Annotated in this window: 37 protein-coding genes and 3 pseudogenes; 9 read left to right on the top strand and 31 right to left on the bottom strand. The window is 37.2% G+C overall.

The genetic code is table 11. The annotated features are described in order from the left end of the window. The first annotated feature begins 185 nt into the window (after positions 1–185). Both ACSU6B_RS26480 and ACSU6B_RS26475 read left to right on the top strand, forming a co-directional pair. Entirely contained in the window at positions 186–425 is a 240-nt protein-coding gene (locus tag ACSU6B_RS26480) for a hypothetical protein (protein ID WP_410889383.1), read from the top strand. A 114-nt stretch (positions 426–539) separates the two neighbouring features. Next, positions 540–1151, top strand: a complete 612-nt coding sequence (locus ACSU6B_RS26475; protein WP_410889381.1) for an IS110 family transposase — start codon at positions 540–542, stop codon at positions 1149–1151. A gap of 664 nt (positions 1152–1815) precedes the next feature. On the opposite strand, the gene ACSU6B_RS26470 is transcribed toward ACSU6B_RS26475, so the two are convergent. Then, a complete protein-coding gene (locus ACSU6B_RS26470; protein ID WP_410889380.1) occupies positions 1816–2331 on the bottom strand; it encodes a hypothetical protein in 516 nt (171 codons plus the stop codon). Positions 2332–2619: 288 nt separating this feature from the next. Between ACSU6B_RS26470 and ACSU6B_RS26465 the strand changes: the two genes are divergently transcribed. Then, a complete protein-coding gene (locus ACSU6B_RS26465; RefSeq protein ID WP_410889378.1) occupies positions 2620–3477 on the top strand; it encodes an alpha/beta fold hydrolase in 858 nt (285 codons plus the stop codon). Between the two features lie 521 nt (positions 3478–3998). Here ACSU6B_RS26465 and ACSU6B_RS26460 read toward each other — a convergent pair. The 5 genes from ACSU6B_RS26460 to ACSU6B_RS26440 all read right to left on the bottom strand — a co-directional run bounded on the left by ACSU6B_RS26460 (position 3999) and on the right by ACSU6B_RS26440 (position 8664). Further along, the gene (locus tag ACSU6B_RS26460) at positions 3999–4841 is read right to left on the bottom strand and encodes an alpha/beta fold hydrolase (protein ID WP_410889376.1); all 843 of its coding nucleotides are present in this window, start codon (positions 4839–4841) and stop codon (positions 3999–4001) included. 24 nt (positions 4842–4865) lie between these two features. After that, positions 4866–5867, bottom strand: coding sequence for an NADP-dependent oxidoreductase (locus ACSU6B_RS26455; RefSeq protein ID WP_410889374.1), 1002 nt, complete (start codon positions 5865–5867; stop codon positions 4866–4868). A gap of 159 nt (positions 5868–6026) precedes the next feature. Beyond that, on the bottom strand, positions 6027–7088 hold the full coding sequence (locus ACSU6B_RS26450) for an alkene reductase (RefSeq protein WP_410889372.1): 1062 nt from the start codon (positions 7086–7088) through the stop codon (positions 6027–6029). A gap of 33 nt (positions 7089–7121) precedes the next feature. Continuing rightward, positions 7122–7970, bottom strand: a complete 849-nt coding sequence (locus tag ACSU6B_RS26445; protein WP_410889370.1) for an alpha/beta fold hydrolase — start codon at positions 7968–7970, stop codon at positions 7122–7124. A 118-nt stretch (positions 7971–8088) separates the two neighbouring features. Next, positions 8089–8664 (bottom strand): TetR/AcrR family transcriptional regulator, encoded by a 576-nt coding sequence (locus ACSU6B_RS26440; RefSeq protein WP_132097517.1) that lies wholly within the window; start codon positions 8662–8664, stop codon positions 8089–8091. 393 nt (positions 8665–9057) lie between these two features. Here ACSU6B_RS26440 and ACSU6B_RS26435 point away from each other — a divergent pair. Beyond that, positions 9058–9221: pseudogene (locus ACSU6B_RS26435) on the top strand (DUF6366 family protein); the annotation flags it as partial. A 251-nt stretch (positions 9222–9472) separates the two neighbouring features. Here the strand turns inward: ACSU6B_RS26435 and ACSU6B_RS26430 are convergent. The 10 genes and pseudogenes from ACSU6B_RS26430 to ACSU6B_RS26385 form a co-directional block, all read right to left on the bottom strand. Further along, entirely contained in the window at positions 9473–11248 is a 1776-nt protein-coding gene (locus ACSU6B_RS26430; protein WP_410889368.1) for a zinc-ribbon domain-containing protein, read from the bottom strand. 199 nt (positions 11249–11447) lie between these two features. Beyond that, positions 11448–11657 carry a hypothetical protein gene (locus tag ACSU6B_RS26425; protein ID WP_410889366.1) on the bottom strand — a complete coding sequence of 70 codons (210 nt, stop codon included), beginning with the start codon at positions 11655–11657 and terminating at the stop codon, positions 11448–11450. A gap of 212 nt (positions 11658–11869) precedes the next feature. After that, on the bottom strand, positions 11870–12376 hold the full coding sequence (locus ACSU6B_RS26420) for a DUF6241 domain-containing protein (protein ID WP_410889364.1): 507 nt from the start codon (positions 12374–12376) through the stop codon (positions 11870–11872). Positions 12377–12652: 276 nt separating this feature from the next. After that, a pseudogene (locus tag ACSU6B_RS26415) lies at positions 12653–12781 on the bottom strand (excalibur calcium-binding domain-containing protein); the annotation flags it as partial. Positions 12782–13530: 749 nt separating this feature from the next. Beyond that, entirely contained in the window at positions 13531–14640 is a 1110-nt protein-coding gene (locus tag ACSU6B_RS26410) for a DUF4236 domain-containing protein (protein ID WP_410889362.1), read from the bottom strand. A gap of 299 nt (positions 14641–14939) precedes the next feature. After that, positions 14940–15152 carry a hypothetical protein gene (locus ACSU6B_RS26405; protein ID WP_410889360.1) on the bottom strand — a complete coding sequence of 71 codons (213 nt, stop codon included), beginning with the start codon at positions 15150–15152 and terminating at the stop codon, positions 14940–14942. Positions 15153–15156: 4 nt separating this feature from the next. Continuing rightward, positions 15157–15333 carry a terminase small subunit gene (locus tag ACSU6B_RS26400; protein WP_410889359.1) on the bottom strand — a complete coding sequence of 59 codons (177 nt, stop codon included), beginning with the start codon at positions 15331–15333 and terminating at the stop codon, positions 15157–15159. A 407-nt stretch (positions 15334–15740) separates the two neighbouring features. Next, complete coding sequence (locus ACSU6B_RS26395) at positions 15741–16346, bottom strand: DnaB-like helicase C-terminal domain-containing protein (protein ID WP_410889358.1); 606 nt, start codon at positions 16344–16346, stop codon at positions 15741–15743. 22 nt (positions 16347–16368) lie between these two features. Continuing rightward, positions 16369–17004 carry a DnaB-like helicase C-terminal domain-containing protein gene (locus ACSU6B_RS26390; RefSeq protein WP_410889357.1) on the bottom strand — a complete coding sequence of 212 codons (636 nt, stop codon included), beginning with the start codon at positions 17002–17004 and terminating at the stop codon, positions 16369–16371. Beyond that, positions 17001–18002, bottom strand: a complete 1002-nt coding sequence (locus tag ACSU6B_RS26385) for a DnaD domain protein (RefSeq protein ID WP_410889389.1) — start codon at positions 18000–18002, stop codon at positions 17001–17003. The genes ACSU6B_RS26390 and ACSU6B_RS26385 overlap by 4 nt, the downstream gene beginning before the upstream one ends. Positions 18003–18659: 657 nt before the next feature. Between ACSU6B_RS26385 and ACSU6B_RS26380 the strand changes: the two genes are divergently transcribed. From ACSU6B_RS26380 to ACSU6B_RS26370, 3 genes and pseudogenes are all read left to right on the top strand, one after another. Further along, positions 18660–18836: a hypothetical protein gene (locus tag ACSU6B_RS26380; protein ID WP_410889355.1), complete on the top strand. Its 177-nt coding sequence runs from the start codon at positions 18660–18662 to the stop codon at positions 18834–18836. A gap of 7 nt (positions 18837–18843) precedes the next feature. Further along, a pseudogene (locus ACSU6B_RS26375) lies at positions 18844–18918 on the top strand (hypothetical protein); the annotation flags it as partial. A gap of 431 nt (positions 18919–19349) precedes the next feature. Continuing rightward, positions 19350–19790 carry a DUF2809 domain-containing protein gene (locus ACSU6B_RS26370; protein WP_410889354.1) on the top strand — a complete coding sequence of 147 codons (441 nt, stop codon included), beginning with the start codon at positions 19350–19352 and terminating at the stop codon, positions 19788–19790. A gap of 294 nt (positions 19791–20084) precedes the next feature. On the opposite strand, the gene ACSU6B_RS26365 is transcribed toward ACSU6B_RS26370, so the two are convergent. Next, positions 20085–20876, bottom strand: a complete 792-nt coding sequence (locus tag ACSU6B_RS26365) for a VCBS repeat-containing protein (protein WP_410889387.1) — start codon at positions 20874–20876, stop codon at positions 20085–20087. Between the two features lie 1029 nt (positions 20877–21905). Here ACSU6B_RS26365 and ACSU6B_RS26360 point away from each other — a divergent pair. Continuing rightward, entirely contained in the window at positions 21906–22364 is a 459-nt protein-coding gene (locus tag ACSU6B_RS26360; RefSeq protein ID WP_410889352.1) for a hypothetical protein, read from the top strand. 373 nt (positions 22365–22737) lie between these two features. Here the strand turns inward: ACSU6B_RS26360 and ACSU6B_RS26355 are convergent, their stop codons facing one another. The 9 genes from ACSU6B_RS26355 to ACSU6B_RS26315 all read right to left on the bottom strand — a co-directional run bounded on the left by ACSU6B_RS26355 (position 22738) and on the right by ACSU6B_RS26315 (position 34380). Then, complete coding sequence (locus tag ACSU6B_RS26355; protein WP_410889351.1) at positions 22738–23925, bottom strand: TetR/AcrR family transcriptional regulator; 1188 nt, start codon at positions 23923–23925, stop codon at positions 22738–22740. Positions 23926–24073: 148 nt separating this feature from the next. Further along, positions 24074–24472, bottom strand: coding sequence for a Zn-ribbon domain-containing OB-fold protein (locus tag ACSU6B_RS26350; protein ID WP_410889349.1), 399 nt, complete (start codon positions 24470–24472; stop codon positions 24074–24076). Then, positions 24472–25626 (bottom strand): thiolase family protein, encoded by a 1155-nt coding sequence (locus ACSU6B_RS26345; RefSeq protein ID WP_410889347.1) that lies wholly within the window; start codon positions 25624–25626, stop codon positions 24472–24474. Before ACSU6B_RS26345 ends, ACSU6B_RS26350 begins: the two co-directional genes overlap by 1 nt. A 12-nt stretch (positions 25627–25638) precedes the next feature. Then, on the bottom strand, positions 25639–27078 hold the full coding sequence (locus ACSU6B_RS26340; RefSeq protein ID WP_410889345.1) for an MFS transporter: 1440 nt from the start codon (positions 27076–27078) through the stop codon (positions 25639–25641). Between the two features lie 25 nt (positions 27079–27103). Next, positions 27104–27895 (bottom strand): crotonase/enoyl-CoA hydratase family protein, encoded by a 792-nt coding sequence (locus ACSU6B_RS26335; protein ID WP_410889343.1) that lies wholly within the window; start codon positions 27893–27895, stop codon positions 27104–27106. A 17-nt stretch (positions 27896–27912) separates the two neighbouring features. After that, complete coding sequence (locus ACSU6B_RS26330; protein ID WP_410889341.1) at positions 27913–30036, bottom strand: acetate--CoA ligase family protein; 2124 nt, start codon at positions 30034–30036, stop codon at positions 27913–27915. Positions 30037–30055: 19 nt separating this feature from the next. After that, on the bottom strand, positions 30056–31204 hold the full coding sequence (locus ACSU6B_RS26325; RefSeq protein ID WP_410889339.1) for an acyl-CoA dehydrogenase family protein: 1149 nt from the start codon (positions 31202–31204) through the stop codon (positions 30056–30058). A 17-nt stretch (positions 31205–31221) separates the two neighbouring features. Then, on the bottom strand, positions 31222–32397 hold the full coding sequence (locus tag ACSU6B_RS26320) for an acyl-CoA dehydrogenase family protein (protein ID WP_410889337.1): 1176 nt from the start codon (positions 32395–32397) through the stop codon (positions 31222–31224). Positions 32398–33126: 729 nt separating this feature from the next. Next, positions 33127–34380: an ATP-binding protein gene (locus ACSU6B_RS26315; RefSeq protein ID WP_410889335.1), complete on the bottom strand. Its 1254-nt coding sequence runs from the start codon at positions 34378–34380 to the stop codon at positions 33127–33129. A 1098-nt stretch (positions 34381–35478) separates the two neighbouring features. On the opposite strand from ACSU6B_RS26315, the gene ACSU6B_RS26310 reads away from it, so the two are divergent. Further along, a complete protein-coding gene (locus ACSU6B_RS26310; protein ID WP_410889334.1) occupies positions 35479–36135 on the top strand; it encodes a hypothetical protein in 657 nt (218 codons plus the stop codon). A gap of 215 nt (positions 36136–36350) precedes the next feature. Here ACSU6B_RS26310 and ACSU6B_RS26305 read toward each other — a convergent pair whose 3' ends face one another. From ACSU6B_RS26305 to ACSU6B_RS26285, 5 genes are all read right to left on the bottom strand, one after another. Beyond that, complete coding sequence (locus tag ACSU6B_RS26305; RefSeq protein WP_410889332.1) at positions 36351–37349, bottom strand: NADP-dependent oxidoreductase; 999 nt, start codon at positions 37347–37349, stop codon at positions 36351–36353. Positions 37350–37652: 303 nt separating this feature from the next. Next, the gene (locus ACSU6B_RS26300) at positions 37653–38735 is read right to left on the bottom strand and encodes an alkene reductase (protein WP_410889331.1); all 1083 of its coding nucleotides are present in this window, start codon (positions 38733–38735) and stop codon (positions 37653–37655) included. A 101-nt stretch (positions 38736–38836) separates the two neighbouring features. Further along, complete coding sequence (locus tag ACSU6B_RS26295) at positions 38837–39535, bottom strand: SDR family oxidoreductase (protein WP_410889330.1); 699 nt, start codon at positions 39533–39535, stop codon at positions 38837–38839. Between the two features lie 356 nt (positions 39536–39891). After that, entirely contained in the window at positions 39892–40470 is a 579-nt protein-coding gene (locus tag ACSU6B_RS26290) for a TetR/AcrR family transcriptional regulator (RefSeq protein ID WP_410889329.1), read from the bottom strand. 537 nt (positions 40471–41007) lie between these two features. Beyond that, a complete protein-coding gene (locus ACSU6B_RS26285) occupies positions 41008–41262 on the bottom strand; it encodes a group II intron maturase-specific domain-containing protein (protein WP_410889385.1) in 255 nt (84 codons plus the stop codon). Between the last annotated feature and the right edge of the window lie 18 nt (positions 41263–41280).

Here is a 41280-nt window from a genome sequence, read left to right as displayed (position 1 = left end):
CAGTTAGCTCACCAAGCAAAAAGATCGCCGCAGCGATCCCCGTCTTTAACTCTTGCACCCGATAGTTTAAGTTATCATGAACGAAACTAGCTCCTTACTCGTAACACCGTAGGTTAATTTGGTTACACTGTTTACTGATAAAAACAAACCAAATCAGAGCTACATTACGGAAGAAGCTAGTTATTATGCAGGATACCATAAAATATGTAGGTTTAGACGTTTCAAAAGAAAAAATTGCCGTTGCCATTGCAGATGAAGGTCGTGATGAGCCAAGGTATTGGGGAATGATTCCTAACACTCCGGAATCCATTAGAAAGTTAGTAAAAAAGCTTGGAGAAAAAGAGAATCTTCGAGTGTGCTATGAAGCTGGACTCAACTGGCTATGGTTTACATCGACTTTTTCTTACCCTAGGAATAGAGTGTGAAGTAATCGCACCATCTTTAATCCCTAAAAACCAGGTGAGGGTATTAAAACCGCTGTAGGGATTCGATTAAACTAGCAAAGTTATTTTCGCGCCGGCGAATTAACCCCTGTTTATGTGCCAACAGAAGATGACGAAGCCCTTCGGGATTTAGTTCGGGCTCGTGAAGATGCTAAAGAAGATGAATTAAGAGCCAAACATCGATTATCTAAATTCCTTTTACGGAATGATATTCACCCTCCTTTCAAAGGAAAAAAGTGGACTCGTAGATATCGTGAATGGTTAAACACTCTAAAGTTTGAACGTTCCGCATCCAAAGTAGTTTTTCAAGAGTATCTGTACCATCTACAAGAAATTGAGCAAAGGGTAAAACGATTTGAGGAAGAAATAAAATTACAATCAACCGAAGGTTACCATGCGCCAATGATTCAAGCACTACAATCATTAAGAGGAATAGCTACGATTACAGCTACTAGTCTTGTGGCTGAGATTGGATCATTTAAAAGATTTGCAACTCCCAAAAAATTAATGGCTTACGTTGGGTTAATTCCAAGTGAAAGTTCTAGTGGTGAAACCAGAAGGCAAGGTAAAATTACCAAAACAGGCAATCGTCATGTTCGTAGGTTGCTCGTAGAAGCAGCTTGGAGTTATCGATTTCCACCTGCTATAAAGGGAGATTTAAAGAAAAGACTAGAAGGACAATTGCCTAATGTTCAAATGATCTCATAGAAAGCTCAAAATCGCCTTCATAAAAAATATTTTCGTTTATTATCACGTGGAAAAGCATTTGGAAGGCATTAACAGCCATTGCAAGAGAATTAGCAGGATTTATCTGGGCAGTAACTCAAGAAATTGAAAATAGCTCCATGGCAAAGTAATAGTTTCGAATAAAATAAATATCAATTTTGTTTAGAAGTCGGAGCCTAGGGCTCGGAGGCAAAGGTAAAAACCGGTAAGGAGAAACCACGAATTGTACTTGTGATATGCCCAAGTAGGCTAACTCACGTTTTAAGTTAGTGGAAGCTCCTTTATACGGAAAGATAAAATGTGAAAACCCACGAATATCAGAATGCTAACCGCAGTTGAGATTTTTGCCTTCGTACCGTGTGCTTAACTTTTTATATCAATATGAAAGGAGAAATTTATCATTCTCAGCTTTAAAAAGTATCTCAATCTCCAAATTGGCTGTCAAGGAAAGCACTTGACAGCCAATTTGGAGATTGAGGAGCAGTCAGCAAGCTGAGAAGGAGATCCCCTAGCCTTAAAAGGCTGAATCACAACTAATAAGCAAAGAAGCCGAAAAACGCTTCTCTTCTTAGAGTTGCCCAAAAACCGAACCAAAATCAATTTGTGTAGGGAGCATTGACAGTTTCGTTCATATCAGTACAATGTTTCACAAACAGTTATTCACATGGATTTCAAAACAAAAATAACCGAATGCCAAGTCTTCATCAGTAAGCTCCAAGTCAATCTTCGCAGATTCAAATAAACGAGGTAAAATCATATCTAAAAACTTACGGTATCCTTCGAGTAAGGATTTATAAGTTTTGGGTTCATTGTATCTGCACAAGGGGGTAAGAATTTTCCCTGTTTCAAATTCATCGGATGTTACAGTATTAGCATCCCTTCCTAGATTTTCTAAAATATGAAATTCCTCATCTTGGACGGTAAACTGTTCCCTACATTCCAAATAGAACATATATTCATCAAATTCACGTTGTAATTTAACCTTTTCATTTAAATAAAATGGTGTGATTCTGATGTATTCGGTTGTAACTTTGGAACTAATAATTTTATTCAAAAGTAAGTACAAATCTGAAATGGTTGGGTAGATACTGTACTTCCCATTACGATAAGAGGTAAATTCATTGACAATTTCATTGATTGTGCCTTCCCTTTTTTCCAACATACAAAGAATCACCTTTTTGTTTGCAAATTTGTAACGCCAATTAAGACAAAAGGAGATTGCCTTTATACCAATTATTCTTAAACTACTCTGCCCCGTTAATGCAATAAAAAAAGGGATAGCCGTAGCCATCCATTCTTTAACTCTTGCACCCTTTATTTTAAGTGTATTACTTCACAATCTGACTGAATTCATAAATAAGGCTGTTTTCGCATACATTGTTGATGACTTTGTGATATTGACTAGTTCTCCCCCTTTGACTGTACGAGTCAATCAAAAAGGAGTGTTTTAATGTCTAATTCATCTCAAATTAACAACTTTAATTTGTTTAAAGAAAATACTGTTAGTTCTCATGACGGGACAACGATAGGTTACAGAAGTGTGGGAAAGGGACCTGGAATTCTCATTATACATGGAGCTCTTAGTGATTCAGAAGATTATACCCAGTTGGCGAATAATCTTGCCCAATACTTTTCGGTGCATATCATGGATCGGAGGGGACGGGGAATGAGTGGAGCACAAGGGAAGAATTACGGGATAAACAAAGAACTTGAGGATGTTCAGGCAGTTCGTAATGAAACAAATGCGAATTTTATCGTTGGACATAGCTACGGAGGATTGGTCGCGCTCGAAGTTGCACGCCAAGAACGTACAGTTGAGAAATTAGCTCTCTATGAACCCGGTGTATTTATTGACCCTCAGCAATGGCAATGGTTGTCCGATTATGAAGTTGCCATAAAACGTAATGATTATAGAGAGGCTTTCGCACATTTTGTCAGAGGTATCGGTCACACACCGCAACTAACAAAGTTGCCAAAATGGTATGTGAAATTTATATTAAAAATAATGATACGCGGACAACATTGGGATAAAAAAGTATCCATGCTTCCAGAAAATTTAAATGAACATCGAGAAGTGCAACGATTTTCGGGGACATATGGTAATTACCGAAGCTTAGAAGTTGATACACTTTTGATGGTGGGTGGCAAAAGTTCTCCCTTCATAAAACAAATGATTCAAGAATTGGGAAGAACCATTTCAGAATGTCGAACTTTGACAATTCCTAATACAGATCACTTCGGATTGGATAACGATCATTGTCCTAAAGATGTAGCAAGTCATCTTCGTTCATTTTTTGCATATGAATAAGGAGGATTAAATTTTTATAACGATGAAAGTAGACGGCAGTAAATCTATTGGGCAAAATTATGAAAGGGTTAAAAAACAGTTAACACTATTTTAATAAATATCATATCTTATATCTCCATCATGAAAGTAAAAATAGTATTAATGGAAGAGGCGAAATAACTTTTCCTTTTTCAATTATTTCGTAGTATGGGTCAAAAACGGTATTAAAAAGACAGGGATTTTCATTCCGCTTCTTCCACTAACCTGCTCCTTTAGTTGAAGAAGAAATAAAAAAATGAGCTACCGTAGCAACTTATTAAGATCTTCAACTCTTGCACCCGTTTGTTTAAGTGTAATGTTCACAATATCGGCTTTTATCTATACTTATTATAGGAACACTGCCTTGATAGTACCAAAGGAAAACTAAACAAAACAAGCATTGAACCATTCTGGATCAACGCCCCCAAGTCTTAAGATTTTCTTTTTTCAATAAGGTTGTGATTTTTTAAGTTAGCAATAACTATTCCAATAATAAAACTATATCAACTTAAGAATGTTATTACAATTTCGACAAACTCTTTTGGATATTGAAATAAGGAACCGTGTCCTGCATGGTCAAATATTTTTAACTTACTATCAGCAATTCTATTTGCCAAGTCATATGAATTTTCTGTTGGAACCATGCGATCATGATTTCCATTTATTATTAGTGTTGGCTGAACAATTTTGGATAGATCCGCAGGCTTGTCTTTTCCCCATTTATTGATTGCATCTAATTGCATTCTATACGCTCTCAAACTGATTGTTTTATCTCGATGTTTTTTCCTTTTTTTTATTTGAATTAGAAATTCTTTAGCCTTTTTCTTACCATTCTTTGTGTTTGGGAAAAACAGATAGGTCTTTACGTCTTTGAAAGTCAATATTGCACGGACAAAATCAAGATTAGTAATATGCGTGACATTGGAAATACCTTTTCCGCCTCGAGGTCCCGTACCAACTAATACCAGCTTTCTAACTAAGCTTGGTTCCTTTAAGATTAATTCTTGAGCAATCATTCCTCCCATTGACAAAGCTATCAAATCTATCTTTAAAAATCCTAGTAGTTTAATAAATGTGATTGCATCGTTTGCCATTTGAGGAATGTTGTTTGGTACTTTACCATTGGATAGCCCTACCCCTGTGTTATCAAATGCGATGACCCAATGGCTTTTGGCAAGACCATCGATAATCCTAGGATCCCAATTATCAAGATTAGCTGAAAGATGTGTCAATAAAATAATTGGGATTCCTTTTTTTTCTCCTAATTCTCTATAAGCATACCGTTTACCATTCTGATGCTGAATGAATAAGTTAGGTGCGTCAATGTAAGAATAATGAATTGACATTGCTACTTCCACTCCTACTTAGCTTTAAAATTTAATAACTACTTTTCCTTTTGTCTTTCCTTTTACTACTAAATTCAACGCATCATTAATGTCATAAATTGTAAAATTAGTAGGGTCTATGGCTGGAACAATATTGTTTTCTTCAATGATTTTTGTAATTTTTTCTAATTGTTTTCCATCAGCTCTTACGAAAATGAAGCGATATTGAACACCTTTTTTCTTTGCTTTCTTATCAAATTTCGAGCCAACTAATCCAAAAATAATTTGCTTCCATTTAGGAAAACCTTTATCTATTGCAAACTGTTTATTTGGTGCAGTACGAAGACTTAGTAACCGACCACCTGGTTTTATAATGGATAACTCCCGTTCGAATTCATCAGCACCTAGAGTATCGATTACAAAATCAACTTCGTCTAGTATTTCCCAATAATTTTCCTTTGTATAATCAATATATTGATCTGCACCAGCATTCAACGTTCTCTCTTTAGCGGAAGGACTACCAGAAACAATAACCTTTAATCCCATTGCTTTAGCTAAAGGAACAGCCATTTGGCCAAAACTTCCTGATCCTCCTGGAATAAACACTGTTTGTCCCTTTTTTGCTTCTAACTCTTCTATTAAGCCTTGATATGCCGTCAAACCAGTTAAAGGTGCACCAGCTCCAGTAACGAAATCTAAATTTTTCGGCAAATGCCATATGGATCTAGCATCAACTGCAACATATTCTGCAAATGCCCCAATTTTTTCAATAGGGAGTCTTGTATAAATAGGATCTCCAACCTTAAACCCACAGTCATGATTACCCACTTTTTCGACAATCCCTGTTAGTTCATTTCCTAATACAAGAGGCATATCATAGTCTTGTATTAATTTTACACTTCCTGTAATATTTAATATTTCAAGTGGATTTATTGCAGCAACTTTTACCTTTACCAGTACTTCATTATCTTTAATACTTGGTATAGGGATATCAACAATCTGTGCTTCAATGTTTTTCGAGTATTTTTGTATTTGAGCAGCTTTCATATTCTTAATCTCCTTTTAAAAAAACCACCAACTCTTACATTGATGGTTTTTTCTCATTCGTTTATTTCATTCATTGATAGTCTAGTCTGTGTATCCTAAAGCACCATTATTAACCTAAAATGTTTTGTCGATGCCGTTAACTGTTAAACCTTGCCTGTTTTATTCTTTTAAGAACGGATAATCTGTATACCCTTCTGCTCCTCCTGCATAAATGGTATTTCTATCAGGCGTATTTAGTGGGGCATTCAATTTCAATCGCTCAACAAAATCTGGGTTGGCAATCATCCAAGTCCCTACAGTTATAACGTCCGCAAGTTCATTATCCAAGTCTACCGTAAGTTGGTCTAAAATACGTCCTGCTCGGTTAACAAGCAGTGCTTGTGACCAAAGTTGACGGATATCTTGTAATAATGATTCGTTTCCGAAGTGCATGATGTGTAGATATGCAAGATTGAGCTTATCTAACTCGCTGATTAAATAACGGTACATTTCACTACTTGTTTCTCCCTCTTCTATTCCATTTAGTGTTCCTTGAGGAGAGAAGCGTATGCCCGTTCGTTCTGGACCAATCTCATCAACAACTGCTTTTGCTACTTCAATGGCAAATCGCGAGCGATTTTCAATCGTTCCACCGTACGCATCCTGACGTTGATTAGCATTTTCACTTAAGAACTGTTGAATAATGTAACCATTTGCTCCGTGGATTTCAACCCCATCTGCACCAGCTTCTACCGCTGCTCGTGCTGCTATGCGAAACTCATTTATAACGTCCTTTATTTCTTCTTCACTCAACGCTCTAGGTGCAGGAATCTCCTTCATACCTTGTGCTGTAAATATTTCTGTATTAGGCGCAATAGCAGAAGGCGCAACAGCTTGACGGTGATGAGGCGTATTGTCAGGATGTGATACACGGCCTACATGCATAAGTTGAACAAAGATTCTTCCTCCTTCGTTATGCACTTTTGATGTAACCTTTTTCCACCCCTCAATGTGTGATTCTGTATAAATACCAGGTGTATTAGAATACCCCTGACCATCATCTGAGGGTTGAGTGCCTTCACTTATTATTAAACCAACAGATGCACGTTGGCCGTAATACTCTGCTGCCAAATCACTAGGTGTGCCATCTGGCAGTGCTCTACTCCTTGTCATTGGTGCCATACCTAAACGGTTTTTTAGTTCTATGTTTCCAATTTTGACTGATTCAAATAACTTGCTCATATAACTTCCTCCTTTTTAATCGTTATCAATTTTTTATAAAGATGTTGAATTCAGGAACGAATTGACGTTCTCAGCAAATAGTTCTGGAAATTGGAATAGGTGTCCGTGACCAGAATCAGGATATATAATGAGTTGTGCTTTTGGTAAGTGCTCAGCTAAAATATAACTATTTTTGGTTGGAACCATAACATCGTTATTACCATTTGTCACAAGCACAGGGTGTTTAATGTTCTGTAACCAATTGTAATCATTATTGGATTTTGGTTGAGACCACTTTCCCAAAGCCTTTAATTGGGCTTGTTGTACTTGGTCAGAACTTTCAACCTTTTTCTGATTGATAATTCTTTGTAAAGATGCCATTCCCGCATATTTACTTGTTTCAGTTGAACGGTAGAAGAAAAACATGAAGTCATCCAAAGCTTTCTCTGCATTCCCACCGTGTCGATTCATTCTTTCAAATATTTCTAGCTCAGGATTAATTCCAGACTCAGGTCCAGTACCTGCCATGATGATTCGTCTAATCAAATTCCCTTCTTGTAATGCCAATTCTTGTGCAACCATTCCACCAATTGAAAAACCGAGAATATCGACTTGATCTAAACCAAGTGCTTTTATAAATTTCCCTGCATCTTGTGCCATCTCAGCAATCGTAGCAGGTGTTTGTCCTTTCGTCTCACCAACCCCTTTGTTATCAAATAGGATAACTGGACGTTCCTTCGCTATTGGACCAACCATATTAGGATCCCAATTTTCCATAGTTCCTCTAAAGTGAACTAGAAATACTACTGGTATACCATCTTGTGTACCAAATTTTCTATATGCGTAACGAGTTCCATCTGCTTCAATAAATTCTGATTCTGTTGGTATTTTAAAGTTTGTCATTTTTGTGTTCCTCCTTAGAAATTAAAAAACGATTTTATAAGATGCATAGTATGGATTATGATGGTTTGTTTCATACTAATTTTAGAATGAACGTTCTAAAAAAGGTAAAAAAAGAAAGCTAGTCTAACACTGAAAGTGCTAGAGTGATGATGCCTTCTAATTCTTTTTTATTGTAATTAGTTTTTATTAGTACTCTTATACCTACCAAATTGTTGTGTAAGAAACGAGATGTGTTATCAGAATCGATTTCTTTTGATAGCTCTCCACTAGTTTGGCCCCGTTTTATAAGGTTATTAAACATATCTTCAGTACGGTTAAACATTTTTGTAACTATGCGTCCAATTTCTTTGTCCAACAAAGATAATTCAATGGCTGCATTTACTGATAGACAACCTTTTGGGTATTGTTCAATGGAATTCAGTATGAAAATAAAAACATCACGTATCGCCTGTTTAATGGATGAAGTGCTGCTAATTATGCTTTCCATCTCATTGACGATGAGCTCTTCATAGTGATTAAGGGAAGCTAAAAACAATGAACGCTTGTCACCAAATGTGTCATATATACTCCTGCGGTGTATCCCCATATGATCCACCAAATCTTGCATGGATGTTTTTTCATAACCCTGTTCCCAGAAAAGCTCCATTGCTTTTCTTAATACTGCTTTTTCGTCAAACTCTTTACTTCTAGCCATTTTATTTCTCCTTAAAAAAATCCATGAACCAATACTAACAAGAACAAACGTCATAATCTATTATAGAATGAACGTTCTAAAATAAACACATGAATTTCAAACCATGATTAAATACTACCCTTTTTAGAATGATTAGTAAAGAATTATAACTAACCAATAATTCCCAACACATTTGCTACATATCACAATGTTATCCATTAACTTCCACTAAAGGGTACCGCCAAACATTTCTTATATTCGTTTAGTTTCTTCAGGATTGTTTTCTTCCACTGTTTCAATTAATGGATCAAACTCTTCTACAGATGCACTCATACCAAATAAACAAGAAACAGCAATTAGAAAAAACCATCTGAGCCCTTACTCAACCAAACTGCCCCTTTAGTTGCATAAGAACCTGAAAGAAGAAGAGAAAAATTAAGACAAGAAGAATTAAAGGAAATCCTTCTAGCAGCGTTCACGGTGGAGGTCTTGCTGATTTAGTTGGTAGCTTAGGTTGGAAAGGTACGGGAATTCTTATTCTTGTAATCATAATCGGCTTTATTTTTGTATCACTCTTCTGTTTCTTTATCTTCCCCCATTTGAACCCCCCACTAATTAAGCAACCAGTCCTTTTAAATTTTACCACAAACAACCATTATCCTTGTTGAACTATCCTGCCCCGATAGTTTAAGTACATCATTTCACAATCTTTCTTCGCAAAAAGAAAAAAGGCGACCTCCTTTTTGAAGAATCGCACCCGTTAATTGAACAAGGCAGCGCTTGCAATTTGTTTGCTCTATCATTTAAATAAGGTAATGACTTTATTCCTCTATAATTTTAACAAACCTTCGTAATCTTTTTTGTACATCCATTTGAAGCCATAAGCAGTTTTCGTTTTGCCACTACAAGCCATAGAAATTCCACTACCTTTTTTTCCAATCTCATCAGTAGCATCTTTTAAGCTAGAATATTCATTGATGAAATTACCGTCTAAATCTATTTGAACGACACTTCTTTTTACATTGTTTTTTATTTCATAAAAAGTTGGTGTATAATTATTTGCTTCATATTCATCTTTGTACACCCATCTAAAACCACCAGCATGATTACGTTTGCCTTTGCAAACGCTTGATATATGAGAATTATTGATGCCTAAGTTTTCTTGAACTTGAGTCATGCTTTCCCAAAGTTTAATAAATTCTCCACCCAAAGTTAATTGAACAATTCCCCTCGCGGTTTTTTTGCCAGCGGCACTTGCGCTTAATTTTCTCTCTTCTTTCGGATCATAATCGCACCAACCTAAATCCTTTCCTCGTTTTAAATATCTATTAACTGTTTCTCTTGATAATTTAATAATCTTAGCAATTTCCTTCGCTTTGTTTCCTTGATTCCATAACTCACATGCAACTTTCACTAAGCTTTTTTGGGTCAGCTCATCACATTTTAACCAATCGATTTTTTCAAGGTTAAACATAGTTGCCAAACGACTAGACATAATGCTATTTTTGATGTGCTCCATTTCTGATTTCGAACAATTTAATTCCACATAACGATCTTTTTTAATACCGTTTTTTATTGCAAGTTTTTTTTTCAATTTGTCATTTTCTTTTTCTTCTTCCACTGTTCTACCGCCAGCAGTTTCAAAACTTTTGTTATTATGTTGCCCCCCATGAGTTTCAATGATTATACACTGTTCAGGAATATCTGATGGGATGTAAAAATCGTATTTCTTATTTCCACTTAACTTTGGATTGTCATGTGGTATGTTTTCAGACCATTTGAATGTTTTTTGATATTTAAAATTAACGCCTAATTGTTTTAAGAAATTTAAAACAAACTTTTCAGGATAGCTTACTTTATCGCCACATTCTGGACATGAAAACTCTCTCTCTTTTTTAGTTACATTGTTAACTATCATTGGCTTTTCAAAGCCACAGTCTCCACATATAAAATCTTCATTTTTATTTCTTCCGGCAGTGATTTCATAACCGCGTTGTGGACCTTTTAACAATTTAGCTATGTGAGGATGTGTCGTCCATAAATCATTAAATCCTTTTAACACTTTTTGCCCTGCGCAATAAGGACAGTTAGATTTTAGACGTGTTCTTTGATAAATCCTCGCTTGATATTCGTGTTTATATTTAGGACATTCCCAAATATATTTTTCATGATTTGCATAAGAAATTTCTTTTGGAGTTTTATCATTCTTATCACTAAATTCTGAAATCAAATATTCTTGTCCATTTTTTAAAGCACAGTATTCAAATGAATCTTCATATTCTACATTTTCTTTTCGAACATTTCCGCTATAAGCTTGTGCACAATTAAAACATCTATCTTTTCCATCGGTTCTTTCTCTGGCAACAGATATATTTGCGAAAATTTGATTAGGAATATGTTTTCCACACTCATCACAAATTTTAGTTAGCTTTATATGTGATTTTTTTGGTAATTCTTCAATTTTAACGAGTATTTTCGTCCCGTTCGGAACTCGAATAATTCCTCTTTTATCTTTAACTTTGGGTATCTCATATCCTAGTTTTTCATAATGCTTCACATTACTTGGATTTAAAAAAATCTCAACTTCTTTTTCCAGTATAGCCAATCTTTTTTTCTCCTTATCTTTACATACGGTCGTGGTTTCACACTATTTATTTTAATTATACAGCACACACTATTCCACAACTTTCGCTAATCTGCTTCGTTAGTGGAACAAAAAGAGCTGCCTTAATTACAGCTCCGTTCATGCTCTAACACTCGATAGTTTAATATCTCTACTTAGTCTTTATCAGCAGAAGAACAAATTAAATAATATCCCGATTAGATCTTCTTCTTTTATGTTTCCACTCCATAATATTTACTACAATAAGAAAAATAAAACCTAGTGCAGATAGTGAACTAAGAGTAAACCTAGGTATATCAGAAAACATAATAAGTCTCCTCATTAAGATTGGAACAAGAAAAACAGCTAAACCAATAATTTTTAACAGCATATAAGTAACCTTTGTATTCAATTTCGCTCCCCCTAAAAATTGCCCAATACCTATTAAATTCTATTTAAATTACCTAAATCCTTGTTCAACTATCCTGCTTCGTTAGTTGAAGATTACATGCTCCAGTAACCATATAAACAGGATTGATAAAATAAAAGTTGGTATTAATAGTAAAATCTTAATTCGCAACCTAATAGTGTCAACAAAAAAGAAACGGATTTTTCACCCGCTTCTTATCGAAAATTTTGTTCAATGAATTTTTGTTCTTCTTCGGGTGTCAACAACTGTGTCGCAACTCCGATTGTCCCGTTTTGAAGAGAAAGAATTTCGTTGTGTGCTTCGACCGCATTTTCGAAATTCCCTTCGTTCCATTCGTCCAAGATTCGTAAATAAACGTCTTCGTAAACATAATCCGTTTCGTCTATTGTTTTAAGCAATTCGTCAATTCTTCCGGGCGTCATTTCGGTCGACCCGTCCTTCATATCTGCAGCAACTTTTTGGTGCGTCATACGGTGAACAATCCATTGGAATTCGTCTTCGGTAGGAACGTAAATGCCTTCAGTGATTTTCGCTTCAAGTTCGGCTTCGTTTTCTATATCCGTGTCAAGCGAAGTTTCGGTTCCCACCTTTTCTTTCCAGTCACTAGTTATAGCCTGATATATTAGCACACCGACGACAATGACCCCCAATACCCCAACAATCGAAACACCAATAAAAAGTCTGTTCAAAAATTTTTCCATTTACCCAATCGCCCCTTTTATACTTATCACAATTTTTTATTCTTATGAATACGGACTTTAAATCATATCGTTTCAAAATACGTGTCAAGCAAAGATTCTTTTTCAACTACGACATGACGAAGGTCTTCCGCAAGTTCGGCAATTTCCTATTGTGCCCCACGTCCTTTTCTACGTTTTGAATAGAAATAACGATTGAATCCATTAAAACAAAAATGCAGGGAATTACTCCCTGCATTTCTTGTAACATTTTAAAGGAAATTTCATAAACGTAATTGTTTATCGTTCGCACGCATAATTGTCATGATCCCTGTCCATTTTAGACTGGTAAGCAGGGTGGGTGGACGGAACTCCGTTAGGATAGACTGTTCTTAGTTCCGTACAATTTGCAAATGAAGTTTCCGTGGTTTGAACAGGCTTTGCTGCAGCCGCCTGCTGCTGTTTCTTTTGTGCCTCAGCTTGTGCTTTGGCTTTTGCCTCCGCTTCTGCCTGTGCTTTCGCCTCAGCCTCTTGCTTGGCTTTTAATTCAGCTTCTTCTTTTGCCTTTTGTTCTGCTTCTTGTTTGGCTTTTAATTCAGCTTCTTCTTTTGCCTTTTGTTCTGCTTCTTGCTTGGCCTTTAATTCAGCTTCTTCTTTTGCCTTTTGTTCTGCTTCTTGTTTGGCTTTTAATTCAGCTTCTTCTTTTGCCTTTTGTTTAGCAATTGCCGCTGCTTTCGATTTTGCATTCTTTTCGGCTTGGTCAGCCACTTTTTTCTTTACATCCGTTGCTTCTACTTTTGTTTCATTTTTGTCATTTGGAATCATAGCGGCACTTCCGAGCCATACCACCATAGCTCCTACCATCATCAGAAACTGCTTCTTTGCTTTTCCGTTTCTTCTAAATAATGAGATGATCGCCATGACCAGGAACACAAGAAACAGGATGAACCCTAAAGAAAATAAAATCATAGCAACTGAAATTCCTGAAGCAAACAACCATATGATAATGCCGACTATCATCAAAAGGAAATTCATTTTGGCTTTTGGATTTCCTTTCCTTATTCCATTAATCCCGGATACAAGAAAAAATGCCGTAATGATAAATCCTACCCAGCTAAAATATGTTGCCAAATTAATACCCCCCATTTTCTATTTATGTAAAGTTATTTGAACATCTCCTATACTTGTATCCTTTCAACCGGTGCAAATCCTTTAGTTTTTCGGAAATTCATTTTATGTTCGAAGTTAACCATGGAATCTGAGCAATCAATCGTATCAAAATTTAATCGGTTCAGCGTAGCCCTATCAATTTTAACTGATAATTCTACGATATTTTCATGATACCCAGTAGACGTATTCAATTGAGAATCCAAAGCGTGAATAATGATTATATCTAACGGCAAGATAGCGAACATATCCCTTGCTATTCTAAGGGTACAGCTGCAGACGTAATCCTGTTGAATATCGTAATATTTGGAGATAGGCATACTTTTGACGGAAACCTTACCTGTACTGGTTAGAGTTTTCATTTCTGTCGGAACAACATTTTTGGTTTGTACATCAAATTCCACTTCCATGGTATGGGATTCTTCAAGAAAAAACTCAAACCCGCTTCCAAACTCACTTAAATCATCTAAAGGGGCAAATTCCTTTATCACTTCAAAATAAGTATCTAAATCCCCATTCAATACCTTCATTGCGGTTTCTGTCAATGAACTCCATTCCTGATATTCTTCTTCGTCTTTCTTTCGGGCTTCTAAGACTTTATTTCGAAGCTCCTCCACACGCTTTTCTTCTTGGTTAAAGACCCTAGCTACAAAACCAGGTCTATAATTTTGAATTTCAAGCAGTGCTTCCTGTTCTAAAGGTCCAGGGTGCCCTTTTAAGAATGGGGGTTCAGTATTTTTAATGTCATGCCAATCTACAAAATCATCGCACTCTTTATGAATAGATTTAATCATTTCCAGCCTATTTTCAAATAACTCAACTTCTAAGCGATTTCGTTGCAACTCTTGTAACTTTTCACTTTCTTTTTGCAATCGGTTCAATTCCAATTGTCGCTGATAAGAAGCGGTCCTATAGTTCCCTCGACTACGGCTGCTCCCACCGGAGGCGGAGGTGTAGGAAAGGCCAGTTCCAGGCAAAGAAACTGTAGTTCTTCTTTGACCTCTTGAGTTCACAGAGTACCTCAATCCTTTGACGCCTACACTTGCCCCAACCCCTCGACTACTTACGTTTAAACGAACTCCTGGGGCTATTTTAAAGCTTTTTCTAAACCCAAAACCCATATGGTTTCCTCCTTATTCGAATTCTCCTCAGGTTACTGAAGGGCTGATTTTTTTATCTATATTTGTCTTTCCTTTTCAGCATTCCGCTTTTTCTAAATCCGCCCCCCTTGATCAATAAGGCTAATACTATGGCACCGGCACCGACACAGCCAGTCACCTTTACACTCTTACTATTATTTTCCAACTATAATTGTATCATGGCATAGGACTTTAGCTACATCATTTTGAATAAAAAAATAGAGAGAAATACAATCATTATGACTGTACTTCTCTCATCGATTAAAGAGCATTATGATTTGTTAAGCATCAGATGCCGTTGGGTCCACAAATGAAAACTCAATTTTATTATTGAATGCACCCTGCAATTCCTTTTTCTCTACAAAAGCACCATTTGTTTTAGCAATGTATTCCGAAGCTTTTAACCGATCTTTCAAATCCGCATTTTCATCCTTCATAATCACCGTCCAAAACCGCTTTGTTTCCGTTAAATCCGCAATAAATTCCACATCCAAATGTTCATTCTTGCTCCTTAATATACGCTAAAACTTTAGCATTTCTTAGCAGGCGGCTTGCGTTTACCTCTGCAGCATTTCCTTCGGCTTCGTATCCGGCTCTTTTATAACTTTCGGCAGCATTACCTGTCTCAATATAATAATCAGCAAATTTCTTTTGCTTGATATTTAGATTGTTCATTACTCACACCGCCCATATAATTATTAATAGAACAAACGTTCCTAAATTAATTATAACATAGCCGAACCACTGGAGGTAATCAATTATTTACTTAGGGTTGCTACAATTGTTTATAAGTTCATTTAGAATTCTCTTCTCTATTCTCCTTTTTCCTGTTATTCCTTTTTCTAAAAGGCTGTCTATAAAACTTGATAAAACTTCGTTATCCAAATGGTTACTATATATTTCTATAAGCTCTCGCTTATACTTCCTAATTTTAGAATTTGCTGTATGATAAGCAATTTTACAACTACTGGTAGATGCAATGGTTCAAGGAGGATTCTTCATAACGGAAACAATCCATGTAAAGATCTTTCACAACCATGTGATCACACCTCGATTTAAGATTTTTTTCGGCTAAATATAGGTTATACAATGGTAGGACTCGATTCCTTCTGGTCCTCAAACCTTCCTGTATGCTCGTTGTAATTGACAGCGATGCTTCCAACTGGACCATTCCGGTTTTTCGAGACGATAATTTCAAGGGAATGATTGTCCGTTTCCTTGTCATAATACGCTTCACGATATAAGAACAAAATGACATCGGCATCCTGCTCCACACTGCCCGATTCTCGAATATCAGACATCATCGGCCGTTTATTGGCTCTTGATTCCACCGAACGATTGAGCTGCGCCAAACAAATGACGGGGCAATCAAAATCTTTCGCCATCGTTTTAAGGGATTTGGAGATTTCCGTTACTTGTAAATGGGAATTGCCTCCATAAAATTGACCTGAATGGATCAGTGTTAAGTAATCGATAAAAAGGATCGGCTTCTTATATGGAAATTGACTCATCATCTTTCGCGTTTTCGCTCTCATTTCGGCAATGGTTTGTCCGGCCCCATCAAAAATTTGCATATGGGTTTCCGTGAGATCACCAATCACATCCGACCATTTATTCTTTTGATTTTCAGTTAGCATTCTTTTCGGATCCCGCATTTTTGCACGGTTAAAGCCCCCGGTCGAAGCCATTAATCGGGAGGTTATCAGCTTTTCAGGCATTTCTAAGGAAAAGACGAGTGGCAGAAACCCAGCCCAACCCGATCATTTTGGCAAAATGAAGCATCACGTCGGTTTTTCCCATCGATGGTCTTGCTGCTAGAATCGTCACTTCCCCGCCCTGAAAGCCTCCCGTCACTTCGTCGAGCTTTTTGATACCCGTTGTTGCACTTTTCAACGATATTCGATCTTCCCAGGGTGCCTCATAGATATCTACCAATGCTTGTTGTAAGGACGTGTGATCCTCCATTTTCATTTGGTTTATTTTATCCAATTCGGCAATGACTTTCGCAATCTCCCAATCATTCATGGCTGCAAGCGTTAAGATGTTTCTCTTTTCTCGTTCCTTCCACAGATTGAGAATGAGCTTCTCCGTCCCGTCAAATTTCTCCAGATCCGCGTACCATAACAGCTCCGATAGGTAAGACATTCCACCTAAGGAATCGAGGTCTGGTAAGGTTGTCCATGTGATCAAATCAATATTCTTACCGGCCCGTTTTAACTCCACCATTCTTCGCATGATTTCTTTATGCCGTGTACTTTCTAGCTGTTCAGGTTGAATGACGGTATCTTGGAGCAAGTACTCCGCCTTCATCAAGCTTCCTAAGAACGCTTTTTCTGCGATACTCATCCCTCTTCACCTGCCGTAAGGTCAAGTTTAAATCCACCTGGAATCGCTCTTCCGGCAGGAAACGATGCGGTTGATTGCCTATGCTTTGGTGTGGAATTTTGACTCTCATAATAGGAATCAATTTCTTCTACGGTCAGTAAGGAGTCATTTACCCAGTTTTTCAGAATCCCAACCACATAACTCAGCCTTCGCTTGTTATTGGCACAGGCAATATTCATCGCTTTTAAAATCACCTCTTTCGGCTGTAAAAAGCTAGAATCATCTAACCAAACTAACAGCTGCTCTTTCGCATTCATGTTCGAAAAACCAAATCCATTGTTGTCCCAAAACTCAATAATTTCTTTTACATCTACATCTTTTTGATTATTTTCTGTGTCTGGATTTTTCTCTATATTTGGATTAAAAGCTTCTTGTTGTTGTTTTTCTTTTTTATTATCTTTTTTATTTTCTTCTTCTTTTTGCCTCCTTCTCGTCTCACGATGCGTCAACGTATCGTCAAGCTCTCCACATTCAGGTTCTAGATATGTATCATTTTCATCTTGGCTGCTAACTTCCTTGCCGAAAACCAGCTCTTCTTGTTCACAAAATGATTCAAATAGACTGCGAATTTCCTGTTTTTGAATCGCCTTCGAAACATATTGAATCAGTGTGAGATCCTCCACATCCTTTAACTCGGAAGATATACAATCCATGAACGGTTTCCCGCCTTTATCCAGGTTATATTTCCCCCAGTTCTTGATCGCCAGTTCTCTCGTTTCAGGATTGTAACGAATCAGCTTGTGATGCACGATGAATCGTTCCATTAACGAGTGAACACTCTCAATTGAATAACCCAAATCAAAAGCCATTTGTTTTTTGGTAATCTTATAGATTCCTATTTGAGTCGTTTGTGGATTCGTAAGAAGATAAAGACAGAAGAATTTGTCCTCTGGAGTCATCTCCTCTGAAACAAGCGGATTCTTCCAAAAATCAGTACGTACCATTCTAAACTTTGCCATCTTCAACCACTACCTTTCTCCTAAAAAATTCCTTCATACTTGATATATAAATAAATGAAGAAAATGGTCATATGTTTTTCAATAATATGTGAATACTTTATGACACCTTTTCATCACCTTGTCCTTTGCGAGGGATTTAGGTGAAAGCCCGCATCCTTTGCACTTCTACGATATCGAGATTGGCAGGGTAAAGCGAATCTCCAATTTTCAAATTTGAGGGCTTTTTTTGAGCGTAAACATCAAAAAACGCCTTCAAATTTGATTTTTGAAGGCGTTTTTTGCATTTTCGAGTGATTTTTTAGGTTATTTTTGTGTGAAGGCGTTTATCGTATTGAATCATACCTATGAAAGTATTACTTCCAATGTCCTTTTATATTCTTGGAAATTCCTAAAATGGGTCATCGTTATCGCAATGATTTTGAGTTTTATTTTGATGCAGAAGTTATGCCCTCAGTATGAGATTGCCCTTTTTGTTTTCCCCTTATCTGCTTTTCGACTTCAAAAAGGCCGCATAGTTTGCCGCCACTTCAGACGGGGCCGTGAGGGATCTCTCATAGACTTTCCGGAAGCTTCTTTCGTACGCCCTTACAAAAAACCTCTGCCCGAGTATCCGTCGGGCCGCCTGTTCCGCCGTCAATTCCGGGTGGGCATAAAGGTATGAGTAGAATTTCTTCCCGGAAGAAAAGAGAGATACACCTGCCGGAGAAGCCCTATTTTCATGAGGGGCAGGACGATTTCCTTCTTGTTTTCCATGAAACAGCCGGGATTGTGGCATTTGCTGCCAGGCACGGGAAATCCGGAAATAATGTAATTATGGGGTGGAGCAACAGCTGACAATCAAATAGAAGGTGCTCATTTTGAAGACGGTAAGGGGCTTCCATTTTTGATAGATATGGTTACATTTGTACCTGAGGAATTATAAAATCATCGAAAATTCCTTATAAATCTTAGAACAGTGATTAGGTAACACTCACAGTGCCTCGCCCATTTGGATTGAAGGCACTTTTTTTGTGATGTAATAATAGCGTTTTAAAATAAGTCCATTTAATACGAACCTTGTGAAAAATTATACTTAAACTATAGGATGCCAAAGTTGAAGATCTAGCTGCCATTTTAGGTGTTTTTTCTTATTCAATTTAAGTAAGAAGGTTTGGTGTAGAAGGATAAATTATGTAGAAATTAAACCAGGGGAATCCATAGGCGAAAAGGTGTGGTGTCGATGTTTAATCGTGGGTTAGCAATATTTATCCTTGTTCTAGGAATAATCATTATTGTTAACGTAAGTATGCAACCATTCTTTAGCTAAACTTTCTGATATAATAGTAGACAAAATAATTTCTTTAAAGAGTGATTCAATTGGCTGCTAAATTTTTATCTAATAATGAAGTTACCGGTAACTTGAGGAAAACCTATCTTATCTATGCTGTGGCTGTTATTTTTTTAGGGGTTGCTTCTCGAAACTACAGTCCATATCTGCCTTTATTTCTAGCGGAGAATGCCGGTGATGCACTGTGGGCTATGATGGTCTATTTTGGCTTTCGCTTCCTGCTTGCAAGGAAGCACATCCTCCAAAGCATTTTGTTCAGTTTATTGTTTAGCTTTAGTATTGAATTTTCTCAATTGTATCAGGCAGACTGGATCAATCAGATTCGCAGTACTTGGTTCGGTGCAATGGTGTTAGGCAAGGGCTTTCTAACGGTGGATCTTATTCGCTATACGGTGGGGATTCTTTTAGCCTCTTTCTTAGATCAGTTAATCTTCAGACACCAACATAAGAAAAGCCTCTAGAAATAAAAAAACGACAAGTGCATCGTACTTGTCGTTTTTTTAACGATTGATTACCTTACAAGTAGATTGGGGCATCTTCTTTTCATAAAGGGAGTGTATACCACTAAAACATCTCACAGGTTTCCCCTGATGGACACTGGCTTGCGGATTACATTTACAGTCGACTTATGGACAGTTTCCTTGTTCGTTCCTCCATCAAGTATGTTCGTTGGACCTTGGCGTCCGATCATTCTACCGTCCTTGGTGGAAAGGGAGTCACCCGCTGGACGAAGGAGGAAGAATTTCCAAAGCTACCTACATCTCCCCACCAAAGGTGGCCACCGTCTGTCTGTCAGGACCAAACTCCTGACCATCCCATTTCAATACAGTTTGTACATATCCCAGACTATCCGCATTGTACCTGCCAGCTATCCTTTGATACGCTTCGAGTTCATATCTATTATCCCTGTTAAAATCAATCGGGTATAAACCAGACAAGGGATTCACCCACCCATTAATAGGAGCCTTTAATATACCTTGGGGGTTATAGATTTCCGATAAATATTCCTTCCCCTTATTAGTAAGGTCAAGAATATACTTTTCTCTGAGATGATAACTGATTACCTTTGCTTTGTATTGATTTTCATATGTTACATCGTACTTATAGGAATCATTGAATGCATCTGAATCAAATATTTGCCTTATTTGACCGTTCATATAAGAAAAGATATACGCATAAACCGTGCCAGCGCTTCCTCCGGTGTCAATAACCACTAAAATATCTTCCCCCTTGTTTCCTGTCAAATCACCTAGAAAAAGTGTGGGGTTGTATCCTGAGTTATTTTTAAAATGGATGTGATCATAGTGATGTGTTCTCCCATTTTGGACAACCAAAATGATATCTTTCCAAAATGGACTATCAGGAGTTTTATATGCCGTAAGATAAACATTATCCTTTATCCCGTCTCCATCAATATCACCCCTCTTTACTGTTACGATGGCTGGACTATTAGTATATATCTGTCTTGAATCAGCTGATTGCAGTCCCGCCCGTATTTCAAAAAGCTTATACTTTGAAGGATTAGGATTGGGAAAGGACAAAGCCATATCAATTGTTTGCAGTGCTTCATTTGTTAATCCGGCTCTTGCCTGCGTTTTAGCCAAACAGTACCAATAATAGGGATGATTCGTTTCACGTATTTTTGTGTAATAGTGATGCAACTCTTTATTAAAATTATTAGTGTCCATTGCAACCCACCTGTCTTATGATTCTCCATATAGATTTATGTACGAATTCACAGGAGCATTCCAAGATCCGTTCAACATGGATTATCGTCTTATAGGTTCCATCTTTTTTCCATATTAAAAAAGCAGGTACCTGAGCTATTATCACCCATTACCTGCTTTTTCCGTGAAGTTCCTCTAGATCTCAGTTTTATCACCCAACAGGTCTATAGGATAATAGTCTCCACCGTTCTCTAGCAGTGGAGTTTCTACCGCTACACCTAAATTTTTTAGTAGTTTAGCTTACAAATACAACTTAAGTGTTCTTATAATGAAGTTCGTATTCCAACCTTTTTCTTGTGGTGGAAAAGAAGGAACTCATAATAGGATAAGAATAAAGAAATAACGAGCAAATAGGTGGGGAAAGATTAATATGCAGTTTTTTTGGTGTAACACAAAAAGAAATGAGAATTAGTAAAGTGATGGATGAGATGATGGTTATATTCATAAACTTAACAAGTTATGGGATAAATCAAAAATATTCCATAAAATAATAAGCCACATAATGGAAAATACCCAAGCTAGCAGTGATTTAGTATGATGGATCCACAAAATAACAGCGCATTGAAAAAATACATTTTGTAACCACCCAACAATTTTTCTTCATTATTATCATAATTTCTAAAGTGAAAGGGATTAATCAAAGAAGATTTAAATAGTGACATAAGCAGTGGGGAATTAAAAAAGGCTGAAAAATTGAAACATCCTATTCACTTTCACTTGATACGTTCTAAAAGGACGTAGAGGCCAACACAAATGTAATAAAAAAATCTCAAGTTTCATTATCGTACAATCATTTCTTACATTCTCCAATATCATATATTAGTATTTTGAAAAGGTGGTGATTTAAAAGTGACGGATCGAAATGGGAAGAAATCCTCAGCGGCCTATGGATATGTTACTCTGGTAGGTATGGAGCCTATACTAATAAAATCAAATGAGAATATCCAATTTAACGAACATGGCTCATTAAAAAATATAAGATTTTCCCGGCATGATGGTACTTTAACTGTTTTAAAATCGGGAGACTATAAGATTGAATATACTTTACTAATCGATGGTCCTGCTTCAACTTCGGTATATGGTATTTTCTTGAATCATTCTTTGGTTCCTAATCATCTAACCAACTTTGGGATAACAAGGCAAGTGAATAATGCTACGCTAATGCTTGTAGGACAAGCAATTATCCATATTCCCAAAAAGGCCTCCATTGAGCTTAGAAATATAGGAGCTGCTACAGACACCCTATTACCTATTTTACAGAACAGAAGTATAAATGCTGCATCATTATCGATTGTGAAACTTAGTTGATAAAGATGTCTTGCAAATGAAAAATAAAAGGGACCACACCATTTTGGTGTGGTCCCTTGCTTAATGTGCAATTCTCTATGTGTTTTACATGGAAAATGGATTTGACGTTAAAAGTTCCCTGCATTTTTAATGATAGGATTTTCGCTCTTCGTCCTTAATTTTCTTATATCAAGACGAATGAGGAGTGAAACGGCTAGAGCTATTTGTGTGAAGGCGTTTATCTTTCTTAGGGAAGAAAGTAGCAGGATTTATGTAAATGATCATTTTCAAAAAAATAATCTCTAGTACACTAACCTATTCCGTAAAACCCCCATCCAATCTTCTTTTTCAAGTAATTGTAATGATTGATTCGTTCCAATGAAAAGCCATCCCTTCATATTAATACCCTATTGTTAATATATTTTTCTTTAAACGATGTAGATGACTGATGCAGTATATCTAAATAGAAACCGACGATAAACTCAGGTGAATAACGCACACCATGTGTGAACCAGGCACCAATAATCGTCATTAAAGTTGTTGCCAAATAGTTACTATATATATTTTTATCAACATTTACTCGACCCGAAAGTTCTTCGACAAAAAAGTCTGACATAGCGTTAAACATATAATCAAAAAATCCTGGTACTGCTTTTGAGCTGTACATCAACTTTAAGAGTTCGCGATTTTCATATAAGTAATCAAAGACCGTTGCAATCGGAAGATCTCGTCCAATTACTGCACGTGCATTTTGAGGCCCATTTCTAAATGCTTGAATCATCCCCGTAGTTAGGCCATCACGTAAAGAATGAAATAAATCCTCTTTGTCTGCGAAATTTAAATAAAAAGACGAACGATTATAACCAGATATCTCCAAAATATCTTGAATACGGATCATTTTATATTCTTTTATCATTAGCTGTTTAATCAATGCTATTTGAAACGCTTTCTTTGCCCCCCTTACTTTTACATCTACCGCAGCGTTTTCTTTCCGAAACTTAAAGCGCCAGTCCTTCGTAAATATTTTATGCACGGGTATCTCCATAATTTTAATAAATTGTTCCGTCACATATTCAGGACTTGGATGCTCTTGCTGATGTATCCAAAAGAGGGATATGCCTAGCCAAGTAGATGACACAAAATCAAGTTGAAACGTTTTTAAAAGTGGATCATTTTCAACGGACGGTAATGGCTTCACAATATGCTGAGCTATGTACTTCCGGTATATTTCAAATAGGCGAAGTCGGAAACCTGCAATTTTATGCTCACCTAAGATCACACTAAAGAAGTAACGATTATCGTAAATATATGAAAATAAGGGTATAAGCAGTTCAATTCTTTGCATTCGTGAATGGTTTTTTGCAATATCTTCTAAAACGGTATTAAGTTCTTGTAATTTAATCTCCAATAAGTCTTCCAATAATTCATCTTTATGTTGGTAATGATTGTAAAACGTTCCCCGATTATAGCCAGATACTTGACAGATCTCTGTAATTTTAATGAGCGGAAATGGTTTTTCAGCCATCAATATAATTAACGCTTGCATTAATCCTTCTTTTGCATGTGGTAATTTTCGAGCCAATGTCAATCCTCCCATCGATTCTATGTATGCTTAAACAAAAAAGGCCATCTTCCTTTCTCTATTGAGAAACATCGATGACCATACTACCTTTATCATACCAAAATCAAATCGGAATTGGAAATTGAAAATTGGAAATATTTAAAAAAATTTAAATATTACTTTCGAGGTTTATTTCACAAGCAAATGCAATCATATCTTCTTCTCCTTGCTTGACGAATTTTCCTTTCACACGTTGCCCAAATAACGAATTTTCAAGCGGTAGTGGTACCTCTACTAAACGCCCAAAGATTTTTGGACCGCAATCTAGTTCAATTAAGGCAGCAATATATGGAAGGTAAGGCATTAAGCTAGGCTCACCACAGCGTTCTACAACGGAGTAAGTAATGATTTTACCTGTTGTTTCTACTTCTTCGTATCTTAATTCTCCAAAATCATGTGGACAAAAGGCGCGTGGATAAAATACAAATTGCTCACAGTTTTTACAACGTTGGAGGAGTAATTTATGCTCCTTTATTCCATCCCAAAATGGCTGTGCTTCTTCATACATTAGCGATTCCCCCTTAAAATCAAGACACATTCATTCGAGAAATATCCGCCATTCGATGTTGTTATTCCATATTCCACATCCGCTATTTGACGTATGCCTGATTTTCCCATAAGCTGCCTGACGACTTCTACAATATTTACCATTCCGCCAGCATCACCAGGCTGTCCGGCAGACAGTTGCCCACCACTTGTATTTACAGGAAAATCACCTTTGAAAGTTAAATCATGTTCCTCAACAAAGTTTCCTCCTTGCCCTTTTTGACAGAATCCTAAGTCTTCGAGCATGAGCATAACCGCAATGGTATAGCAGTCATAGAGCCCACAAATTTGAATTTGTTCCGGACCAATCCCTGCCATCTTATAGGCAATGTCTCCTGCCTTTTTTACACCTGTCACTAATCCATTCGTAAACATTTCTGACTCTGTGTATAAAAAGTGACTGTTATAAAATCCAGCCCCATCAATAGCGACTGGTGTTTTTGTTATACTTTTAGCATCATCATTCGATGTTACAATAAATGCAACAGCTCCGTCACAAGGATAAACAATTTCCATTATATGAATGGGTTCAGCAATGATTGGTGATGTAAACACATCCTCCAAATTCAGTTTCTTATCTTTAAAGAGTGCGTTGTCGAAATGATTAGCATTAAACCGTTGATCAACAGCGATTTTAGCTCGCTGTTCATTCGTTGATTGATATAAGTGCTGATGTAAATTAGCCGCCATCGCATAGCTAGGTGTGGCTTCAGCGCTTATAAACTTTTGCTGGTACGCACCACCTAAAATTTGCGGTCCGTTCGATTGAACTTTTAAGAAGTTTTTATCACTACCGACAACAAGAATCCGCTTTGCTGCTTTTGCTGCAATGGCTTCAGCAGCTTGTTTTAATGCCGTACCTCCAGAAGCGCCGTAAACGGCTACTTCTGCACTATACGTTGGTTTCAACTCTAAATAAGAGGCAAGCACATTGTTTAAACGTGCACTGGTCGATAATGGACATAAAGTGATAATACCATCAATATCCCTAATCGATAAATTTGCATCCGCTAATGCATATTTTGTCGCTTCACTTGCAAGCTGCAAAATATTTTTTCCACTGTCTTTTTCATAGTTTGTTTCACCGATGCCGACAATTGCAGCTTTTCCTTTCATATTGATCCCCCTCTACGATTGTTCTTGAATGGAATTTATAACATATTCTTCTTGCGTTTCTGAGTTAGCCTTACGATATAGTAGTAAGCTAGTTAAGATTAATACAACAATCACACACATAACGACTGTTCCGACACCGTTGATCGCATTTGTTGTAGCCACAATCGGCTCTGCATTTGCTCCACCGCTACGGCTCATAAAGCCAAATAATGCCAAACCAATCGAAGACCCTAATGGAACCCCAATATCCCGGAACATGACATAGGTTCCTGACCCGGCACCTCGTAATGCTTTTGGTACTTCCGTTGTTACAATTTTCATTAATGCAGGGTTGATTAGACCGCTACATAATCCAACAATACTTACTGCGAAAATTAAAAAGGCATAAGAGGAAGTAGTTGAAATCATTGTGTAGGCGAATGCTCCACCTAAACTCAATACGGCCCCTGCTACAACGAAAATTCTTGGCTTGTATTTATCCACTAAATAGCCAGTTGCTAATGTTGCAGCACTGTTAAAAATATAGTTAATCGTACTCATTAATCCAGTTTCTGTTGCACCCCAGCCTTCACGACCAGCAATATAATACGTGAGTGCATAAATCAATGCGATATTACAGAAATTTTGTAAAATAACGATGACCGCTGGAATGCGTATGCCACGTAAACGAAGGATTTTAATATCCATTACCGGCTCACGTGCTTTTCGTTCAACCAAAATTAAAGCAATCAATCCAATAACACTACTGACTATTAAACTAGTTGAAATAGGTGAAGCCAAACCAAAATTTGTAATCATCATTGGTAAAGTAACAAGGGAACCAATTGTGACAAGTAAAATGATCGTCCCTGGGAAATCAATTACTTGTTTGCCTGAACGTTGGGTTGTTTTTGGCATTGTAAAGTAAATAATTCCAATCCCGATTGCTGAAAATATACCACTAATCCAATAAATAATTGACCAACCGTATTGATCTATTAATACCCCTGCAATAATCCCGCCGGAAGCGGCCCCGATTGTCGCTGTAGCTCCTAGATACCCAATCGCTTTCCCTCGGCTTTCTTCCTTAAATAGGTCTGAAATGTAGGCAAAGATAACCGGAAATACACAAGCATATCCCATCCCTTGTAGGAAACGTGCAGCTAGAAAAACCGAGAAATTTGGGCTTAGGGCAGCTATAAACTCTGATAATGAAAATATTGTTAATCCAACTAAAATCATTTCTTTACGACCAATCTGGTCACTTAGACGACCCATTAATGGGGCAAAAACAACTGCCGCTGCATAATAGGCTAATGTAACAGCACCACCGAAACCTGGATTAATTCCAAAGTTTTTCGTAATAAATGGTAAAGCCGGTGATTGAAAGGCTGCTGCTTCAAGTAAAACAAATACACTAATTAATAGACAGAAGAAAACAACCCACGGGTTATACTTTTTTACCGTGCTCATATTTTTTCCCCCCACATCATTGGTTTTACTTACCTTTCCAAACAGGCTGACGTTTCTCAGCAAAAGCACGCGGTCCTTCCAATGAATCCTCTGATTCCATAACAACTGCAACATATTGATCATTAATATCCCATCCGGTTTGCGGGTGATCGATTGGTACATCAAGCCCTTTGTAAACAATATCCTTACTTGCTCGAACAGCAACAGGTGCGTTATCTGCAATTTTTTTCGCTACTTCAATCGCTTTATCTATCACTAGTTCATGTGGTACAACATGATTCACAAGTCCCCATTTAGCAGCAGCGTCTGCCGATAAAGTATCTCCTGTAAAGATTAATTCTGAGGCAATTTTGAGTGGTATTTGGCGAGGTAGGCGTAATAACCCACCAGCCCCAGCAATAATCCCGCGTTTCACTTCAGGTAAACCAAATGTTGCGTTTTCTGACGCAATGACTATATCACAAGCTAAAGCAATTTCTGTTCCACCACCTAATGCAAAACCGTTTACCGCTGCAATGATTGGCTTATTTGTGTAGTGTTTGACAATTCCAGCAAAGCCCCAATTTGCCTCATCAGAAGAAGGGATTATACTCTCACCTCGTGATAGCGCTTTCAAATCTGCCCCAGCACAAAATGATCGATTACCAGCACCTGTTAAAATGGCAACAACATACTCATTCGAACGATTGAAAAACTCGATTGATTCCCCAATTTCAATCCATGTCTCTTGATTAATTGCATTCATTGCTTCTGGACGGTTAATGGTGATAATGAAAATACGTCCGTCATTTTCGACCTTTATGTTGTTAAATTCCATCTTTATTCACCCTTTCATTACGAAATTGGTATTGCCGTTTGCTTCAGCGTAATTAATCCATCAAGTGCTAACACACCTTTTCCTTCTTCAAACACAACAAGTGGATTAATCTCAAAGTCTTGCCAATTTCCTTCAAGTGAAGTAGCAATTTGAGAAATATTGGAGATAGCTTCTGCTAACGCATCAATATCGAAAGCTACATGCCTACGTGCCCCTTTTAAAATGGCTGCCCCTTTTAGGGATTCCACCATTTGACGTGCCTCCTCTTTCGATACGTGTCCAATTTGACGTGATACATCTTTTAGTACCTCTACAAAGATGCCACCTAACCCACAAGTTAACACAGGTCCAAATAATTCATCATTTTGCACACCAACGAAAAATTCAATAAAGCGATCTGTCGACATCTCTTCTACAAAAATACCATCAATTTTTGCTTCTGGGTGATGGAACCTTACCTTCGATAAAATTTCATGGTACGCATTTTTCAATTGTTGTGCGTTTTCGATATTGAGCACAACCCCACCAACATCACTTTTATGTGCGATATCGACCGAAGCGATTTTTGCAACAACGGGGTATGCGATTCTAGAAAACTGTGAAATCTCCGCCACACTCCTAATTAAGAGACCATTGGGTACAGGAACATCATGGTTACGTAACATCTCTTTTACACGATGCTCTGCAATCGATTGTTCTTCACTATTGATCATAATTGGCACATCCGATGAAGCAATCGTCTGTTTTGCCATATATTTTTGACGCATACATTCATATTGATAAATTGCCTTTGCTGAATGAACAGCTCCTTCAATATGTCGATAAGCTGGAACATGATTTTCAGTTAAGAAGTGACGAACCTTCGCCATTTCTGATTCAAGTCCTGTTGGCACAACAAAGATTGGTTTATCAGTCGTTTTTGAAATCTTAACAAACATTTCCGCAAACTTTTGAGGATTTAATGCAGTTGGAACTGGTAAATGAATAATAATCATATCTACTTCATCTGAATCTACTAATGTTTGCACCGCATGAGGATATACTTGCTCATTTAATATAAATGTTGAAGCAATATCTACAGGATTTTCAACCGAGCAATAATTTGCTACTTGCTCACGTAACTTCTTCTTCGTTTCCTGGGATAGCTCCGCCATTAGTAAGCCATTTAGCTCCAGTGCATCTGCTAGTAAAATACCTACTGCACCTGAAACCACAACTGTCGCAACACGATTTCCTTTTGGTCGCTTACCAGATTGGAATACTTTAAGAGAATCAATTAACTGTTCAAATCCATCGACAATCGTCACACCGTATTTTTTTGCTGCTACCTCAAATATCTCATTTGAACCTGTTAGAGAAGCTGTATGTGATAAGGCAGCTTTCTGCCCAGCAGATGAACGACCTGATTTAATGCCCACCACGGGTTTATTTGCCTCTAATGCCTTCTCGGCCATCGATAAGAAACGTTTACCAGATGGTACTCCTTCCATATAAAAGGAAGCAACTTTTGTTTGTTTATCTTGAATATAGTAGTCTAGCACTTCAATCGTATCTAGGTCAGGCTGATTCCCTGTGGCTACCATATACGAAAATCCAACTTTTTCTTCAGAGGCCATGGATAATATTTGTGAGCCTGTCGCTCCGCTTTGTGCTACAAGACCTACCTCTCCTTTTTCATAAACGGTGTAACCAATATCTTGGAACATTAATGCTAAATCTTCATGGACATTTAACATTCCTAAAGTATTAGGTCCTAAAATACGAACACCTTGCTGTTTACAATAAGAAACTAAACCATTTTGCATCTTTTTTCCTTCTTCGCCCATTTCTGCAAAACCAGAACTAAAAATTAAAACATTGCGAATACCTTGTTCTACACAATCTCGAACACTTCCCTCCACACGCTCCCCCGGTACAGCAATAATGGCCATGTCAATCTGCTCTTTTATATCCTTCACATTTGGATAGCATGTAAATCCTTCAATTTCTTCATAACGAGGATTAATTGGATAAACGTCCCCTTGGTAATTCGATACTCGAAAGTTTCGAACAGCCGTATTCCCAATTGCCCCTTCTCGAATTGTCGCGCCAATAATAGCAATAGCCTTCGGTGAAAATAATTGGTTTATTTGCCCGTACATATTAATTCCTCCGATCGGTTTAAACGTTTATTGTTTTTTCTACTTGCTCTTTTGACCGATTACGTACAATTTGTTCAATAACTTTTCGGTGCAAAGCTGGTGTCCCAAATGATAACTCCGCTGCTTTTGCACGGTTTGACCATAAAAATAAATGGCTTTCTGTAGAGTAGCCCATCCCTCCCCATAATTGATGAGCCATTACCGTAATATCTTTGTACGACTCACTTGTAAATACTTTGGCAATACTTACTTCACGCTTCGCCTTCGGATTTTTTTGTAACACAGAAATAGCTTTATAAGACGATAACCGTGAACCTACCGCTTTTGTATAAAGATTCGACAAATGATGTTGGACCGCTTGGAATGTACCAATCGCTACCCCAAATTGACGCCGCTCTTTTACATAATCCAAAGTCATTTGAATGACTTTCATCGCACCACCCGACATTTCAACACTTTGAAGCGCTGTCATCATCAGCCGGCTTCCTTCTAATTCATCTGCGCTTACAAGGCGTTCCCCAATTAAGTGTGATGTGTCAACCAGTACTTGTTCAAATCGCACAATTGCCTGTTTGTCCCGTCCAACTGTGTGCTGTTCTTGTAGGTGCACCCCTTCTTGATCTTTTGAAATTGCAAAAATCCCAAACTGTTTACCAACACGGGCAACAACGAGCATCTCATCCGAAATATGCGCATTTTGAACAAACCATTTCTCGCCATTAATGACCCATTGATCGTTCATTGCTTCTGCTGTTGTCGTGAATAAGGCAGATTTCGTAAGCGCTTGTTTTTCTTCATATGCCACAGTTGATATAAATTCACCATTAGCAATTTTTGATAAATAATGTTCTTTTTGCGTATTCGTGCCAAGATCATTTAATACAAGCGTGGCATAGGTTGTGCTGTAAAAAGAAGTCGGTAACAGAACTTTCCCTGCTTCTTCAAAAATAATCGCTAAATCCATAATCGTTCCACCAGCACCCCCGAAACGTTCTGGTATAATAATCGCATTCCAACCAGCTTCCGTGATTTTATGCCATAGGTTTTCACAATGACCTAATTCACTTGCTTGTATGTGTCTAATCGTTTCAATCTGTGCATTTTTATCAAAGAATCGTCTCACGGCTTGATGTAACATTTGCTGTTCATCTGAAAAAGTCATTTTCATCTTGTCATCCCCCTTTTTTAATTACGAGGCAACCCTAAGCCACGCTGTGCCACAATATTTCTTTGTACTTCATTTGTACCCCCGCCAAATCGATGGAATGGTGCAAGACGATATAAATGCTCGACGGTTCCACCTGCTGGTGCCTCTTCATTTCTCCAGGTTAACTGACCGTAGGCTTCCATAATTTGCGTTCCAATATCCGAAACCTTCGTATATAATTCTGTTGCATAGACTTTCATCATGGATGCATCCGCAGATAAATCAACACCTTCATCGAGCTTGGATGCTGCCTGATAACCAAATAATTGTCCAATTTCTAAATCAATTTCTAATTCAGCCAGCTTCGAAATGACGTTTGGACGATCAATTAATAATTCACCATCTAATTCTGTAGTAGCAGCAAATGCCACCGTATCATCGTAGGCACGTCTTGGTACTGCTACTTCTCCCATCATCACCCGTTCAAAATCCAGCGCAGAAGTTAAAATTCTCCACCCACCATTTACTTCACCAATCAAATGATCTTTCGGTACGCGCACATTATCAAAGAAAACCTCATTCGTTGTATGATCTCCCCATGTATATTGTCGCGTCATTGTTAAGCCATGCGCATCATTCGGAACGATAAACATTGAAATACCTTTATGACGAGAATTTTCGTCTCCCGTACGTGCTGCGAGCCATTGATGAGTCACACGGTGACCAAATGTATTCCAAGTCTTCTGTCCATTAATCACCCATTCATCCCCTTCAAGGACAGCTTTTGTCTTTAAACTAGCTAGATCTGTACCAGCTTCAGGCTCCGAATAACCTAGAGCAAAAGACATTTCATTATTTAAAATGGGCGGTAAAAACCTCTCCTTATTTTCTTTCGTACCAAATTTAAATAAAGAAGGAGCAACAATTGAAGAAGCTGTATCATTAATTTGCGGTGCAAGTGCGTACAAGAACTCTTCATTTAAGATGAATTTCTCCATCTCCGTTAAGTTCAATCCTCCCTCTTCAACTGGCCAATTGATTTTATTCCAACGGCGGTCTGCACATTTCTTTTTAAATGAAATTTCTAAAGTTCCCATTTCTTTATCTTCATGTTCACGCAATTCATCAAGTAATTGTGGAGTTACATGCTCTTTCAAAAATGCCCGCACTTCCTTTTGCCATCCCAGTTGTGCTTCCGTTAATTTAAAATCCATCTCATCATCTCCTTATTTACTTTTTTTTGTTAACTTAACTATAACAACATGAATTGGAGAAAAAAATATACATTTATGGGGCATTTATGTAAAATAGGACAAAACAAATGAAATGATTGATTTAGATACTAAAATATGAACATATTACGTTAATACGTAGTTAAAATACCCGAAATACACAAACACAATATGTAATTCTATACCATCATTTTCTATTTCGTTTCTTAAAAACAGATTTTTCAGAAAGAAATGTTCACTTTTTATTTTATAATTTATAAAAATCTCTATAAGAAGGACCAACTAAAAAACAGTTGACACGGCAAATAACACCGCATTAAGCGGTGTTTTCCAATAGGTTTGACTTAATTCAAACTCTATCTTTATGTATACATCATCCAAAATTCGATGGGTTCAAAGCCAATTCGCTTCTAAATTGCTCCATCTTAGGGATTATCGTAGAACAAACATAATTCTTTCCCTTCAAGTAATAGTTGACTGCCCACCTACGCTTTATACCTTGACGGGCACACTTGCTATCCACCTATTTTTCATTATAAAGAAAATTTCTTTCATTTTTAAAGTTTTCCATAATACAAGTTTTTACAATTATTTTAAGTATAGAGCATCAATTTGAATGTCTCCCCAATAGCCTTTTGACTTTTCGGCAAACCAATTGATAATAAAGGTGCCAGGTGCCATCCAATATCTGGATGGCACCTGGCACCTTGTTCATGAAGTATAAATAGGAAGTGTTATTCTTATCGTTGTTCCTTTATTTAAAACACTATTTATCTTAATTTTCCCATTCATTGTCTCTATTGTTTTTACAACAACCATTGAACCTAATCCAGTCCCCTTTTCTTTAGTGCTGTAATAAGGTTCGCCAAAACGGTTTATTTGTTCTTTGCTCATTCCAACACCGTTATCGCTTATCTCGATAATGATATCGAATTTACTTACGAGTGTAACTAATCTAAGCTCCCCACCGTTTGGCATAGCCTCTATACTATTTTTAATCAGGTTTAAAAAACATTGCTTGAAATGTTGAATATTTCCGCGTGTAATTCCTGGCACTAACTCTTCTGATATCTTCACCGAATTCATATTGGCCAATGGTTTCGTCATTTCAATAATACTTCTTATTTCACGATCAATTAAAATAATACCTATATCTTCGGTTGCAGGTTTTGCATATGCTAAGTAATCACTAATAATTGTCTCTGCAGATTTAAGCTCTCTAACCACATGTTGAAAGTACTGTTCTCTAACTTCCTGAGAAAGGTTAGGGGCTTTTAGGAGATCAATAAATCCCTTTACAACTGTTAAAGGATTTCTAACTTCGTGGGAAATACTCGCTGCTAACTGGCTAACAACTTCCATCTTTTCTAGCTTTGCTATTTTTGACTTTATACTAATTGCGTCACTTAATATTTCTATTATATATACAACGAAAAACATGACTACTGGAGGAAGGACAATAAAATAAAACATATAAGCTTCAGTCACCCTAAATGAATCAGATATACTAACAGCTATAGAAGTTGTTAGTATTCCAAGACACAAAGATAACAGAACTGAGAAAATAAGCTTATTTTTTCTATTGAACATGCTGAACTTTTTTGAAAGAAGTGCCGTTATAATAAAGATCACGATATAAACAATAAGAGTTAGAGAATTGAATCCATAAATAAAAAATCTAATCGCCAACGAAATTATCAACAAGGCAGCCCCGACAGGCCATCCGCCATATAGTATACCAATAAAAAAAGGAATTTGCCTTAAATCATGCACACAATATTCATCAATATAAATAGGGAATTTCATACATAAAATACTTGGTAAACTCATGCATGCTGTAATAAGGGTTTTTTGATAATTTTTAAGCGTTTTAAAATTATCAATTAAAACGAAGAAAACAAAAATACTTACTAAAATGTAAAACAAGTTATCTAAAACATTTTGATTAATATAAATGAAGTCCATAGTAAATATCCTTTGTCAAAATTTATTAACATATTTAATTATAAGGGATAAGTCCTATAAAAGAGAGCTTTTTTTATTTAAGTGAAAAACTCCCAAAAATGGATATTAACCTACTAGTTAAGCTTCAATGTTATGACCAAAAAAAATATATTACTAGAACAAAGTTCACTGTGATGCCCCTAAAAATCTTGTTTCATACGATTGTTCCACACACAGATAATTGAGAATAAAAAAGATTTTGCTTCTTCAAATTATACAAAAAAAACATTTGCAGTAGTTTTCACATATTTGATTGCTGTTTGTAGAAAAAAATCAATCCAGCCATAGACTCACTCACCTTTTCATCGCTCTAATATCTGTAAATCTGACGTGGATGCGTGCGGTCTTACGATACTCGTACTAACCGTCTCAGACATCGGTCTCCCTCACTCCACCGAAAATTTGTAATGATTATGTTGTTATGAAGATTGTAATATACGGAATATTAATAAAATGATAATTACTAAATAGAGGCAGTTTGTTTTAAACTGCCCCTTATTCAATGTCCCCAGTTCATTCTCAGCCAACCAAGAGTATAAATAGAGATTTATTAAAATATCAAATTAATTTCCATGAAACATCCTAATGGTGTAAACACTCTAACACCATTTTCCGTTTCATAAATCCCTAATACTTGACTGTGTCCCTTTACATTCAAATATATGGAAATTCAACCTTTTATCAAACGCTATAAAGTCAGGGGATTTTTTTGGTCCTCTTTTTCCTCCTGCTGGTCCCAGTCTAAAAAAAGAAATACGATCCAATAAATAATTTGTTGGTATCACTGCCAATAAATCCAAGGCATTTGTAAGAACATAAGATGAAAAACCCATACCAAAATCAACACTAGTATGGTTTTTTGGTCCTGGTCAATATTTTGCCATTCGGGTTTTAGCTTTAAGTTTGAATCTAAAGATATCGCTGGAAAATATCTAAACCACGCCCACATATCTCCCAATGCGAATCCATAGCTTTGTGGAGTACTGGTTCTAAAAGCTATATGAATCATCACTAAAAATATATTTATTTTGTTAGTTCCTGTTAAGGAACTTAAGCTAATTGCAATGGTTTTTTTCGATAAGTTGTTATGGAGGGGCTTCCAAGCGGTTAGCTAATGATGCATCCCGTATAGTTGCCAATGAGATGAAAAAGAAGAGCAGGGAACCTGAGCCACAAGCGGCAGACAGGAGTTTTGTCAATGAAGTGAAAGACCGCTCCTATTATTTGAATGAATTGAGAAGGATCCTTCGGGGGCACTTGACCGTTATAGATACCCTAAATGTGGGTATTTACCCATTGCGCGAAACCTTCGAGACTATAGAAATCAGCGAAGAGGAGGATAAGGTTGAGCGATCAGAGATAGAAGGAATGCTCAAAACTCTTGAACAACAGAGTCTCTTATTGACCGAGTATTTCAATACAGGGGAACGGATTGGCGAATACACCATCAAGTTCAAGAGTAAGGATGTACTAGCCCTGAACAAACGAATGAAAACTCTTGTCACTTATTTCGAGAAACTGACCGCCCTTTACGAGCAATCGGAGAGTGCCACCGTGGAAGATAAGGCCGAATTCTTTCGCTTGTTAAAAGCCTTTAATACCATTTCAGAAAGCATTGACGACAAAGCCGTGGAACTGCATGAAGAATTGACAAAGTTCAATATTGTACGGACGTGGGATAGAGGTGTTACTTCGGAGATAGATTATAACAATTAAGCAGAATTACTTGTGAGGGTATTTTACTGGTTCTTAGGCATTTAATAATTTAGAGTCATTCATAAGTCCAGCGCTTTAATGTACCCTTTGTATTATGCTTATTGAACTTCCCCGTTTGCGACATAAATAAAAAGCTACCCTATTGGCAGCTAGATCTATAAAAGGAAAGCACCTTATAGTTTAACAAGAGTTCTTCCACGTACTTAAATTTTAGATTAGAAGGTTACAATAGCTTTGCCTTGTGAGTGTCCAGTAGAAACTTTTATTAATGCTTTGTTAATGTCATTAAAATTATAAATTGAATCAATAGAGGGCGTGATATTTTCTTTTTCAACAAGATTAGTGATTCTTTGTAATTGACTGCCGTTGGCGTGTACGAATAAAAAGTGATATTCATTTTTATGTTTACGTGCTAAAAAATCTACACGAGCACCCACTAAACCAAACAATAATTTTTTCCACATCGGAAAATTATTGTCAACCGCAAAGCGATAATTAGGTACGGCTTTTAATGATACTAACTTTCCTTGAGGTTTTAAGATACCAAGTTCTGCTTTTATCTCTTTTGCTCCCAGGGTGTCGATAACATAATCTATATCATATAAAATGTTGGCATAGTTTTCCTCATGATAATTTATGAATCTATCAGCGCCAATCGACAGTGTACGTGATCTACCTCTTTCACTGCCGCTTGTTATAACATATAACCCCATTGATTTGGCGATGGGGATTGCCATAGCACCAAAGCCGCCGGTTCCTCCAGGGATAAATAGCTTTTTGTTAGGCTGAGCATTGAGTACGTCATTTAATGCTTGATAAGCAGTCAAAGCAGTGAGAGGAACAGCGGCTGCTTCAATAAAGGATAGATTTTTAGGCATTATGGATATAGCATCTTCATTGACGACCGCATATTCAGCAAAAGCTCCAATTTGATTAACTGGCAACCTTGTATAAATGTGGTCACCAACGCTGAAGTTCTTAACATCTTTTCCAACAGCCTCAATAACTCCAGATAGTTCATTTCCTAAAGTTAATGGTAAATCATAATCAGAAATCATTCGAATACTTCCATTTAAAATAAGGATATCTAATGGATTAACACCTGCTGCTTTTACTTTAACGAGTACCTCCCGGCTATTAATTTCTGGTATTTTAACATCATTCAATTCCACTTGAACTTCTTTTGAATATTTCTGCATTTGAGCAGCTCTCATTTTTTCATCCTCTTCCTTTACAATGTTTTCGTGGCTTTTCAAGAAATGCAATCTCTAGCTTTGAATGTAGGTGACTCAAAACAAAAACCAGTGCTTGAAGGGTAAAGCCCAAGAATGCACCAAACGCCTGCAAATTCACGTAATTCAAGCGTCAAGCACTGATTTTCAGGATGAGCCCAAAAACGGCACAAACTTTTATAATATTAATTACTAAGACAGCTGTTTCCCACAAAGTCTAATTCTGATGAAAGAATGGCGTACAATTTTTCAGTTGTACGCCATTCTTCACCCTATAAGCTATACTTACCCCTCTTGAGATTTTAATTCTTTCATCGTAGGATAATCCGTATAACCCACGCTTCCGTTACCACCAAAGAATGTTGTACGGTCTGCTTCATTCAAAGGAAACCCTTTTTTGAGACGTTCTACTAAATCCGAATTAGCTAATGACCATACACCGACTGGTACCATATCAGCAACGCCATTATCAATATCTACACTAATATCTTCTAGAGCTCGACCAGCTCGATTGACTAATAATGGATTGGACCAAATTGAACGAATTTCATGGAGCAGTGTTTCGTTTCCTAAATGCATAACATGAAGGTAAGCTAAATTGAATTGAGCTAATTCTTTTACAAGATGGAGATAAACTTCAGGACCTTGTTCACCTTCTTCAATTCCACCAAGAGGTGTACCTGGTGAAATACGAAAGCCTGTTCTTTCTGCTCCAATTTCTTCAACGATTGCTTTCGTTATTTCGATAGCAAAGCGAGCACGATTCTCTATTGATCCACCGTATTTATCCGTTCGTTTATTAGAATTTACTCCGATAAATTGATTAATTAGATAACCATTTGCTCCATGAATTTCAACGCCATCAGCTCCTGCTTCAATAGCTGCAGATGCTGCTTTTCGGAAGTCTGCAATTGTCGTTTGAATATCTTCTTCACTTAACTCACGTGGAACGGGTATTTCCTGCATCCCTTTAGCAGTAAACATTTTTTCACCAGGTGCGATTGCAGATGGTGCAACTGCTTGTCGATGATGCGGTGTATTGTCAGGGTGGGACATACGACCAGCATGCATCAATTGGATATACATAAATCCACCTGCTTCATGCACCGCATCCGTAACCTTTTTCCACCCTTCAATATGCTTTTCAGTATAGATGCCAGGTGACCATAAGTAACCTTGTCCATCATCAGAAGGTTGTGTACCTTCACTAATAATTAATCCCATAGATGCTCTTTGAGCATAATAAAGGGAACTTAGTTCTCCCGGTGTACCATCTTCTTGCGCTCTACTACGTGTCATTGGAGCCATCGCTAAACGATGAGGTAATTCCAAATTTCCAATTTTCGTTTTGCTCCACAATTTATCCATTTTTGTACACTCCTCTTCAAATTATGTTACCCGTTGTATACGTGTGTCCTTTTACCTTTTGTTTGAAATCTTGGACAAATCACTGTATTAGTAATTTGTATTTAGGAGAGATGTGGGTATATCGCAGATACACCACCGGTAAAATCTCTTTGGATCTTTCGGCTCACGTCATCAGCAACAATTTCAAAGCTGTCGGATTCTAATCCATCAATAGCAATTTTTGCGATATCCTCAGGGTTGGATTTGGGAACTTCTAAGCTCGACGTCATGTCTGTCTCCATGAAGCCTACATGTAATCCAACTACTCTCACATTTTGAGGATAGAGATTTAAACGAAGGTCGTTCGTCAATGCCCACTCTGCCGCTTTTGCAGCGGTATAAGCTCCAACAGTTCCCGAACTAACCCAAGATAAAGCGGAAAGAATATTCAGAATCGATCCTCCCCCATTATTTGCTAGAATCGGTGCAAAAGTACGAACCATGGAAAGTGTGCCAAAGAAATGCGTATTAAACTCCAATTGTATTTTATCGAGATCACCGTCAATCAAAGAAGCACCTGTAGACGATCCTGCATTGTTGATCAAAAGCGTAACATCCTTAGCGTCCATAGCGGCTGCAGCTACCTCTTGAGGGTTAGTAATATCAAGCTTCACAGGAATTACACCGGGAATGTCAATGGACTCAGGATTTCTTGCACTAGCATAAACCTTAGCCCCTCTGGATAGAAGTTCAAGTGCTAAATGGCGTCCAAAACCTCGGTTCGCGCCGGTAACAAATGCGACTTGTTCAGAAATTTTCATTTTTATGTGCTCCTTTTAATATTTATTTTGGTACAACAAAATGTCTTACTCCTCAAAACTACGCAAGTAATGATTTCCTTAAGGAGAAGTTTTGGGCATAAGCAAGTCTCGCTATATGGGAATGGTCATTCTAAAAAGCACAAAGGAATGATCCCTTCATTGAGAAATTTTTAAGTAAGGCAAGAATCAAATACAAGAACGATCATTCTAAAAAACACAAAAGAAAAATCCCTTCATGGAGAGAGCTTAAGCAAGGCAAGACTCATATATGAGAACAATCATTCTAAAAAATGCATAAGCAATGATATCATCATAGGAGAAAGCTTTACTACAGTTCAGACTTTCTCTTATCGGAACTATTTATCTAAAAGTTTTATCGATAAATTGGCTATACGGTGTAATTTTTCTTTGGGAATGGAGGTTCTTGTCATTACCTTTAACCCAACACACACAGTATGCAGATGTTCCGCCAGTTCGCCGGCATCATACTCTGAAGTAAATTCTCCCTTCTCTTGCCCCCACAGGATAATATCCTTGAGTATCTGCTCTGATAGTGTGAATGATTCAGTGGACTTTGAATCCACATCAACATCGCGCATTGCCAATTCCACCGCCGAATTCACCATTAAACAGCCTGAAGGAGAGTTCTCTTCACCATATATCATGAAACTAAAAATAAACTGAAGAGCCTCCGCTGCATTCTTGGAGCGTTTAACTTCTCCCGTAAGCTCAGCACTGACCTTATCGCGAAATCGATCCATAGCTTTCAAAAACAGCGTATGTTTGTCTCCAAATGTGTCATACAAACTTCTGCGATGGATTCCCATATGCTCGACCAGATCGGTCAAGGATGTCTTCTCATAACCTTGTTCCCAAAAGAGCTTCATCGCCTTGTCTAATACTACGTTCTCTTCGAATTCTTTACTTCTTGCCATTCTATTTTCCTCCTCCCATAGTCACTATAACATATTGAGAACGAACGGTAAAGAAAGCAACCTCATAATAATTATTCCAAATATTATCAAATGTAGTGAAACTACCTATAGCTCAAATAAGGAAACTCCACAATCACTTCTACATTTTATCTTTCAGCATAACCTAAATCCCTTGATCATATATCATATGATCCCAAGAATCTTACCAAAGACTGATTTTTAAGGAGAACATACTTTTGTGAAATAAAAAAACTGTTTTTTTCTGTGTAATTTAAGAAATTTGATTTTTGTGATTTAGAAGGGAGGGCATTTTTTTATTGGTATCAAAATCAAAACCCGACTCGTCGTTTGAATTTACATAACATTTTTAGGAGTATTATTCCCATTCCTTATTCAACTAGTCGAGTAGAAGAGAACCTCTCTACCTTGCGGTAGATTGTGTTCTCCCTCCGGGTAGAAAGGTCGCCCAATTGGCGACTCAAACCCCCACAGAACCCGGCGTGCGGATTTCCCGCACCGGGCTCTTCAGAAATTGCTTCACAGTTTCGCGTACATCTTTAATTCCGAAAACGGAATTGATAGTTTAGGACGCTCTAGAGGAAAAATCGACTTAATCTTATTGAACTTTTCCCACGTTATATAGCTCTTTTGGCTTCTACTACTTAACATTCTTCTCCAATAACGTTCCGTAATATTATAGATTTTTGTTATTGACCGAAGATTGCCAGCCATACCATAGTAATTGTAATGACCTCTAAGAATTTGATTTATCTTCTCAACTTGGTCTTTTATAGACCAATGTCTGATAGT

The sequence above is a fragment of the Neobacillus sp. C211 genome (assembly GCF_051842875.1).
GTDB lineage: Bacteria > Bacillota > Bacilli > Bacillales > Cytobacillaceae > Neobacillus.
The sequence above is the reverse complement of the archived record's forward strand: the minus strand, read 5'-3'. Positions and strand labels throughout refer to the sequence as shown.

Bases quoted from the DNA above. Each gene is read 5' to 3' on its own strand.
- ACSU6B_RS26450 (WP_410889372.1), bottom strand. From the start codon at position 7,088: ATGAGCAAGTTATTTGAATCAGTCAAAATTGGAAACATAGAACTAAAA.
- ACSU6B_RS26295 (WP_410889330.1), bottom strand. From the start codon at position 39,535: ATGAAAATTTCTGAACAAGTCGCATTTGTTACCGGCGCGAACCGAGGT.
- ACSU6B_RS26345 (WP_410889347.1), bottom strand. From the start codon at position 25,626: ATGAAAGGAAAAGCTGCAATTGTCGGCATCGGTGAAACAAACTATGAA.
- ACSU6B_RS26470 (WP_410889380.1), bottom strand. From the start codon at position 2,331: ATGTTGGAAAAAAGGGAAGGCACAATCAATGAAATTGTCAATGAATTT.
- ACSU6B_RS26330 (WP_410889341.1), bottom strand. From the start codon at position 30,036: ATGTACGGGCAAATAAACCAATTATTTTCACCGAAGGCTATTGCTATT.
- ACSU6B_RS26480 (WP_410889383.1), top strand. From the start codon at position 186: ATGCAGGATACCATAAAATATGTAGGTTTAGACGTTTCAAAAGAAAAA.
- ACSU6B_RS26380 (WP_410889355.1), top strand. From the start codon at position 18,660: ATGAGTAGAATTTCTTCCCGGAAGAAAAGAGAGATACACCTGCCGGAG.
- ACSU6B_RS26340 (WP_410889345.1), bottom strand. From the start codon at position 27,078: ATGAGCACGGTAAAAAAGTATAACCCGTGGGTTGTTTTCTTCTGTCTA.
- ACSU6B_RS26460 (WP_410889376.1), bottom strand. From the start codon at position 4,841: ATGTCAATTCATTATTCTTACATTGACGCACCTAACTTATTCATTCAG.
- ACSU6B_RS26465 (WP_410889378.1), top strand. From the start codon at position 2,620: ATGTCTAATTCATCTCAAATTAACAACTTTAATTTGTTTAAAGAAAAT.
- ACSU6B_RS26385 (WP_410889389.1), bottom strand. From the start codon at position 18,002: ATGGCAAAGTTTAGAATGGTACGTACTGATTTTTGGAAGAATCCGCTT.
- ACSU6B_RS26325 (WP_410889339.1), bottom strand. From the start codon at position 31,204: ATGAAAATGACTTTTTCAGATGAACAGCAAATGTTACATCAAGCCGTG.
- ACSU6B_RS26395 (WP_410889358.1), bottom strand. From the start codon at position 16,346: ATGGCTTCGACCGGGGGCTTTAACCGTGCAAAAATGCGGGATCCGAAA.
- ACSU6B_RS26315 (WP_410889335.1), bottom strand. From the start codon at position 34,380: ATGGACTTCATTTATATTAATCAAAATGTTTTAGATAACTTGTTTTAC.
- ACSU6B_RS26365 (WP_410889387.1), bottom strand. From the start codon at position 20,876: ATGGCTTTGTCCTTTCCCAATCCTAATCCTTCAAAGTATAAGCTTTTT.
- ACSU6B_RS26440 (WP_132097517.1), bottom strand. From the start codon at position 8,664: ATGGCTAGAAGTAAAGAGTTTGACGAAAAAGCAGTATTAAGAAAAGCA.
- ACSU6B_RS26300 (WP_410889331.1), bottom strand. From the start codon at position 38,735: ATGGATAAATTGTGGAGCAAAACGAAAATTGGAAATTTGGAATTACCT.
- ACSU6B_RS26455 (WP_410889374.1), bottom strand. From the start codon at position 5,867: ATGAAAGCTGCTCAAATACAAAAATACTCGAAAAACATTGAAGCACAG.
- ACSU6B_RS26410 (WP_410889362.1), bottom strand. From the start codon at position 14,640: ATGGGTTTTGGGTTTAGAAAAAGCTTTAAAATAGCCCCAGGAGTTCGT.
- ACSU6B_RS26420 (WP_410889364.1), bottom strand. From the start codon at position 12,376: ATGGAAAAATTTTTGAACAGACTTTTTATTGGTGTTTCGATTGTTGGG.
- ACSU6B_RS26390 (WP_410889357.1), bottom strand. From the start codon at position 17,004: ATGAGTATCGCAGAAAAAGCGTTCTTAGGAAGCTTGATGAAGGCGGAG.
- ACSU6B_RS26290 (WP_410889329.1), bottom strand. From the start codon at position 40,470: ATGGCAAGAAGTAAAGAATTCGAAGAGAACGTAGTATTAGACAAGGCG.
- ACSU6B_RS26305 (WP_410889332.1), bottom strand. From the start codon at position 37,349: ATGAGAGCTGCTCAAATGCAGAAATATTCAAAAGAAGTTCAAGTGGAA.
- ACSU6B_RS26445 (WP_410889370.1), bottom strand. From the start codon at position 7,970: ATGACAAACTTTAAAATACCAACAGAATCAGAATTTATTGAAGCAGAT.
- ACSU6B_RS26400 (WP_410889359.1), bottom strand. From the start codon at position 15,333: ATGAACAATCTAAATATCAAGCAAAAGAAATTTGCTGATTATTATATT.
- ACSU6B_RS26350 (WP_410889349.1), bottom strand. From the start codon at position 24,472: ATGTATGAAGAAGCACAGCCATTTTGGGATGGAATAAAGGAGCATAAA.
- ACSU6B_RS26320 (WP_410889337.1), bottom strand. From the start codon at position 32,397: ATGGATTTTAAATTAACGGAAGCACAACTGGGATGGCAAAAGGAAGTG.
- ACSU6B_RS26335 (WP_410889343.1), bottom strand. From the start codon at position 27,895: ATGGAATTTAACAACATAAAGGTCGAAAATGACGGACGTATTTTCATT.